The sequence below is a fragment of the Streptomyces sp. NPDC030798 genome (assembly GCF_055572275.1).
In genome coordinates this window covers 1-55,763 of record NZ_JBVIDR010000023.1, presented here as the reverse complement: position 1 = coordinate 55,763, position 55,763 = coordinate 1, and the positions used below count along the sequence as shown (strand labels likewise).

The window sequence follows — 55,763 nt, the reverse complement described above, 5'->3', positions numbered from 1 at the left end:
GGCGACCGCGTGGTGTTCTGGCTCCCGTCGGCCAACCGCGACGAGACGGTGTTCGACGATCCGGACCGCTTCGATGTGCTGCGCAAGCCGAACCGGCATCTGGCACTGGGCTTCGGCGAGCACTTCTGCCTCGGCAGCGTGCTGGCCAGGTCGGAACTCCGCCTTGTTTTCGACGAGTTGCTCAACAGCAGGGTCGACATCGAGCTGGCCGGAGAGCCGAAACTGCTGGAATCGATCGTCGTCAACGGCCCCGAGTCCCTGCCGGTCCGACTGACACCGCGGGGCGCGTGACCCGATGTCCACGACAGAGTCCACCTCATCGTCCGGGGGCCGCCGCGACCGGCCGACCCCGGTCCTGGCCGGCCTCGGCACCTGCCTGCCCAGCGCCGAGATCGACAACGCCGCGCTGGTGGCCCAGCTGGACTCCACCGACGAGTGGATCCGCAGTCGTACCGCCATCGCCGCACGGCGCCGGGCGGCCCCGGGGTGTCAATGCGCGACCCGGCCTGCGAAGCCGTCGCCAACGCGCTGAGCTCGGCGGGCCTGCGAACGGTCGGCGGCGTGGTGCCGGCCACCACGAGGGCCTGGGCCAGGTCCCGGCGTTCGGCATCTCCGCCGTGCGCAGCGGGTTCGTCTACGCCACCGCGGTGGCCGACGGCCTGATCACCAGCGGCGTCGTCGACAGCGTCCTGATCGTGGCGTCCGAAATCTACTCCCGGATCGTCGACCCGACGGACCGCGCCACGGCCGTGATCTCCGGCGAAGGCGCGGGCGCGGTGGTGCTGCGCCCCGGCACCACCACGGACCAGGGCGCGCTGCCGGCGTTCAACCTCGGCGGCGCCGTTTCGGGCCACCACCTCATCAAGGTGCCCGGCCAGCTCGAACAGCCGGACAGCCCGCGCTGGTTCGGCATGGCCGGCCGCAAGGTCCACCTGCGGGCGGTCGAGCAGATGGCGCTGTCGGCCTCGCGGGTGCCGAAGGGCTGCGGATGGAGTCCCGGGATGGTCGACACCCTGGTCCCGCACCAGGCGAAGGGCCGCATCATCCAGGCGGTGACCGAGCGACTCGGCGTGCCGTCGCGGAGCGCGGTCTGCGCGATCGCCCGCACCGGCGCTGACCGCCGCGCTGGCCACCGGCCAGCCGGCGCCAGGCGCCCGCACCGTTCTCACCGCCTTCGGTGGCGGCTTGAGTTGGCTCCCCCAACCCCGACGCCGCCGACATCGACATCGTCCACGGTGCGGCCCGGCAGGTTTCGTAAGCCCGGCGGCGGTGGGATCCAGCCCACCGCCGCCTCCCTCTCAGGAATCTGGAGGCATGGATGTCCGTCGCTCCCGAGGAGTTCACCCGGACCATGGCGCGGGTGCCGGGCCCGGTCGTGGTGGTCACCACAGTCGATCGCACGGGACGTCGCTGGGGGTTCACCGCCAGCTCGTTCAGCTCCCTGTCGATGGCTCCGCCGCTCGTACTGGTCTGCCTGGGCAAGTACGCGAGCACCCATGCGGCCTTCGCAAGCGCAGACTCCTTCATGATCAACGTACTCGCGGCGGGGCAGGCCGACATCGCCCGGCGCTTCGCCTGTTCCGGAGCGGACCGTTTCGCGGCCGGGGACACGCTGCCGATGGAGTTTGGGCTCCCGGGTGTTCCGGACGCGGCGGCCCGAGTGGCCTGCTCCATGGACCGCGTCGTCGACGGTGGGGACCACTCCGTCCTGATCGGCCGGGTCGAGGCGGCCTTCGCAGGAGAGGACGCCCCGCTCGTCTACTGCGACCGCTCCTTCCAACGACCGGAGGCCTTGGAGGTGGCCAGGTAAGTCTGAGGGGGTGTTTGGGCATGGCTGAAACATGCTCGTTCATTTTCGGAGATGACCTTATTCGGGCGACAGGCACGAGCGCGGAATTGTCCGTCGCACACAAATACTCAGGGCGCGGGAATCCACTCGCGCCAGGAGCATCGAGGTCGCTTTCAAAAGCTGACGAGACCGGCACACTCCGCCGCGGCCACCTTGGCACCATGCGCGACGTGGATCAAGACCGACCGCAGATGGTGCGAAGTGCCCTGTTCAACCGGCGCCGGGCCGCAGTTGGACGGGTAATCGGGGCCACGATCTGCTCGGGCAGTTGTTTGACTCCGACTCGGCACCCTGGGCCATATTGGGTCGCGGTGTGACCGGACGGTCCACATCATGCCCGCAGGAAGGACGACGTGATGACGAACCCGTTCGAGGACCCTGACGCGAACTACCTGGTCCTGGTAAACGACGAGGGCCAGCATTCGCTGTGGCCGGTCTTCATCGAGGTGCCGGCCGGCTGGACCTCGGTGTTCGGCGAGGCTGCGCGGCAGGAGTGCCTTGACTACATCGAGGCGAACTGGACCGACATGCGCCCCAAGAGCCTGATCGCTGCGATGGCCCAGAGCTGATCGGCCTGCACCCTCGCCGGCACTCCCGAAGGCCGCTCTCCTCGTGGAAGCGGCCTTCGGGGATGTCGCGACCCGGCGCCGCCTCCTCCACCCACCTGCACACCACGCGCACACGATCCGGAGACGCGGATGGACTTCAGCCTCTTCTACTTCGCCAACAACGACACCGAGCAGCAGGACTGCTACCGGCTGCTGCTGGAGGGCGCGCGCTTCGCCGACGACCACGGCTTCACCGCGGTGTGGACCCCGGAGCGCCACTTCCACGCCTTCGGCGGGCTCTACCCCAATCCCGCGGTCACGGGCGCCGCGGTCGCCGCGGTGACCAAGCGGGTGGCCGTGCGGGCCGGCAGCGTGGTGGCACCGCTGCACCACCCGATGCGGATCGCCGAGGAGTGGTCGGTCGTCGACAACATCTCCAACGGGCGGGCGGGGGTGGCGATCGCCTCGGGGTGGCACGCCGCCGACTTCGCGCTGCGCCCGGAGAACTACGAGACCCGCAAGAGCGCGCTGATGGACACGATCGACACGATTCGCCGGCTGTGGCGGCGTGAGTCGGTCGAACTCGTCGATGGCGCGGGCGAGTCGGTGTCGCTGACGGTGTTCCCGCCGCCGGTTCAGCCCGAGCTGCCGATGTGGCTGACCACCGGCGGCTCCCCGGCGACCTTCGAACTGGCCGGACGGCACGGCCTGGGCGTCCTCACCCACCTGCTGGGCCAGGAGGTCGGGACGCTGGCACAGCGGATCGCCAAGTACCGGGCGGCATACCAGGAGCACCATGGCGACGGGGGGCGCGCCCACGTGGCGCTGATGTTGCACACCTTCGTAGGCACTGACCGCGAGGCCGTACGGGAGACCGTGCGCGAGCCGTTCTCCCGCTACCTCGCCAGTTCCTTCGACCTGATAGTCAAGGCTGCCGAGGCCGCGGGAGCCGACGGCGCCGCGATGACGCGGGAGCTGAAGAACGTGAGCGAGGAGGACCGCCGTTTCCTGGTGGGCCAGGCCTTCGACCGGTACTTCGAGACCAGCGGCATGTTCGGCACCGTCGAGGAGTGCATGGCCATGCTCAAGCAGCTGGCCGACGCCGGCGTGGACGAGGTCGCGTGCCTGGTGGACTTCGGCGTGGCGACCGACCAGGTCGTGGACGGCTTCCAGCACCTCGCCCGGCTGCACGACACCTGGCGTGCGCACACCGGGCGCTGAGGGCGCCCGTGGGCGGACACTGTGCTGGAGACCGCCCGCCGTTGCGGATGAGGGCACGCTGACCAGCAGGACAAGAGCATGAGCACCGACGACAGGGCGGGTGCCGCAGCCGGAGCGCCGGATCCACGAGGTTGCCGGTCGGGGTCCCCCACAGCTCCCGAAGAGCGGTGACCAGGACGGTCAGCTCCGCTGCCGGCTTCCGGGTCGACTTCGTCGTCCACATCAGCGGCGACATCGGATCGCCCCTCGCCCCAACGGTGCCTGGCCAGAGTCCACTCCAGCCGCTCCGCGCGAGACCGTGCCCTCCCGAGCCCCGGCCGCGGCAACGAGCCTGATCCCACCGCGCCCCAGCGACAGCGCTCCCGCCTGGCGCTCGTCCAGATGCGGCAACACCATCTGGAACTTCGCAGCCAGGACCGCCTCGATCCCACGGCTTGTTTCCCTGCAAGCCCTTAGGACTCTTAACAGGACCACCGCCCCTGGGAGTTGGGGCATCGCCAGCAGACGACCGCGCAGGCTGATCGTGGCGTCCCGCCGACCGCACCGGAAGGACGCGGCGCGCAGCTACGACGCCCTGGTGGCCGCGGACCGCGAGGCCTTCGCCGAGCACGGCGCCGATGCGCCGCTGGAGGACATCGCCCGCCGCGCAGGCGTGGGCACTGGCACGCTCTGCCAGAACTTCCGTCCCGGCGCGAGCTGTTCGCGAGCATGTACATAGAGGGTGTCAACGGGCTGGGCGGGTCGCCGAGGAGGGCGCCGAGCTGGAGCCGTGGGAGGCGCTGACCTGACCGGGCGCCGCGGCGGCCGTCAGCGCCGCAAGCCGTCCGCCGCGCGGGTGCGCGGCGCGGTGCCCGCTCCCCCGGGGTGTCCGTGCTCGCGCAGCGGCCCGACCGACAGGCCGCGCTCCTCGCAGATGTCGAGGATCCGTGGCAGGGCGCCGAGGGCCGAGTGCCAGGCGCCCGGGGCGGAGGTGCAGTCGGAGTCGTGCAGCAGGATGGTGCCGCCGCCGTCCAGGTCGCGGGTGACCGTGCGGTGGACGGATTCCGGGGTGGCCCGGGCCCTCCAGTCCTCGCCCCAGGCGGTCCACAGCACCGGGGTGAGGCCGAGACGGCGGGCCGCGAGGTGGGCGGCGGTGGACATCACGCCGTAGGGCGGCCGAAACAGGCGCGGGGTGCGGCCGGTGACGGCGCCGACCGTGTCCCGGGCGCGCGCGAAGTCGTCGTACGTGGCGCGCGGGCCGCGGAGCAACAGGGGGCGGTGGAGCCAGCCGTGGATGCCGATCTCGTGACCGGCGGCGGCGATCTCGCGGACCAGGCCGGGTGAACGGCGCGCCTGGCAGCCGAGGAGGAAGAAGGTGGCGGTGACCTTCCGGGCCTCCAGGGCACGCAGGAAGAACGGGGTGGACAGCGGGTCGGGCCCGTCGTCGAAGGTCAGCGCGACGTGGTCGGCGCGGCCCCGGCCGGCGAGGCGGGGCATGGCACGGTTGCGCAGCGGGCCGAAGGTGGACAGCACCGGGGCCGCGTGAGCGGCGGCGAGGACCGGGAGGGCGACCCGGGCGGTCGTGCGGAGCAGTTGTGCGGCACTCACGAGCGGTGGCCCTCCGGGTGATGGGCGTGCGGCGGGCCGTCGAGGTCGAGGGTGCGGCCGATGGCGTGCATCACGCCAGTGCTGGTATCGGTGATGGCGACCGTGGTGCCGACCGCGCATGCCCAGACGGTGCAGGCGGCGGCCGCGGTGGCGGCGAGCCGCCGTAGGACCGGACGGGATCGGATCCTGTCTGCGGCGGAAGGTGCAACGGCCGGACGGGCTCCGGTCCCACCTGCGGCGCAAGTCGCGACAGCCGAACCGGCTCCCGCCCCGCAATCGGCGCAAGGAGCCACACCCGCACCGGCTCCCGCCCCGCACACGGCGCAAGGAGCCACACCCGTACTGACTCTGCCCCCACGCACGCCGGAAGCCGCCACGGCGAGCGGGACGGGGCGTGGTGTTCGGGCACCGCAGGCGCGGGCTATCGCGTCCGCGGGTCCCCGGCCGGCGGCGGTGAACAGGGCGAGTCCCGCCTCGCGTTGCAGCAGTCCGCGCGGGCCGGCCATCAAGTCGCGGAGGATGTCCTTGAGTTCGGTCGCGTCCTGGATCCAGGCCGCGAGGCCCGCCTCGTCGAGCGCGGCCGCGTTGGCCGGTCCGTGGCCCGGTATGCAGCGGTAGCTGGCGACGGGCAGGCCGGCGGCGAAGGCCTCGAGCGAGGTCAGTCCGCCGGCGTTCTGGACGAGCACGTCGGCGGCGTGCATCAGACCGGGCATGTCGTCGACCCAGCCGTAGGCGTGCTCGATGCCGTCCTCGCGCAGCTGCCGGGCCAGCACCTCGTTGCGGCCGCAGACCACGACCGGCAGGGCCGCGCCGCAGCCCTGCAGCTCCAGGGCCACCTGCCGGACCGGGCCGACCCCCCAGGAACCGGCGACCAGCAGGGCCAGCGGGGCGGTGGCGGGCAGCCCGAATCGCGCCCGGGCGGCGCTGCGTTCGCCCGCCTGCGCGGGCCTGAAGCGCGGGTCCACGACCGGCCCGCCCACCCGTACGTCGCCCGCGCCGAGGGCCCGGGCCTGCGCGGCGGGCACGGCGTGCGCGGCGAGGTGGACGTCCACGCCGTCGGCCACCCACAGCGGATGCACCGAAAAGTCGGTGAGGTAGGTGAACACCGGCACGTCGAGGCGGCCGGCGAGCCGCAGCCTGCCCAACACCCGGCTGGCCCCGGGATAGGTGGAGACCACGGCGCCGGTGTCCGGGGGCAGGGCGCGCAGCATGCGGTCCTCGGCGGTGCGCAGCAGGGCGCGGGCCAGCGGGCCGCCACCTCCGGCGCGCGCGGTGCTGCTGTAGATGCGCTGATAGACCCAGGGCGCCCGGACGAGCATCCGGTGATAGCCGTCGCACACGACGCGGCCCATCCGGGCCGGCAGCAGGTCGAGCAGGTCGTAGCGGTCGACGGTGACGCCCTCCGCCCGGAGCCGGCGGTGCAGCTCGTGCGCGGCGCCGTCGTGGCCGGCTCCGATGCTGGCGGAGACGATCACCACGCGTTCGGCCGGCGCAGTACGACGGGGTGCCGCCGCGCGCCGCGGGCTCAGCGCGGCAGCGGCAAGGGCACGCAGATACGCCGTACTTCCGAGGTGGGGCATGGGCTTGTTCCTCCGCAGATGGAGTGAGGCGGCGAAAGGGTGGGCGGCATCTGGCGGGCCCCGACCTCCTCGACGGTCGGCTCCCAGGAGCCGGTCTCGGCCTTGCCCTCGCTCCGGTCGATCACCGTGAAGCCCAGGACCGCGCACCAGAAGGCCGCGAGCCGCTCCGGATCGTGGCAGTCGACGACCAACGCGGTGACCGGCCGGGAGCTGGCCAGGCACCTGATCGCCACCGAGCTGTCCGGCTGGTGAGCGGCAGCGGGCCGTCGAGGAGGCCGTGGGCCGGGAGCGGGTGGGACCGCGTAGCCGCCTCCGGTGCCGTCCGTCCGGGGCGGTCGTGAACGAGCACTCGGTCGCGGGGGGGGGGGGGGAGGGGGGGGGGGGGGGGGGGGGTGGAGGGCCTGGGTTGTGGGGGGGGGGTGGGGAAAGGGGGGCGGGGGGGGGGTCGGGGGGGAGGGGGGGGGGGGGCATCTTCCTCCCTTTGTGGTTCTTTTTGTTGGGGGTGTGGGCACACCCCCCCTTTTCCCCCCCCCCCCCGCCGCGCGTCGGGGGTACGCACGGAGGGGCGGCCGCAGCCCGGACGCCCGCGGCCCGTTACGAGCGGTGCGGGATCCGGGCGGTCCGTGACAGCGACACACAGATGATGGAGGTGGCGGCCCACACCAGGGGGACTGTCCACGGGCTCCACCACATGAGCGCCAGCGAGACGGCCGCGGCCGCCACCAGCGCGACGGTGACCGGCAGCACAACGTCGCGCCGGTACCGCCCGAGCTGCTCGCCGAGGATCTCTTCGACGACCTCGGCGACGCGGTCGTCGATGGTGTCCCCGTAGTGCACGAGGAACTGCTCAATGTCGTCGGTCCTGCCGGCCGGGCAGGGGTGGCCGGCGGCGCTCGAGTGTCGATCGGTCATGTCCCCACGATGTCGCACCCGGCGGCGCCGGGTCGACAGCGTGAACCCACCGGCCCGACGGGGGGTAAACCCTACCCCCGCTGTTGGGCTTTCCTCGCTGCCGACGGGTGGTCGGGTTGGGTACCGTCCCCTTGTCGAATCGAGGCGCGGACGGTGACCTGGTCGCCGCCCGCACTGCCCACGAGAGCGGGTTCGAAGCAGTTGACCGAGATCATCGCCGGCCGTGCCACCGGCAAAGCCCGGACGGACACCCGGCCACCCCGCGAGGTGGTACCGGGCAATCCGCTGCGCGCGCTGGCCTCCCCCGTGCTGTTGCGGGCGTCGATCCACCTGGCACTTGACGGTCTGGTGGCGCTGGCGGGACTGGTCGTGCTGGTCGTGCTGGTCGTTGCCGTCTGCCTGGCGCCGGCCGGCCTGGTGGGCATTCCGCTCACGGTCGCGGCGGGGTGGGCGCTGTTCCGGCTGGCCGCCGTCGAGCGCGCCCGGTTCGCCGTGACCTGCGGGCTGGAGCTCGACGAGCTGCCGACGCCGGTCTGTTCGTGGCGGTTGGCCAAGTCGCTGCAGTCGCTCGTCCACAACCTCTGCACCTGGCGGCTGATCGGCTACTTCGTACTGCTGATGCCGGTGGCGGTGGTGACCGTGGTCGGGGTGGCGCTGATCTGGGCCGTGCCGCTGACCCTGGTGCTGCTTCCGGCCTACTACCGGCAACTGCCCGGCGGACAGGCCCAGCTCGGGCCGCTCGTGGTGGACTCCCTGCCCCGGGCGCTGCTGGTGGCGGCGATGGCGCTGCTGGTCGGCGCGGTCTTCTCGCCACTGATCATCAAACTTCTGCTGGCGCTGGACACCGCGCTGGCCGTCGCGCTGCTCTCCCAGCCCCGCGGCATGGAACTGGAGCAGCGTGTCATCGATCTGACAGAAAGTCGTGCCCGGGTGTTGGAGGCCGCCGAGGCGGAGCGCAAACGGATCGAGCGGGACCTGCACGACGGTGCCCAGCAACGGCTGGTAGCGATGTCGATCACCCTGGGCCGGGCCAGCTCGCGGTTGAAGAAGTCCGGTGACCACGAGACCAACAAACTGGTCGAGGAGGTCCGGCGGGAATCCCTCAGCACCATCGCCGAGTTGCGCAACCTGGCCCGTGGCCTGCACCCGCCGGTGCTGACCGACCGCGGCCTGGAGGCGTCGCTCTCCGCCGTCGCCGCGCTGGCTCCGGTGCCGGTGCGCCTTGACGTCCTGGTGGAGCCGCGCCCCTCCTCCACCATCGAGGCGGTCGCCTACTTCACGGTGACCGAGGCGCTCACCAATGTGGCCAAACATGCTCATGCGACCCGCGCTTGGGTGGAGATCCGGCGGGAGGGCGACCGATTGGACGTTAAGGTTGGCGATGACGGGCGTGGCGGAGCCGACCTCGCGGGCGGCACGGGTCTGACTGGTCTGGCGGACCGGGTGTCCGGGGTGGACGGGCGGTTCCGGCTCAGCAGTCCGGTGGGTGGACCGACCGTGATCGAGGTGCAATTGCCATGCGGGTAGTGCTGGCCGAGGACTCCGCGCTGCTGCGCCAGGGCATCGAACTGCTGCTCAGCGAACAGGGCATCGAGGTGGTCGCCGCGGTCGGCGACGGGGAGCAACTCCTGCGCGCGGTGGCCGAACACCGGCCGGACGCCTGTGTGACGGACGTCCGAATGCCACCCACCTTCCTGGACGAGGGCCTGCGCGCCGCACTGGCGGTGCGCGCCCGCTGGCCGGAGACCGGCGTTCTGGTGCTCTCCCACTACGTCGAGGAGCGCTACGCCATAGACCTGGTCAACACCAATGACAACGGGGTCGGCTACCTGCTCAAGGACCGGGTGTCGGACGCCGAGGAGTTCGTGGACGCGCTGCGCCGCGTCGCCGCGGGCGAGACGGTCCTCGACCCGGAGGTGGTCAAGCAGTTGCTGGCCGGCAGCCGGCAGCGGGATCCGCTGTCCACCCTGACGCCGCGCGAACGGGAGGTCCTCACGGCCATGGCGGAGGGCCGTTCCAACGCCGGGATCGCAGCCGATCTGGTGATAGGCACGGCGGCGGTGGAGAAGTACATCCGCAGCATCTTCGTGAAGTTCGATCTGCAGCAGGAGGCAGGAGACCACCGCCGCGTGCTCGCCGTTTTACGCTATCTGGGAGCTTGAGATCAGTACCACACCGTGGAAGCGCCGCGGGTGCCTCCTCATAGGGCTGGCCGTCCTCATCGTGGTCGTCGCCGTGGCCAGTTGGGGCGTGGTCGCCCTGCTTCCGGCGCACCACCCGTACAGCGGCAACTGGCAGCAGGACGCGGCCGGCGCCGGTGAGGTGACGGTCCGGGCCGACGGACTGGGCGTGACACTGCGTCAGGATGATTCCTCGCGAGTGACGGTGGCCATGAGCGGCAGCTACACGGGCCATGTCCCGCAGGTCTCCGTCACCCGGTCCGGGTCGGACGTCACGGTCACCGCCGGCTGCTCCGACGACTGCTCGGAGCACCTGCAGATCACGGTGCCGGCCGGCCTGGCCGCGCAGGTGAGCACCGGGGACGCCGGGATCCGGGCGAAGGGCCTGACCGGCCGCCTGGATCTGACCACTAGGCAGGGCGGGGTCGATGTGGACCAGTCGTCCGGCCCGCTGACCGTGCGGAGCACGCACGGCGCGGTGACCCTCGCCGACAGCAGCGCCCCGAACGCCGAGGTGATCACCACCGACGGCGCGGTCAGCGCTTCCTTCACGGCGGCACCCACCTCCGTGAAGGTCACCACGGACTACGGCGGGGTCGACCTCAAGGTGCCTCACGACGCCACCTACCACGTCGATGCGCAGAGCTCCCACTGGTCGCCGAGCGTCTCGCTGCCGAACACCGCTACGGACGCGCCGCACAGCGTGGTGGTGAAGACCACGGGCGGCGGCATCACGGTCCACTGAGCACGCCCGCGCCACCGTCGTCCGGTCGATCCGGCCCTCGGCGATGTCCCGCAGAGTCTGGCGATACTCACCCTGGCTGCCGCCGAACGACCCGCGGATGCCGGCTCCCTGCCGGCTACCACCCCGGGGTTGACCATGTCGGGCCGCAGGCAGACGCAGACCAGCACGGTCTTCGCGCCACAGCGGGGCACCCCGGCCCAAGACCAGCAGCTGGAAGAACGCCTCGCCGCCTGACAGGCTGAGCTGGGAGATCGCCGAGTCGTGGTCGGCCGGCGCGCGTCGACGGCGCGGCGCGGGTGAAGTGGCCGGCGAACCGCTCGTTGGCTCTCGGGGTGAACAGGTCCAGGTCGTAGCGGAAGCCGACGGCCAGAGTCTCGGTGCTCCGCCGGACGTTTGGTCCGAGGTCCACCTGCCCCTGACACCACCGGCATCACCACCGCGCCCGACAACAACGGCCGGGACTGACAGGTGGGTTATCCCTACCCCGGTTCGGTGGGCTGGCCACGTGTCCGGGCCGGCCGAACTGCGGTTGGCTGGAGGGCAGACAGTCGGTGCGGGGCGGCGCAGGTGCCCCGCCCCGCAGCACCACCGCGCACCACCGGTGAAGGTCACCGGCCTTCCCGAGAACGAGGAGTGGAACGATCAATACCTCGAGCCGCACCGCCCGACGGTGCACCATGCCCCCCGGTGACGGCGCGGTCGGCCTCGCGGTGTCCTCGAACACCGGCTACCCGATCAACGCGCACAGCAGCAGCTCCGCGCCGCAGATCGACCTGCCGGACTCCGACGGCGCGTCGGCCTCCCTCACCGTGGCCGCCTCCGACGGCGGCATGCACATCCACTGAGCGGGCACCACCGTCCCACCCCGACGACCAACGTTGGAGACGAACCATGCGCCACCCCTCCGCACCCCTGCGCGCCCCGTACGGCAAGGCCGGCATCTGGACCCTTGCGGGCACCTCCGGTTCGGGCTCCGGTGTCCCCCGGATCATTCCGAAGGCCGCGGCCGCTCCGACGTTACCCCTGCTGCTTCGCCGGGCGGCCACGGTCCTCACCGTGCTCGGGCTGGCGATGATTCCCTGGCTGGTCTTCCTGAACACCGGACTGCCGGCCACCGCCCAGGCCTCGCACTGGGCCTGGACGTGGACGGGTCTGGACAGCTTTGAGGCGCTCGGTCTGCTCTCCACCGGGCTGCTCCTCAGGCGCGGCGACTGCCGGGCCTGCCTGACCTCCGCCGCGACCTCGGCCCTGCTGCTGGTCGACGCCTGGTTCGACACCATGACGGCTGCCCCGGGTTCGGACTTCGAGCTGGCGGTGCTGATGGCGGTCTTCGTCGAGTTGCCGGTGGCGGTGGCCTGCGCGGTTCTCGCGACCCGGACCTTCCCTCGGCCGGGCCGCTGAGCGGAAGAACTCGTGACGTGATCGGCGCTTGCGGTCCGGTCCGTTTCGGGAAGTCCCCGGCCTGCCGCAACGGCGGTCCACGGGCCATTCGTTCGGCCTGCTCGGGTCGACTGCCGGCAAAGTCGGCGCCGGCGCGAGCAGATGGCACACAGACACAACTGATCGACCATCAGAGATGCCTCGATGGCCCGACCAGACATCCGAGGAGGAATTATGAGGCATTCGCGGGCATTGATCGGCGCGGGCGCTGCCGCCGCCGTCGCCACCTGGTGGTTCACCGACTCCGCGCCGTACCCGTACTCTCAGCGCTGGCTGCTCGACCTGCCGCTGCCATTCCTGACTCTGAAGCGTCTGGACCACGTGTTGCAGGCCCGGGAGGGCGAGAGGATCCTGGAGATAGGCCCCGGAACCGGCCTGCAGTCGCTGCACGTCGCACCGCAGCTGGGCCCGAACGGCCAGCTGGACATCCTGGACATCCAGCAGGAGATGCTCGACCACGTGAGCCGCCGGGCCAAGGAGCAGAGCGTCGACAACATCGTGCCCAACTGCGCCGACGCACATGAACTTCCGTTTGTGGACGGCTCGTTCGATGCGGCTTACCTGGTGACGGCGCTGGGCGAGATCCCGGATCCGGCGCGTACCCTGGCCGAGCTGCGCCGGGTGCTGAAGCCGTTCGGGCGGCTGGTGGTCGGCGAGTTCTTCGACCGGCATCAGATCCGGCCGTCCTCGCTCATCAGCCTGGCGGAGGGAGCCGGGCTGCGGGTCGCCCGGCTGTACGGTCCGCCGTTCGCGTACTACGCGGTGCTGCGTCCGATCGACGCCTGACGCCGCTCGGGCGGTTCCCGCCCGGCCGAACCGTAGACCGGACGGCCGTAGCCATAGGCGATGAGGTCGACGGTGTTGGGCACGTGCGTGGCGATGAACCCGTCGTCGTCACCGTGAGACCGGGCACGTAACTGGACCCACGGTGACCGCCGCACCGCTCGTCAGGGCCGGCAGGACGGCCGGACGCTGAGCAGCTCGGTCCGCAGCACGGGCGTGCCGTCGACGGGCGCCGGGTCCTGGGGAGTTGGCTCGATTCCGCCGGCAGCGATCTTGTCGAGCGTCTTGAGGCCGGCGGCACCGACCGTGCCGAACACCGTGTAGTTCGGGCGCAGCGCGGAGTCGCCGTAGACGACGAAGAACTGCGAACCGTTCGTGTTCGGTCCGGCGTTGGCCATCGCCAGCAAACCGCGCCCGTAAAGGCGACGGGCTCCGGTCGGATCGCTCGGTGCCGGCGGCAGGTCCACCGGCAGCTCGTCCTTGTACTCGTACCCCGGCCCGCCCTCGCCAGTTCCGGTCGGGTCGCCACACTGCAGGACCTTCAGCGTCGGATACGCCGTCAGTCGATGGCACACCGTACGGTCGTAGAACCCGTGCCGCGCCAGGTGCACGAAGCTCTGGACCGTGCACGGCGCCTTCGCTCGGTCCAGACGCAGCGGGAGCGGGCCCTGGCTGGTCGGGACAGCCATGTCGACCGTGCCGTGACTGGGGGTGTGCCGCGGGTCGGGCGGCAGGGGAACCGGTCGCGCCGCGGGCTCGTTCGGTGTCTGGGTGTACTGGCAGGGACCGTGCGTGGTGCGCGGCGGGGCATCGGAAGCGGAGGCGGTGGTGCTGCCCCCGGACACGACCAGCGCCGCTGCCGCCCATGCGGTCATGAGAGCTCGGTTCATCCTGCACACCCTCCAAAAGATCGTCAGATTTCGGAGCGGTCGCAGTCTAAAGCGCGTCCCGGTGGGCGAGTACCCGTCCGCAAGCCACATCCGCTCCGTGCCGTACCGCTGCCGTCGGCTCGGGTCACTCGGGGGAAGGCGTCCCCGGTCGGCCAGCGTTCCGGCGGACCGAGACGGTGCGCGGTCCCCCCTGTCGCTGGGGCTCGCAGGAAGGCGGACGGCATCATGCCAGGAGAGCGGGAGGGCGGACTGCGGCCCCGAGGTGTCGTAGCCTCGGGAGTCCTTGCCGACGAGCGGGACGCGGATCTGCCCGGCGACTCCGGCGGCGGCCATCGGGCCATCACACAGGCAATGGATCACCCTGGCCGGCTCTCCGGGTACCGTCAGGGTATGAGTCATCCACACCCGGAACTGAAAGCCGCACCACCCCTTCCCGAAGGAGGGCTGCGGGTCATCGCCCTGGGCGGCCTGGGTGAGATCGGCCGCAACATGACCGTCTTCGAGCACGCGGGCAAGCTGCTCATCGTCGACTGCGGGGTGCTGTTCCCCGAGGAGACCCAGCCCGGCGTGGACGTGATCCTGCCGGACTTCACCTCGATCCGGGACCGGCTCGACGACATCGTGGCGGTGGTCCTCACCCACGGGCACGAGGACCACATCGGTGGCGTGCCGTACCTGCTGCGCGAGCGGTCCGACATTCCCGTCGTCGGTTCCAAGCTGACGCTGGCATTCCTGGAGGCCAAGCTCAAGGAACACGGCATCCGGCCGCGTACGGTACGGGTGCGGGAGGGCGACCGGCGCGGCTTCGGGCCCTTCGACTGCGAGTTCGTGGCGGTCAACCACTCCATCCCCGACAGCCTCGCGGTCGCGATCCGCACCCGGGCCGGGATGGTGCTGCACACCGGCGACTTCAAGATGGACCAGTTCCCTCTCGACGACCGCATCACCGATCTGCGCGCTTTCGCCCGCCTCGGCGAGGAGGGCGTGGACCTGTTCCTCACCGACTCCACCAACGCCGAAGTCCCCGGCTTCACCACCTCCGAGCGTGAGCTGAACCCGGCGATCGAGCAGGTGATGCGCACCGCGCCGCGCCGGGTCATCGTCTCCAGCTTCGCCAGCCACGTGCACCGCATCCAGCAGGTCCTGGACGCCGCCCACCAGCACGGCCGCAAGGTCGCCTTCGTCGGCCGGTCGATGGTCCGCAACATGGGCATCGCCCGTGACCTGGGCTATCTGAAGGTCCCCTCCGGTCTGGTCGTGAGCACCAAGGAGCTGGAGAAGCTCCCCGACCACAAGATCACGCTGGTGTGCACCGGCTCCCAGGGCGAACCGATGGCTGCGCTGTCACGGATGGCCAACCGCGACCACGTGATCCGTATCGGCAAGGGCGACACCGTCCTGCTCGCCAGTTCCCTCATCCCCGGCAACGAGAACGCCATCTACCGGGTGATCAACGGACTCACCCGGTGGGGCGCCCACGTGGTCCACAAGGGCAACGCCAAGGTGCACGTCTCCGGGCACGCCAGCGCCGGCGAACTCGTCTACTGCTACAACATCGTCAAACCCCGCAACGTCATGCCCGTGCACGGCGAATGGCGCCATCTGCGGGCCAACGCCGACCTCGCCATCCGTACCGGTGTCGACCCCGACCGGGTCGTCATCGCCGAGGACGGCGTCGTCGTCGACCTGGTCGACGGGCGCGCGTCCATCACCGGCAAGGTCCCCGCCGGCAACGTCTACGTGGACGGCATGGAAGTCGGCGGCGCCACCGAAGCGTCCCTCAAGGACCGCCTCACCCTCGCCGCCGAAGGCGTGGTCACGGTGGTGGCGATCGTCGACGCGGACACCGGCGCCCTCGCCGAGGCTCCCGACTTCCTGGCGCGGGGCTTCGTCCACGACGACACCACGTTCGAGCCGGTCGTTCCCGTCATCGAGAAGACCCTGGCCACCGCGGCCGAGGAAGGCGTCGGCGACGCACGCCAACTCGAGCAACTGATCGCCCGCGCCGTGGCGAACTGGGCGTTCCGCACCCACCGCCGCAAGCCCCTCATCATCCCCGTCATCATCGACGCCTGAGCCACAGCCCGTCGGTACGGCCCCGGCCCCGGTCGGGGCCGTACCGGCGTCCAGGTCGGAACGGGAGTCGACACCGCCGCCCGCTTCCTGCATGGCGGCCACCCTGCGGATGCGGGCGAAGCCGGTGCCCCGCCGACCGGCAGGCGGTGTCATTCCGAAGGAATGCGAAACTCGAGTTCGGGGCGGTCCCACGGTACGGCGGGCGGGTTCGCGAACGCGGTCCCGATCCGCACGGCACCGGCGCGGCGGTAGAAGTCCTCGGCGGGAAGATGCGACACGACCTTGACACGGTCGAGCCCGGCGGCACGGGCCTCGGACTGCATGTGCGCGACGAGCAGGAGTCCGATACCCCGTCCTTGCGCTTCGTCGGCGACGAACAACAGGTCGAGCTCCGGCGGAGCGAGGACGAGCGAGTAGAACCCGAGGACCCGGCCTCCCTGCTCGTCGTCGCCGACGGCCACAAAGGCGCGGTGGGCCTCGATGTAATCCGGACCGACTCGGTAGCCCGCGACTGCGGATGCGTACTTGCCCTGATAGGCGCCTGAGCCACGCACGAGACGCGTGAGCCGTTTGGCGTCCCGGGCGACGGCCCTCCGGATCGTGATCGGCCGGCTGATCGGCGAAGTGCGTGAACCCATCAGGAGAGAGTATTCCGCACCGGAAAGTACCTTCGTGCGGCGGGTCGGCTCCGCCGGGCAGAACGCCGACGGTCGCGCTCCACGGCGTCCTGCATGATGAGCGGGCGGGAGCCGCCGTGCCGGCAGGCCGTGCCTCCACGCACGGTGGGCCGCCGATCTCGCTCAGCACGTGCATCACCGCGGTGGGGACCCACGCCCCCGCGCCCCCGACACCAGGAGCAGCCACGTGACCAGCCGCGTCACCTTCGTCTCGCCCGCCATGTGCCCATCACTGCGCCAGGCCCGCTTCTACGACGGCGACTCGATCGACGACATCGGTGCGGCCCGCGCCCGTGGGGCCGCCGGGTCGCTGCCCGCACCCGCGCGTGTGCTCGTCTCCCCCAGTGCGCGCTGCCGGGAGACGGCGGCCGCCCTCGGTCTCGAGGGCGTGGAGTCGCCGGAGCTGGGCGGGCTGGATGTGGGCCGCTGGAGAGGCCGCACACTGGACGCGGTGGGGGCTGCCGAGCCGGAAGCCGTGACCCGCTGGCTCACCGACCCGGGCAACGCACCCCACGGGGGTGAGTCGGTACAGGCGCTGTGCGAGAGGGTCGAGCAGTGGCTGGAGGAGGCCCGAGCTGTCGAGGGTCGTACGCTCGCGGTCGTCGAGCCGGAGGTGGTGCGTGCGGCGGTCGCAGCAGCGCTGGGGATGCCCGCCGGTGCCTTCTGGCGCCTCGATGTTCCGCCGCTGACGGTGACCGAACTGAGTGGACGGGCCGGGCGCTGGAATCTGCGGCTGGGACGCCCCTTGGCGGTGCCTGACGTCGACTAGGACCCTGTCCGCTCCTCGGCTCGGTGCCCAGGGAACGCCAGAGGGCCCCCGGACGGTTCCGAAGGGCCCTCTGGCATCCGGAAAGGAATCAGTGCGCGGCCGGAACCGCGCGGCTGCTCGCGGCTGTCGCCGGCTTGGGGTTCAGCAGGCGTTCCGCCAGTTCACCGAAGAGCAGGCCGAAACCTGTCCACAGACTCAGCTGGATCGCCAGGGCCGAGAGCCGGAACCGCCACAGCAAGGTGGCCGGGAAGTCCTTCGGCACCTCGTTGACGACGGGCAGGAACTCGTAGGCCAGGCCGATGACTACGGCGAAGGCCGCCACCGCGATTACCGTCGCCCACCATGTGCCCAGGCCGGGTGCCAGGCGCTTGCCCAGGATGGTGGCGCCGACCGCGAGGAGGACGCTGAGGAGCATCATCAGGAAGTAGAGCGTCGTCCGCTTGCTGATGGTGTCGGGATCGCCGACGGACGGCGGGTTGGCCGGGTACTTCAGGAACGGCACGACGTACACGGCGACGAGCGCGCAACCGGACAGCAGCAGCGCGGTCGCCCGCGGGCCGAAGCGGCCGACGCGGCCGAGCGCGAAGGAGTACGCGAGCGCGGCGATGCCCCCGAAGGCGACCCCGTAGACGAGAACGCCGGTGGCGAGGCCGGCGGTGGACTGCAGGGAGCGGGAGACCACTTCCATCTCGTGCTCGTGGGAGTGCGCGTCCTCGAAGGCGATCGCCTTGCCGACGCTCGGCTCACCGAGGAGGTAGGCGACGACGAGCGCCAGCACGCCGGCGGCGAGGCCGGCGAGCATGCCCCGCACGAGGAGGTTTCTTACCGTTGCGGAATTCATGAGGGTGCGCTGTCCCCTCGCGTCAGTGGCAGGGGAAGCCGAGCAGGTGGCGGGCGTCGTGCACCCACTCGTGGACGCCCGTGCCGTTGAACACGGAGGTGGCGCCCTGCTCTGCGCCGACGAAGTACAGCAGGACCAGCATCAGGATGCCGAAGAAGACCGCCCAGGGAGCTATCGCCTTCAGCGGCAGCTTGGCGGGGATGGCGGGAGTGGTGGCTGTCGGCTGGGCGACGGTCTGCGCCATGGCAGAACCTCCTCCGGGAGTTCGCGTCCCATTTCGGTGGTGCACAGGACGACGGCCACGGGTCTGACTCACCGGACACCCTGCGGTGTCAGGCATACAGTGGCGCGACCGTGCCGGATTTCCACCGGCTTCCGTCTCGCCGTCGTCAATATCGGACAGACCGTACCGCGTGAGACGAGCACGGCCAAGACCGCCTCAGCCCGGCGTGATCTTCCTCTCGCACCGGGCGTGGCGGAACGGGCCTCATGAGCCCCTCGATGCGGAGCCGGCGGCTCTTTACGGCGCGCAAGCCTCAGGAATCCGTTGTGCGCCGCGGTGGATCGAAGACGTACAGGTCGAGGATGTCGGGCAGCGGAGCAGCTCCCGGGCCACCGGCCCGGACCCAGGCGACGATGTCCTCGGTCGCGTCCGGGTCGTTGACGAGTCCGAGCCACACCGGCCGTGCACCGGCGGCCCGGCCTGCGGCAGAAGGCTGTACGACGATGACGTTGGCCTGGTCGCACACGTCGAGGCATGCGGAAATGCGCACCGGTACCTCCGCCCGCAGTCGAGCGGTCTGTGCGGCGTGATCCACTCCGGTCACCTTGGGACTCCCGCAGCAGCAGTCCCGGCATACGACGACCCGGCACGGCGCCGGTCCGGCCACCTCCGCGGCCTGGCCTGAAGTCTCTTCCGACGGTGTCCCGGCCACCGCGCCACTCCCCTCCCGGGGAGATCCGCCCCGGTATGCGTCGAGGAGGCGACCGCGTGAGTCTCCTGGCTCCCGGGTCGCCGCTCGCCCCGCCTTCCCACCCGGTCGGGGCGGTGGCCTGCCGGAACTCGCTCACCGGTCACAGTGGCGGGACCGCGCCGGAATCACACCGGCTTCCTCGGACCGCCGTCGCCTGTTGTCACGGGTCATCATCTCATCGACCGGGGCCGCCTCTTCCTCCGGCTGGACGCCTCGTGGGGCGAGCGCGGCCGGTCACCCCAGGTAGGCGGGGGCGAGGGCCGATGTCATCAGCCGGCGGGCCCTGCCCGTGCCGTCGGCGGGGGCGGTCCACAGGTCCTGGCCGTAGTCACCGGGGAGTGCGTAGAGTCGAGGAGACCGAAACCGAGGGCGACAGACCGAGGCCCGCGCCGATGTAGAGGGGCAGCACGGCCCTGGTCTCTCCGGCGGCCTGAGCGGCGTAGCCGGTCGCGGCCCACACGGCGATCGATGTGACGGGCGTACCTGGGGAGCGGCGCAGCAACCCTAGGAGCCCCGGACCGGCACCAAGTGAAGGCCGGACGAACGGCAGGCTCTGCGGGGGCAAAAATCGCCCCCTGTTCCCTGCCGGACAGCGCTCACCGCGTCGCCCCCGCGACTCTCCCTGCTCCTGGCCGATGAGTTTTTGGGAGTCGTGCGGTCTACCCGTCGACGAAGGGAGCGCACCATGCGCAAGATCATCGTTTGCACGTTCCTGACGCTGGACGGCGTCATGCAGGCGCCGGGCGGGCCGGACGAGGATGCCGAGAGCGGCTTCGAGTACGGCGGCTGGCAGAAGCCGGTGGCCGACGACGAGGTCGGCGCGGCCATCGCCGGTTGGTACGAGCACTCCGACGCGATGCTGCTGGGCCGCAAGACGTACGAGATCTTCGCGTCGTACTGGCCGACCGCCGATCCCGAGAACCCGTTCACCGATCGGATGAACAGCATGCACAAGTACGTGGCGTCCCGGACCCTCACATCCGTGGAGTGGCAGAACTCCACGCTGTTGGAGGGCGACGTCGTCGATGCCGTACGCGAGCTGAAGGCGTCGGACGGCGGCGACATCAACGTCGTCGGCAGCGGCGACCTCGCCCAGACGCTCATGCGGCACGGACTCGTCGACGAGTACCGGCTGACCATCCACCCGGTGATCATCGGTACCGGCAAGCGGCTGTTCGCCGACGGAGCGATCCCCACGGCGCTGGAGCCGGTCGGCGTCGCGACGACGAAGGGCGGCACCGTCGTCGGCGTCTACCGCCCGAACGGCGAGCCCAGCTTCGACAGCTACTAGTACACCAGCAGCGCCTCCGTGTCCGGCCTGGCCCGAGGCGTCGTCGGGAGTGCAGCGGTCGATGACCCATCAGGGTCGGTCCTGCCGGCCGCCCCTCCTCCCGGACGCCGCCTTGCGGCCGCTCACCACCCAGGCCCGGGCCGTGAGCGGGATGGAACCGTCCGGTTTCCTGGGGACGGCCTCGCTGAGCGCCTCACGCACTCGCGCCCGGTCGGCCGGCGTGAGGGCGGCTACGTAGCCCGGTGCGGGGCCCTGCCCCGCGAGGAAGGGGTCCCACAGGTCGGCGAAGTCGGCGAAGACGGTGGCCACCTCGATCGAAGCGGTGGACACACCGGCCAGCCCCGCGTCCCTCCACACCGCGCGCAACCGCTCCGGGCGGCATACGGGGAACCGGCGGCCCTCGTCCAGTGCGGCCGCGGACGGATCCACCTCGATGGCGGCGTCCCAGAAGCTCCGAAGGAACCCCATGCCGTCGGCGTAGTCCCACACATAGGCCGCAACCAGGCCGCCGGGCCGGACCACCCGCGCCATGTCCGCCACCGCCGTGGTGGGTGCGGGAAGAAAGTTCAGGGCAAGGCCACTGACCGCCGCGTCACACGCGTCGTCGCGCAGGGGAAGCGACAGCGCGTCCGCCACGACGAAGTACGCGGAGGCCGGAGCCGTGGTTCGGGCCGAGGCCACGAACCCCTCGGACCGGTCGATCCCCACCACCGATCGAGGCCGGCACCCGGCCGTCACCGCGGCCGACAGCACACCCGTACCGCATCCCACGTCCACCCACCGCAGCGTGTCCTCGCAGTGGAGCCAGGCCGTGAACTCCTCCGCGACGAGCCGGCTCCACCGACCCATGTAGCGCTCGTACGCCGGCCCCACCGCCCACACGTCACACCGCTGTTCCTTCATGGCACCACGATCCCCGCCCGATGCCTCGCACGCCGCGGCGACGCGCACCCGCCGGCCGGCCGGGGCGGGCGCCCTGGCCGGGATCAGGCGGGAGGAGTCGCCAGGTGCTGGTCCGTCACTCCGCCGGGGCAGGCCAGCCTGGCCACGTCCCAGTCGGCACGCCTGGCTCCGGCCCGGTAGGCACTGTCGTAGAAGGACAGCACGGTGGCGCGCGGGTCTGCCGCCGCGCGGGCGTCGTCGTAGCGGAGCACGGCCAGATGACTGCCGTTGCGCGCCACCCACCGGGCCGTTCCCGGTGCGAGCGGCTCGTCCGTCAGCCCGGGGGGTTCCGGGGCGGTGTAGGAGTAGAACGCGGGCTCGGGAAACGTGTCGTCCCCGAACCAGAAGCCGAAGCTGATCACCTCACGGGAGTACGCCTCGCGGGTGACCGAGTCGGCCTCCGCCGGCTGCTCGGCATGCCGTCCGGAGAACCTGGTGTAGGCAAGGTCGAAGGTGTGCCAGAAGTGGTGCACGGGGCTGGCCTTCCCGGAGAATTCAGCCGAGAACTCCTCGAGCACGAGCGCCACTTGGCTGAGGACTCGCCAGTAGCGGTTGACGTGTTCGGGATCGTAGGCCGCGTGTTCGGTGTCCTCGGCGAAGGGCCGGGACGCGTCCGGCAGGTCGAAGGGGTGGGGGACGGGGATGTCCACCCGGACACCCAGCAGGGCCAGAGCGTCCAGGGTCGCACGGTGGAAGGACGCCACGGACCGGCCGTGGAGCGGAAAGGACACCTCGGTGCCGTCCAGCGAAGCGGCCACCAGCCGGTGGCGGACGAAGTCCAGGTCGATGGTGAACGCATCACCGTCGGCCCACCGCATCGGCCGCGTGGTGATGCCGCACGCGGTGAGGTGGAAGGGCACATTCCACCAATGGTTGCGCCGTACGCTGGCGGCGAGCCGAATCTTGCCGACGACCTGCGCAAACCGATGCAGTGTCTCCTTGCAGTCCCGCCATTCAGCGAGCGGAATCGGCGGGAAGAGCTCCATGAGCCTTCCTCCCTGCTCGGAGTACCGGCTGAGCACCGATACCGGCGGCCCCCACCCCTCCATGATGGTGGCCGTCGCCGCCCACGGCACGTCGGCGGTACGCCACCGCGAGGGTGGCGGGCGAGGAACGGGGGCCGAGCGCTGTGCCGGGGGCCGAGGATGTGCTGGGACCGACTCGATCACATGGACCCGATGCTCGTACGGGCGTCCGACTCGGTGCTCTCGCCGAGGAAGCCGCCGGACTGGTGCTGCCACAGCCTGGCGTAGGCACCGTCCGCCGCGAGCAGCTCCTCATGGGTGCCCTGCTCGACGACGCTTCCGCGGTCCAGGACGACGAGCCGGTCCATGCCGGCGACGGTGCTGAGCCGGTGGGCGACCACGAGGGCCGTACGTCCGTCCATCAGCCGCCACAGGGCGTCCTGGACGAGGATTTCACTCTCCGAGTCCAGGGCGCTGGTCGCCTCGTCGAGCAGCAGGACCGGGGCGTCGCGCAGGATCGCCCTGGCCAGGGCGACACGCTGACGCTGACCGCCCGAGAGTTTCACTCCCCGCTCCCCCACCAGGGTGGCGAAGCCGTCGGGGAGCTGGTCGGCGAACTCCGTGACGTGCGCGGCCGCGGCCGCGGCGCGGATCTCCTCGTCGGTGGCGCCGGGCCGGGCGAAGGCGATGTTGTCCCGCAGGCTGCGGTGGAACATGGCGGGTTCCTGCGGGACGTAGGCGATCAGTGAGCGCAGGTCGGTCTGGCGCAGCCGGCTGATGTCCTGACCACCGATCAGGATGCGCCCGTCGCGAATGTCCGACATCCGCAGCAGGAGCCGGGTGAGCGTGGTCTTGCCGCCGCCGGACCTGCCGACCAGACCGATCCGTGCGCCTGCGGGCACGTCCAGGTCGAGTCCGTGGAAGATCGGCTTCGCACCCGTGTGGGCGAAGGTCACCGCCTCGAACCGGATGCCCGTGTCCTGCGGTGCGAGCGGTTCGGGATGCGCCGGGTCGAGCACGGTGGGCGGATCCAGCAGCAGCTCCGTGAACTGCGCGGCCTCGGTCATCGAGCTTTCCAGACGCCGGTAGATCTGGTTGAACTCGAACATGATCTGTGTGGCGTTGGAGTAGTAGGTGAAACTGACGACGATCTCCTCGACTCCCTGGCCCGAGCCACCGAAGGCGATGGCGACGAACAGACCCAGCACGTTGGTGAGCACGGACATGGGAGCGACCAGGGTGTCGACGCGCAGATTGCCGTAGTCCCACGACCTCAGCGTCAGGCGCCGGGAGTCGGCGACACGGCTGCGGTGTTCGTCGGCCTCCCGCCGTTCCGCCGCGAACGCCCGGATGGTCTCCATGTTCATGAGACTGTCGGCGACGTGGCCGGAGACCCGGGCGAGCGCCGCCTCACGGTCGTTGACGAGCCTCTGCCGACGACGGATCAGAGGCGTCGCGGCCACCACGGTCAGCGCGATCATCGCCAAGAGGCCGGCAACGAGCATCGGTTCGTAGCTCCACAGCACCACGGCTCCGAACACCAGGGGGACGAGACTGCCCACGATCCGGTACGTCACCGTGTCGACGAAGTCCTCGAAGCGCTTACCGAAGCTCAGCACCCGTTTGGTCAGGGAGCCGGCGAAGTTGTCGTGGAAGAACGCCGCGTCCTTGGCCAGGAGTTCGTCCATGCCGCTCACGTAGAGGTGTTCCATGCCGAGGGCGTCGACGCGGTTCAGGCAGTGCTGCCCGACCCGCCACACGGCCTCCGCGAGCAGCAGCGTCACGCCGAAGCCCAGCACGTACGGCAGCGCCGAGGCGAGGGTGAGGCCGCCCCGGTCGGCAGCCTGTCCAGCCAGTTTGGCGATCACCAGAGGGGCGACGTAGCGGGTACCGATGTTGCCCACGGCCGGCAGCAGCAGCGCGGGCAGGGCCAGCCGTCGTAGTCGCAGCAGTTCCCGGCCGTAGCGACGCAGTGCCAGAACCACCGCGCTCCTGCCTGGCGTCGGTCCTCGTGTATCTGTGGTCCCCATCACACTCCCGGAGGTTCGGAAGTCGGAAGTTTCCCGCCAGGAGACGTTCTCAGTCCAGGCATTTACCGCGGACTGGCGATAACCGGACACCGCGGCGTTCAGGACCGGGCATCCCCTGGGGCGCCGGGCAGGCCGCGGCGCCGGTCGGCTGTCGTCGACGACGGTGGCGACTCACTGGTCCGGAAAGCGGCGATGGCCGTGTCGCCGGGGCGTCGGTCCCCGCGGGACGCTCACGGGTCCCTGACCGAAAGCCGTCGGCGCCCGCAGCGGGTGCCTCTACTGTCGGGCCTGCCAGATGATCTCGGTGAAGGGACCTGAACTGCTGTGGGCGACAAGCGGGTTGTCATCGTGACCGGAGGCGGCACGGGAATCGGGGAGGCGACGGCCCGGCTGCTGCGCGAGGAAGGCCACCAGGTGGTCGCCTCCGGCCGGCGGGCCGAGCCGCTGCGGCGCCTCGAGCGGGAGACCGGGGCACTGGCGTTCCCGTCCGACGTGGGCGACCCCGATGCGGCCGAGGGGCTGGTCCGCGCCGCTCTGGCCGCGCACGGGCGGCTCGACGGGCTGGTGCTGAACGCGGGCATCGGGCGCGGCGGAGCGGTCGGCGACATGTCGTTGCGGGACTGGGACGAGGTGATGCGCACCAACGTCACCGGACCGCTGCTCCTGCTGCGCGCGGCGATCCCGCATCTGCTGGAGTCCAGGGGTGCGGTGGTCGCCGTGGCCTCGGTGTCCGCCCTGCGCAACGGCACGAGCAACGCGCCGTACGCCACCTCCAAGGCGGCCCTCCTCCAGTTGTGCCGCTCCGTCGCCGTCGACTACGGGCGTCGGGGGGTGCGGGCCAACATCGTGTGCCCCGGTTGGGTCCGGACCGAGATGGCCGACCGGCGCATGGCACGGTTCGCCGAGGAGACGGGCCTGCGCGACGGCGCGCCGGCCGGCTACGAGGAGGCGACCCGGGTACTGCCCGTCGGCCGCCCGGGTGAGCCGCGGGAAGTCGCGGAGGCGATCGCCTGGCTGCTGTCCCCCGCGGCGTCCTACGTCAATGGAGCCGCCCTCACCGTCGACGGCGGCGCGACGGCCCTCGACCCCGGCACCCTCGCCTTCGACTTCCACATCACCCCTCGCACCGCCGAGAACCCCACCGCCTCGCAGTGAGCCCCGACCGCGCCCGCGCCGTGCCCGTGCTCAGGGCTGCGCACCGAGGAACCGGGCGGCGAGCCGGGGCTGTCGTGCCGCGGGAAACCGGGCCGTGCTCCGCCGCCCTCATGTCCGTGGGGCGGGAGGGCCGGCCACGCCGACACATGCCTCGTTGCCCTCGGGGTCGGCCAGCACCCAGTTCGACGGCGCATCGGCGTCGTTCACCAGCCGGCCACCGGCGGCGAGCGCCGCGGCTATGCGCGCCTCCGCCTGGTCGTACGGCACCCAGACGTCGACGTGCACCCGGTTGCGCCGGGGGCGTGGCGCGTCCATCTGCTGGAAGTAGAACGGTGCTCCACGGCGGCGCGGGTCGATCAGGTCCTCGGGGCTGTTGGCCCGGTACTCGTAGCCGAGCAGGGCGCGCCAGAAGGGCACCACGTCCGGGCCGACGAGGGCGTCGATGGTGACCTGGACCGTCTGCACGGCGGCCGCCTCGGCCGGGATGTCCAGCGAGCGCGCCACGGCCGAGATCTGCCGGGCCAGCTCGACGTGCCGCTCGGTCAGGCCGTAGTAGTCGTCCGCGACCGTGATCAGCCGTACGATCACGCCCTCCTGCCGCAGGTCGGCGTCCGGCTGGTCGTCCCCGAGACCCGGCAGCTCGCCGATCGCCTGCACGAGCCGGGCGCCGGCGGCGAAGGACCCCGTGCGGAAGTACGCGCAGGCCCCCTCGCCCACCACTCGCCAGTCCTCCAGGCCTGCGGCCTCGTGGAACTGCTGGGGCCTGATGCGCTCGGTCTTCCCTTCGGCATGCGTCATGCGCCCAACCTAACGGGGAGGTCCGACAATCTCCTTCACGTATGCGGTACTCGGGTTTTCCGGCGACCGCCGTCGCTCAGAGGTCGCCCGGGGGTCCGATGCCGGTCAAGGCGCCCACCGGGTCGAGGTCCGGGGTGCCTCGGGGCCACCAGTCGTCACGGCCCGGTTCGGACTCGTAGGCGTACCACAGGCCGTCGCGGCCGAAGCGCAGCTGGACGTGACCGCGCGGGTGGGTGAGGTGGTTGCGCCAGGGGCGGAACGCCGGCAGGTCGGCGGCGAGCAGGAGCGGGCGGGCGCGGTCGAAGCGGCCCGCCGGCGGGTCCCAGGGCTCTTCGAGCACGGCCAGCCCTTCGAGGCCGCCCTGCCGCCAGGCGGCGACCGCGCGGGCCAGGTCGGACGGGGTACGGCCGACGGCCGCGGCGAGCGTGGCGTACAGCGCGCGCGTGGTGGCGGTCAGACCGGAGCCGGGGCGGGCCGCCGCGAGGCGTACCGCGTCCTGCCACAGGGTCAGCTCACCGACCGGATCACGGCCCGTGGTGAGCAGCGCGTGGGCGCGGGCGGCGGCGTCGGTCGCGAGCTGGTCCAGCGCGAAGGGGTCCGGGCCGCCGGGCGCCGCCGGGTAGACCGGAGGCTGCTCGGGGTGCGGCGGCGCGGGCAACGGCGCCGGGAGGGGCGGGAGTCGGCGCGGGGCGAGGGCGTCGATGGCGCGGACGCCGGGCAGGGAGCGGGGTGCCCCCTCCTGGGCGGCGCGGGCCGCGCGGGCGGCGCTGCGGCGGGACAGGGCGTCGAGCAGCTCCTTCTCGCCCCGGCCGCGCAGCAGGAGCAGCACGAAGGGGTCGGCGTCGAGCAGGCGTGCCGTCTGGTAGCAGAGGGCGGCCGCGTGTTTGCAGGGGTGGCCGGAGTCGGGGCAGCTGCAGCGCGGGGTGAGATCCCACGGCCCGGGCAGCAGGGGCACACCGCAGTCGGCCAGGGACTGGGGCAACTCCTTGTCGAGCAGCGCGGCGATGTGCCCCGGCCGGTCGGCTGCCGCGTCCAGGAACCGCTCCCAGTCCTCGTCCTCCAGCGTGCGCAGCCGTACCTGCACCCGGTACGGCCGCGGGCGGCTCCCCCGCACGTACGCCAGCAGCAGCCCGGGCGTCGCGGTGATCGTGTCCACGTGTCCCTGGTCCGCGTAACCCCTGCCCCGGGCCAGCCGCTTGGCGTCCAGCGCGCCCTGCTCCAGCGCGTCGACCCAGGCGTTGCCCCACCAGGTCTGCGCGAACTCCGCCTCCTCGGCCGAGGCGGCACGGGGCGGGAACGCCGGGAAGGTGCGGCGCAGGTCGGTGTCGCGGTGGGGGGTGGCCATGGTGGCGGGCAGGTGCGGGAGCGCTTCGTGCGGGGGCGGTTCGTGCGCGGGGGTGCTGGGGGCGGTGGGATCGGCGGGGTCGGGGGATGCCGTGCCGGTCGTGCCGGCCTCCTGCTCCTCCTCGGGCGTGTCCGTCCAGGAAGGCATGCGGAACGCGTTCGACAGGAACGTCCGCATCTCCCTCGCTGCCTGGACACGGGCCGCCTGGGCGGCCTCGTCAGGGCGGGCGGGGCCGCCGGGTGCGGGGCGCGGTGCGGAGGCGCGCCGTGCGACGAGGCCGCCTTTCGGCGCGGTGGTACCGGAGCGGCGACGGCCGGGCTCCTCGGTCTCCGCCCGCCGCGCTTCACGCCGGGCCGCCCGCAGCGCCTCCCGGGCGACATCGCCGGGGCGTCCCTCGGGGGTGGGAGTGCCAGGACCGGGGGTGTCCGGGGTGCGGGTGTCAGGGGCGGGGGCGTCCTGGGTGGGCGGGGCGGCCGGGGCCTGGTCCTGGCCGTGGCGTCCACCGGGTGTGGCCGGGGCCGGGGCCGGGTCCTCGGGGTCCGTGTCGTCGGTCGTCGCGCGGGGCGCCTCGTCGCGGCCGCCCGCGGTAGCTAGAGCCCTGGAGTCCTGCCGCTCGCCGTTGAGCTGTGCCGCGGGGGCGTCCTCGCCCCGTCGTGCTTGAGCAGGGGCGCCCTCGGCCCGCGCCCCGCTCACCGTGCCGTCCCCCGTACCGCCCGCCTCCGGCCCACCGCCGCCCGGCGCCCCCGCCGAGCGTCCGGCGACAGCCGCCCGCAGCGCGGCCCTCGCCACGTCACCGGGCCGGGTCGGGGCACCGGCGTCGGCACTCGCACCCGCACCCGCACCAGAGCCGGCACCCGCACGCGCACCAGAGCCGGCGCCCTCGGACGCGGGCTCCTCGTCCCTCCCCGGTGCCTCTGCTCCGCTCTGCGGCATCTCGGCGGCGGGCGGCCCGGGTTCGCCGGGAGTCTGCTGCCCGGCACCGTGCCGTGCCTCCTCGGCCCGTTCCCGGGCCGCCCGCAGGGCGCGGCGGGCGGCGTCGCCGGGGCGGGGTCCGGTGCCCGTCATGACGGCCTCCGCAGCGAGACCAGGTCGGACAGTTCACGGTCGGTCAGTTCGGTGAGAGCCGACTCGCCGGAGCCGAGGATGGCGTCGGCCAGGGCGCGCTTGGCGGCGAGCATCTCGGCGATGCGGTCCTCGACCGTGCCCTCGGTGACCAGGCGGTGGACCTGCACGGGCTGGGTCTGGCCGATGCGGTAGGCACGGTCGGTTGCCTGTTCCTCGACGGCCGGGTTCCACCAGCGGTCGAAGTGGACGACGTGGCCCGCGCGGGTGAGGTTGAGGCCGGTGCCCGCGGCCTTCAGGGACAGGACGAGGACCGGGGTCTCGCCGCTCTGGAAGCGGTCGACCATGCGCTCGCGCTCCGGCACCGGGGTGCCGCCGTGCAGGAGGTCCACGGGGACCGCGCGGGCGGACAGGTGGGCGGTGATGAGGCGGGCCATGCCGACGTACTGCGTGAAGACGAGTACGGAGCCGTCCTCGGCGAGCACGGTGTCCAGCAGCTCGTCCAGCAGGGCGAGCTTGCCGGAGCGGGCGGGCAGGCGATCGGCGGGGGCGTCCTCCTTCAGGTACAGCGCCGGGTGGTCGCAGATCTGCTTCAGGGCGCCCAGCAGCTTCAGCACCAGGCCTCGGCGGGCGATGCCCTCGGCGGTCTCGATGGCGAGCATCGACTCGCGCACCACCGCCTCGTACAGCGCGGCCTGTTCCCGGGTGAGGGGCACCGGGTGGTCCGTCTCGGTCTTGGGCGGCAGTTCGGGGACGATGCCCGGGTCGGACTTCTTGCGGCGCAGCAGGAAGGGGCGGACCAGCCGGGCCAGGCGTTCCACCGCCTGTTCGTCCTCGCCGTTCTCCACCGCGCGCGCGTGCCGGGCGCGGAAGGACTTCAGGGGGCCGAGGAGTCCGGGGGTCGTCCAGTCGAGCAGGGCCCACAGCTCGGAGAGGTTGTTCTCCACCGGGGTGCCGGTGAGGGCCACGCGCGCGGGGGCGGGGATGGTGCGCAGCGCCTTGGCGGTGGCGGAGTAGGGGTTCTTCACGTGCTGTGCCTCGTCGGCGACGACCATGCCCCAGGCCTGCTCGGCGAGTTGGGGGGCCGTCGAGCGCATCGTCCCGTACGTGGTGAGGACGAAGCCGCCGTCGAGGCCGTCCAGGGTGCGGCCCTGGCCGTGGAAGCGGCGGACGGGGACGCCGGGTGCGAACCGGGTGATCTCCCGCTGCCAGTTGCCCAGCAGGGAGGCGGGGCAGACCACGAGGGTCGGTTCGGTGCGGGCCCGCTTCAGGTGCAGGGCGATGAGGGTGATCGTCTTGCCCAGGCCCATGTCGTCGGCGAGGCAGCCGCCGAGGCCGAGGGAGGTCATGAGGTCGAGCCAGGCCAGGCCCCGCAGCTGGTAGTCGCGGAGCGTGGCGTCGAGGCCGGCGGGCGGGTCGGCGGGGCGCAGGCCGGCCGTGAGGCGGTCGCGGAGGGCGGCCAGGGCGCCGACGGGCACGGCCTCGACGGTCTCGCCGTCGACCTCCGCGGTGCCGCTGAGCGCGGCGGACAGCGCGTCGACCGGGTCGAGCAGGCCGAGTTCGCGCCGACGTGCCTTGCGGACCAGCGCGGGGTCGACCAGCACCCAGCGGTCCCGGAGCCGTACGACCGGGCGGTGGGCCTCGGCGAGCTCGTCCATCTCGGCCTCGCTGAGCGGTTCCCCGCCGAGCGCGAGCTGCCAGCGGAACTGGAGCAGGTCCTCGCTCTCGAAGAACCCGGTGCCGTCGGTCGCCGAGCCGGGAGCGGGCCGTACGACCGCGGCGGCGGTGAGGTCGCGGGCGAGGTCCCGGGGCCAGTGCACCGCGACCCCGGCGGCGGCGAGCCGCGAGGCCGCCACTCCGAGCAGCTCGCCCACCTCGTCCTCGGAGAGGGCGAGGACGTCGGGGGTCTCCTGCTCGGTGAGCCGGTCCAGCGGCGGCCAGACCCGGGCCGCGCGCCGCACGGCGAGGGCGGCGTCCACACGCGCGCGGGGCCCGAAGGCCGCGCCGGCGTCACCCGCCCACAGCGATGCCGCGTCGGCCACCAGGGTGGGGTCGGCGAGGCTGTGCACCTGCACGATCGCCGCTCCGGCGGCACGGGCGCCGTCGGTGGCAGCGTCGAACACCTCGTACGCCGACAGGTCCAGGCGCAGTGAGATGCGTACGCCCGCGTCCATGCCGGCGGCGACCTCGGCCGCCCACTCGTGGGCGTCGGGCAGTGTCTGGGGCTCGCGGGCGGCGAAGGGGCGGCCGGAGGTGTGCGGGGCGGCGGGGGTGCGGGGCAGGGTGTCGGCGACGGCGTCGACGAAGGAGCGGACCAGTGCCTCAGGCTCCGGCAGCCGCAGCGGGCCGGGGTCCGCGAGCGGCACCGCGTGGCCCTCCGGGGGGAGGGCGGCGGCGACCGCGCGCAGGTGGGCGATGTCGTCGGGTTCCAGCGGGCCGGCGCGCCAGGCGTCGTGGCCGCTCGGGGTCAGGCCGGGCAGCAGACGGCCGCGCGCGACCAGGCGCAGCGCGTGCAGGGCGGCGGCGCCCCAGCAGGCCGTGGCCGGGTGGGCGGCCGGGTCGCGGCGGGCCCGGACCAGCAGCGGCAGGGCCTCGGCGAGCGGCAGGCTCAGGGCGGGCACCTGGCGGCGGCGCACGCTCGTGCCGTGGCGTCGTACGACCGTCAGCTCGTCGGTGCCGCCGTCGGCGGGCAGCGGGCCGCCCTCGGGGTCCCAGAAGGCGATGCGGCCCTCGCGCGGGAGGGCCGCGGGCAGGTAGACGGACGCGAGGCGCACCGGGACCGGGTCCCCGGTCGCCGCGGCCCCTCCCCCGCGCTCGGCCACCACGGCCGTGCCACCGCTCATACGTTCTGCCACCTCCCGTCCCGGTGCCGGATCAGCCGTCTCCGACTCTACGGGCGGGGTCTGACAATCGGCTCCGGCGACGGCCCGGGCCCGGCCGGCGGGCGCCGGCTCGCATCTCGGGCCGGCGCCGGTTCACGGGGCCGTGCGGGCGCCGGTTACGGGACCGTGCGCGAGACGACGTACACCATCGGGAAGTTCGGGTCGGACATGTTGACGACCACGTCCTGGGTGGGCGCCGGGTTCTTCTGGTGGTGGGTGAGGCCGGACCAGGCGCCGGGGCCGGTGAAGCGCCAGCCGGAGACCTTCTGGTCGCGGGCGCTGATCGTGATGTCGCCCTTCTTCAGCGACTCCCGGCGCACGCCCATGGAGCCCAGGAAGCTGTCCAGGCCGGCGCTGTTGGTGCGGAACTCCACGTACAGGCGGCTGGTCTTCCAGTTGTTGGTCTCGTAGTAGGCGATGGGGTCGGCGGGGTGCGGGACCGGCACCTGGTAGAGGCGGCGCTGCACCTTGGACGGGAACCCCGGGCTGAGGCCGGTCGCCGAGTACTTGGCCTCCTTGTCCTTGCCGCTGTCGCGGCTCTGGTTGGCGGAGATCACCAGGTAGCCGGCGGGCACGCCGATGAGCAGCCCGATGATCAGCAGGGTGATCGCCCGGCGCTTGATGCGGTGCCGCGGGTCCTCGGCCGGCGTGCGCGGCTCGTCCGGGGGCGCGGCCTGGTGGGGCAGGGACGCGGTCATGCGGTGTCCCGGTCGCGGCGGGCCTGGGTGTAGCGCTCGTACCGCTCGTAGCGCTCCACCCGGCGCCGCTTGGCCCGCCGGAACCGCCGGGCGACCAGCCGGGCCAGGTCGGCGGCGCCCACCATGCCGGCCTCGGGGCCGAGCTGGGCTCGGGTGATGCGGGCCTCGGGGCGGTAGCCGCGGCCGGTGAGGTGGCGCTTGAAGGCGTCCCGGGCGGGGCCGATGAGCAGGTCGTCGGCGGCGCTGACGCCACCGCCGATCACGAAGCAGGACGGGTCGAGGGCGGCAGCGAGGTTGGCGATGCCGACGCCGAGCCACTGGCCGATGTCCTGGAGCAGCTCGACGCACATCGCGTCGCCCTCGCGGGCCAGCTCGGTGATCATCGGGCCGGTGATGTCGCCGATGTTGCCCTTGACGTGCTCGATGATCCCGTACGCCACGGGTGAGTCGGCCGCGGCCAGCTCGCGCGCCTCGCGGACGAGGGCGTTGCCGGAGCTGTACTGCTCCCAGCAGCCGCGGTTGCCGCACGGGCAGCGGTGGCCGCCGGGGACGACCTGCATGTGGCCGAACTCACCCGCGACGCCGTACTTGCCGCGCTTGACCTGGCCGTCCTCCAGGATGGCGCCGCCGATGCCGGTGCCGAGGGTGATCATGACCAGGTGGTCCTCGCCGCGTCCCGCGCCGAAGCGCCACTCCGCCCAGGCGGCGGTGTTGGCGTCGTTGTCCACCAGGACGGGGACCGCGAGGCGGGCGGCGATGCGGTCGCGGAGCGGCTCGTTGCGCCAGGACAGGTGGGGGGCGAACAGGACGCGGTTGCGGTCGGCGTCGACCCAGCCGGCGGCGCCGATGCCGACCGCGTGCACGTCGTGCCGGTCGGACAGGTCCAGGACCAGTTCGACGATGGTGTCCTCGACGACCTTGGGGCTCTTGGACTTGTCCGGCGTCTCCGTGCGGAGCTTCTCCAGGATGTTGCCGTCCGCGTCCACCACGCCGGCCATGACCTTGGTGCCGCCGATGTCGATGCCCACCGTGGGCACCCGGGGCGCCGTCAGGTGCGAGCGGCGTTCCCTGGTCCCGACCGTGCGGAGCACGGGGGCCCGGCGGGAGCCGATGGGGGCGGTGAGGTCGCGGTAGGTGCTCATCGTTGGTCGATTCTGCCTCACCGCGGGGGCTGGTGCGGTGCGGGGCAGGGGGTGGGGCGCGGAGCCACCGCGCGGAGCGGGGGGCGGTACGCGATCGTCGCCGGGTGCGGCGTGCGACGTCCCACAGCTCCCCGCGCCGCCGGGGGTTCCCGTGGGTGCCACCCGGGGCTCATATTGTCCGGACATTACGACGAGAAGCGAGTGCCGCTCGGGTGACGCGCCGCCTCAGGGGCGCACGAGGAGCTGGAACTCGAAGGAGTAGCGCGCCGGGCGGTAGGTGTGGTCGCCGAACTCGACCGCGCGCCCCGTGTCGTCGAAGGTGGTGCGCTGCATGGTGAGCAGCGGGGCACCCTCGGCCTCGGCGAGCCGCTCGGCCTCGGCGGGGGTCGCGGCCCGGGCGCCGATGGACTGGCGGGCGCTGTGCAGGGTGATCCCGGCGGAGCGCATCATCCGGTACAGGCCGGTGGCCTCCAGCTGCCCGGTGTCGAGGTCGAGCAGGCCGAGCGGCAGGTGGTTGGTCAGGTACGCCATCGGCTCGCCGTGCGCGAGGCGCAGCCGCTCGATGCGGTGGACGTCTCCGCCCTCGGCGACCCCGAGCGCGGCGGCGACCTCGGTGGAGGCGGGGACGACGGTGTTGACCAGCACCTTGGTCGCGGGGCGCTGCCCGGCCGCCTCAAGATCGTCGTAGAGGCTGCTCAGCTCCAGTGGACGCTTGACCTGACTGTGCACGACCTGCGTGCCCACGCCCCGGCGGCGGACCAGCAGCCCCTTGTCGACGAGGGACTGGATGGCCTGGCGGACGGTGGGCCGGGACAGGCCGAGCCGTGCGGCCAGCTCGATCTCGTTGCCCAGCAGGCTGCCGGGCGTGAGGGTGCCATGCTCGATGGCGGCCTCCAGCTGCTGGGAGAGCTGGAAGTACAAGGGCACCGGGGAACTGCGGTCCACACGGAGGTCGAGTGACACGGTCGGGTCCACATCTGGTTTCGGCACGGGCCCGAGCGTAGCCCCGCGCAAGGTTGACGGGAAGTTGTGTAGTCCGGTTGTCCGGACATTTGCATTGACAGCGTACGGGGTCCGCCCTCACTTTGTTTTCATGCGCATCGGGGTCATCGGTACGGGCCGCATCGGCACCATTCATGCGAGGACGCTCAGCCGCCACCGCGATGTCGGGTCACTGATCCTGACGGACGCGGACCCGGCGCGGGCCCAGGAGCTGGCGCACCGGCTGGGCGAGACGGCGGCGCCCGGCGTGGACGAGATCTTCCGCTGGGGCGTGGACGCCGTCGTGATCACCACGGCCACGGCCGCCCACGCCGAACTGATCGGTCGGGCAGCCCGCTCCGGTCTGCCGGTCTTCTGCGAGAAGCCGATCGCGCTGGATCTGCCGGGCACCCTGCTGGCCCTCGCGGAGGTGGCAGCGGCCGGAACGATCCTGCAGATGGGTTTCCAGCGGCGCTTCGACGCCGGCTACGCGGGCGCCCGGGAGGCCGTGCGCTCCGGACGGCTCGGGCGGCTGCACACCGTGCGGGCGACCACCTGCGACCAGTCCCCTCCCCCGCCGGAGTGGCTGCCGGTGTCGGGCGGGCTGTTCCGGGACACGCTGATCCACGACTTCGACGTGCTGCGCTGGGTGACGGGACGGGAGGTGGCGGACGTCTACGCGACCGGGTCGGACGCCGGGCCCGCCATGTTCCGCGAGGCCGGGGACGTCGGCACCGGGGCGGCCCTGCTCACCCTGGACGACGGCACCCTGGCGACGGCGACGGCGGCCCGGCTGAACGGCGCCGGGTACGACGTCCGCATGGAGCTGGCCGGGGAGCGGGACACCGTCGTGGTCGGCCTGGACGACCGTACGCCCGTCGCCTCCACCGAGCCGACCGGGCCGCCGGCCGCGGACAAGCCGTGGACCGGCTTCCTGGAGCGGTTCGGGCCCGCCTACGAGGCCGAGCTCATCGCCTTCGTCCAGGTGGTGCGCGGTGAGCGGGCCAACCCCTGCGACGGCCGCGAGGCCCTCCAGGCGCTGCGGATCGCCGAGGCCTGCGAGGTCTCCCGCCGGGAGCGCCGCCCGGTCACGCTGGCGGAGATCCCGGACGGGGAACAACCGGCGTCCGGCTGAGCGGAGGGGCGCACGGCAGCGGGAACCGCCGTACGACGCCGGGAGCCGCCGCACGCACCCGCGCCCTCTCACCACCGCACCGGCAGGCTCCGCACGCCCCGCATCAGCAGGCCGGGCAGCCACTCGCCCGGGTCGCCGTCGAGGGCGAGGGCGGGGGCGCGGTCCAGGAGGCTGCCTATCGCGATGCGGCCCTCCAGGCGGGCCAGGGGTGCGCCCAGGCAGTAGTGGATGCCGTGGCCGAAGGCGAGGTGGCCGCGGGCGTCGCGGCGGATGTCGAAGCGGTGCGGGTCGGGGAAGCGGGAGTCGTCGCGCTGGGCGGCGGTGAGACCGATGAGCACGGACTCGCCCCGCGCGATGGCCGTACCGGCGATCTCCATGGGCTCGGCGGCGAAGCGGAAGGTCGCGGTCTCCACCGGGCCCTCGTAGCGCAGCATCTCCTCGACGGCGCCCTCCAGCAGTCCCATGTCGGCGCGCAGCAGCGCGAGCTGGCCCGGGTGGGTGAGCAGGGCGAGGACGCCGTTGCCGATCAGGTTGACCGTCGTCTCGTGCCCGGCGATGAGCAGCAGGTAGGCCAGGCCGCGCAGTTCCTCGGGCGAGAGCCGGTCGCCGTCCTCGGCGGTGGTGCGGATCAGGTCGCTGAGCAGGTCGTCGGTGGGCCCGGCGCACCGCTTGTCCTCGATCAGCTCCGTGAGGTAGTCGGCGAGGCGGACGACCGCGTCGTACTCCGTCTGCGAACTGGTCGGTGCCACGACCTCGGTGGAGATCTTCCGGAACTCCGCGCGGTCCATGTCGGGGACGCCGAGGAGTTCGCAGATCACGGTGATGGGCAGCGGGTAGGCGAGGGCGTCGATGAGGTCGGCGCGGCCACGCGGCAGCATCTCGTCCAGCAGGTCGTCGGTGATGCGCTGGATCCGCGGGCGCAGTCGCTCCACCCGGCGCATGGTGAAGGCGCGGGTGACCAGGGCGCGCAGGCGGGTGTGCTGGGGCGGGTCCGCGGTCAGCAGGTACTTGCCGATCAGCTCCTCGTCCAGGAACGTCGTGCCGATCTTGGTGCTGTCCTTGGCCAGCCGGGGGTCGGCGAGGGCGGCGCGCGCCTCCTCGTACCCCACGACGAGCCAGGTCGTCTGGTCCGCGTCCGCTCCCGGCGCTCTGACCCGGTGCACCGGGCCCCGTTCACGCAGCCGCGCGTACACCGGATGGGGGTCGCGGCGGAACGCGTCCCCGAACTCCCCCAGATCGACCACCCGTTGCCCGTCCATCGCTCCCCTTCCGGACTCCCCCGAGGCGCACCGGGTCCTCCCCGGTTGCCAGGACAACGCGTACCGCGCCCGGTTAGTGCCCGTCCTCCAGAAGTCCCGCGTCGTAGGCGAGCAGGGCTATCTGGACCCGGTTGTTGAGGCCGAGCTTGGCGAGGACGCGGGAGACATGGGTCTTGACGGTGGCCACGCTCATGAAGAGCTCCGCGGCGATCTGGGCGTTGGCGAGGCCCCGGCCGACGGCGACGGCGACCTCCCGCTCCCGGTCGTTGAGCGCGGCGAGCCGCTCACGCGCGCGTGCCTGCCGGGAGTCGGCGGCGGTGCCGGCCGCGTGCCGCATCAGCTGGCGGGTGACGGCGGGCGACAGGACCGGTTCCCCGTCGGCGACCCGGCGTACCGCCTCGATGATCTCGGCGGGCGGGGTGTCCTTGAGGACGAATCCCGCGGCGCCCGCGCGCAGGGCGTGCAGCACCTGCTCGTCGGCGTGGAAGGTGGTGAGCACCACGACCTGCGGGGCGCCGGGGCGGGCCCGCAGCCGCCGGGTGGCGGTGAGCCCGTCCACCGTCGGCATGCGGATGTCCATGAGCACGACGTCCGGCCGGGTCCGTTCGGCCGCCTTCTCGGCCTCGTCGCCGTCGCCGGCCTCCCCGACGATCTCGATGTCCCCGGCCCCGCCGATCATCAGCGCCAGTCCGGCGCGCACCAGGGGGTCGTCGTCGACGAGGAGCACTCTGATCGGAGTCGCAGTCATGGCGTTACGTAATCACGCGCCGGCGGCGCGGTGGGCTGCCGCCGCGGAAACGTCCGGCGTCGCGGGCCCGGCGGGGCTCAGCCCCACGGCAGCCAGGCCCGCACCTGGAACCCGCCGCCCGCCGCCGGCCCGTGGCGCAGCCGGCCGCCCGCCAGCGAGGCGCGTTCGGTCAGGCCGATCAGGCCCTGGCCCGAACCGGGGACGGGCGGTATGTCGCCGGCGGGAGCGGCGTTGCGGACCGCGAGGGTCAGGCCGGTGCCGGGGGTGCCGGTGACCTCGACGGTGACCTCGGTGCCGGGGGCGTGCTTGCGGGCGTTGGTCAGGGCCTCCTGGGCGATGCGGTAGGCGGTGCGGCCGACCGAGGCGGGGACGGCGGCCGGGTCGGTGACGCGGTGGTCGAGGGTGACCTTCATGCCCGCCTGGCGGCACTCGGCGACCAGGGCGTCCAGCGCGGCCAGCGTCGGCTGAGGGCGGCCGCCGGCCGCGTCGTTGTCGGGTTCTCCCGCCCGCAGGACGCCGATGATCTCCCGCAGGTCCTGCAGCGCCTCGTGGGCGCTCTCCCGGATGACCCCGGCCGCCCGCGCGACCTCCTCCCCGGGGGCGTCCGGCCGGAACTCCAGGGCGCCGGCGTGCACGCTGAGCAGGGTGAGCCGGTGGGCCAGCACGTCGTGCATCTCGCGGGCGATGGCCTCGCGGGCCAGTCGCTGCGCCTGTTCGGCCCGCAGGTGTGCCTCGGTCTCGGCCCGCCGGGCGCGGTCGCGCAGGCTCAGCAGGAGCTGCCGCTTGGAGCGGACGAACATGCCCCAGCCGACCACGGAGACGGTGAGCAGGACGGAGAAGGCGACGACTCCGGGGAAGTCCAGATCGGGGTCGGGCCGCAGCCAGTAGAAGAACGGGAGCAGCGCGATCTGGACGCCGCCGATCCAGGCCACGTACCGGAAGGGCCGGTGCACGGCGAGCGTGAACAGGGTGAGCAACGCCGTGCCGCCCGCCGTGTTCGACAGGAATCCGACCGGGACCATGGCCACGGCGAGCCCGACCGGCCACCGGCGGCGCAGCCAGACCGCCGCGCAGGCGAGGGCGCCCAGGGTCACGTCGAGGACGGCGAAGGGGTGCGGCAGGCCGGCTTCCTCGCGTACGGACTGCCCGGCCGCCAGGGCGGCGACGACGACGAGCAGGAATCCGGAGAGGTCGACGACCCAGTCGCGCGCGGTACGGCGCGGGCGGCGGCCGGTGGCCCCGGCGTCCGGGGCCAGCTCGTGGACCAGGGCGGACGGGAACAGCCAACGGCGGCCCGCGAACTCCTGGGGCACGCGCACCGTTTCGACATCGCTCACGGTCGGCCAATGTACGCAGCATCCGCCTCCGCGACCGCCCCGCGTACGCGATCGCCGACCAAAGTCGCACCGCCGTGGACTTTCGGTGGTCCCGGCCGGCGGGAGCTCAGCCTTGTGGCCGAACGGGACGCGCCCTGCGGCCGATGCGCGGTGAGCGGTCGCGGGGCGAGAGTCGTGCCGTGAAGCAGCTACTGGAACTTCTGGGTTTTCTCGCCCTGGTGCAAGGTGCGCTGGGTCTGGTGCACGAGTTCACGCACTGGCGGGTGGGGCTCGTGCAGCGGATCGGTTTTCTCGACGGCTACGAGATCTCAGCGAGCGTCACGCTCTTGGTGCTCGCACTCGCCCTGTTCGTCACCGCGGACCGGCTGAAGTCCGATTGACGTCCCGGTGGAACAATACGCGCGTCGGACGAGGCGATTGGACGGCTCCCATCAGACGGAGTGATACGTCCCGTCGTGGTAGAGCAGCGGGCGGTGGCCCTCGTCGAGCCGGGCCTCTTCGACCCGGCCGATGACGATGCGGTGGTCCCCGGCCGGTACGCGTTCGACGATCCGCAGCCGCAGCCAGCCGGCCGCCTCCCGCAGGACCGGCTCGCCGCCCGGCAGCCTCGTCCAGCGGGTGGGCGCGGCGAAGCGGTCGATGCCGCTGGTGGCGAAGCGCCTGGCCACGTGCTCGTGGTCGGCCCCCAGGAAGTGCACGACGGCACTGTCGGCCTCTTGCACGTGCGGCCACGCCGAGGCGGTGGTGCCGATCGCGAAGGAGACGAGCGGCGGGTCGAGGGAGAGCGAGGTGAGCGAGGTGGCCGTGAACCCGGCCGGGCCGCCCCCGGCGTCCACCGTGATCACCACGACGCCCGCGGGGTGACCGCGGAACGCCTTTCTGAATTGACCGGGGGTGAATTCCCCAGCAGATTCCGGAACATGGACCGGCGCGGAATGCGGCGTCAGTATGGACACCTTTGGTTTCTCCCCACAGGTGACGGAAGAGGAAATCAGGAATCCATCGTCCGGGAACGGCCCGGCACCGGTCAACAATGCAACTTTCTGAATTAAATCGGCGCAGGTGCAGGCATATGCGTGGCCCCGCGACTCGTCGGTCAGCCGGTGTGCGTCGAGAACAGTCCGCCCGTCGGGCCCTGTTTGTCGCCGCCCTGGGCCTTCTTCAGGGCGTTGGCGAGGCTCTCGATGGTGAGGGACTGCAGGATCACCCGGCCGTTGCCCTCCAGGGTGGCCAGGGACAGGCCCTCGCCGCCGAAGACGGCGTTCATGATCCCCTGGCGGTTGAGGCCGCCGACGCGCTGGACGCCGTACTGGATGCCCTCCTCGAAGGCGACGACACAGCCGGTGTCGACCTCGATGCGGCCGCCGAAGTCGGCGGGGTTGAGGTCGATGAAGTTGCCCGCGCCCGCGATGATCACCGTGCCGTGGCCGGTGAACTTCTCCAGGATGAAGCCCTCGCCGCCGCTCATCCCGGTGCGCCCGCCCTGGAAGGCGATGCCGAACTCGACGGTGGACTCGGCGGCCACGAAGGCGTCCTTCTCGGCGAACCACGCGCGCCTGCCGTCGAGCTCCAGGGCCCGCATCTCACCGGGCAGCACGCCCGCGAAGCCGACCGTGCCCTCGCCGCCCTGGGAGGTGAAGTACTGGAACGCCAGGGACTCGCCGGCCAGCATGCGCTGGCCGACCTGCATGGCCGTCCCCATGGCCTGGCGCAGCATGCCGCCCATGCCGCCGCCCGAGCCGCCGCTCTGCTGCCGGTCGCCGTTGCCGGACGGGCCGGACAGGCGCGTCTCCATGGTCACGTTCGTCGTCTTGAACAGGAACTTCCCCGCTTCGCAGTACACGGTCTGGCCGGGGTTCAGGTTGACGACCGCCATCTGCATGGCGTTGCCGACGATCTCTTGCTGAAGGGTCACGAGGGGTGAACGCGGGAGCGGAGGCCGAGGTTCCCACCGGGGCCACGGGCTTCCCCCGGTGGGACGCACGCCGGGATCAGCCGCCCAGCTCCTGGTGGCGGGACGCGAGGCGGGCGGCCCCCTCGTCCGTCAGGGTGCCGAAGAGCCGGAGGCGGGAGATGCCGCCGTCGGGGAAGATGTCCACGCGCGCGTGGGTGCCGACGGCCGGCCGCGGCAGGACGAAGCGGTGGTTGGTGTCGGGCTGGAGGCGGGTGCGGGGCAGGATCTCCGCCCAGTCGCCGTCGTCGCCGTCGCGCACGGAGACCGAGGCCCAGCCCGCGCTGTTGCCCTTGAGGTAGGCGGTGTCGATCTCGATCGCGCGGATCTGCGCCTGGGCCGCCAGCCGGTAGCGGATCCAGTCGTTGCCCCGGTCGCGGCGGCGCCGGGTCTCCCAGCCGTCGTCCATCTTGCGGGAGCGGCCCGGCTGGATGGTGTTGGTGGCCGGGGAGTAGAAGAGGTCGGAGGCGTCCTCCACCTGGCCGCCGTTCTCGAGGGCGACCACGTCGAAGGTGCCGAGGACCGCCAGCCACTCCGGGTCGGGCACGACCTCGCCGTACACGCGCAGGCGGGCGATGCCCCCGTCGGGGTGCTGGTTGAGGCGCAGGTGGGTGAAGCGCTGCTCGGCCTGGACGGCGAAGCCGTTGGCGGCGTGGCCGCCGACCGCGGTGCGCGGGACGAGTGTCGTCCACTTGACGTCGTCGCCCAGCAGCTCCTGCGGCGACGGCGAGCCGGGGACGGACGCCCCCTCGACCGAGACCGCCTGCGGGTAGTTGCCGCGGAAGTGGGCCGTGTCGACCACGATCCCGCGGATCACCCCGGGCGCGCCGAGGCGGATCAGCGCCCAGTCGTGGTCCTCGGCCGTGGGCCAGGGCTGCTCGGCGGAGGCGCCGCGCCGGCGGCGGGTCTCCCAGCCGTCCATGATCTTGCCCTTGTGCCCGAAGTGCTCGGGATCGAACTCGGCCGGCTCGGGCACCAGCAGGTTCTCCCGCTGGGCGAAGAACTCGTCGTTGGCGGCGATGACGGCGGCGCCGAGCTGCCGGTCGGCGAGGTTGGCGTACTGGGTGAACGGGAAGTCGGCGGTGCGGTAGTCCGCGTACGGGTCGCCGCCTCCGTAGGGGTTCGCGTCGCCGGTGAAGCCAGGTATCGCCGTCACGGTGATCAGAGGTTCCTTTCGGGATCGGGTTCGGCCGGCTGGTGGGGTCGCTCGAGCAGCGTGCCCTTCGGCTCCGTGAAGGTGCCGTCGGCGACGATGCGTTCGCCCCGCAGCCAGGTGGACTTGACGACGCCGTACAGGGTTTTGCCGGCGTACGCGGTGACCCGGTTGCGGTGCTGGAGGCCGGCCGGGTCGACGGTGAAGGTCTCGTCGGGAGCGAGGACGGCGAAGTCGGCGTCGCGGCCGGCCTCGATGGCCCCCTTCTGGGACAGGCCCGCCAGGGCGGCCGTGCGCGTGGACATCCAGCGCACGACGTCCTCCAGGCCGTGGCCGCGCCTGCGGGCCTCGGTCCACACGGCCGGCAGGCTGAGCTGGAGGCCGGAGATGCCGCCCCAGGCGGTGGCGAAGTCGTCGGTCTTGAGGTCGGCCGTGGACGGCGAGTGGTCGGTGACGACGCAGTCGATGGTGCCGTCGGCGAGGGCCTGCCACAGCAGGTCCTGGTTGGCGGCCTCGCGGATGGGCGGGCAGCACTTGAACTCGCTGGCGCCGTCCGGCACTTCCTCGGCGGTCAGGGTGAGGTAGTGCGGGCAGGTCTCCACGGTGATGCGGACGCCCTCCGCGCGCGCGGCGGCGATCAGCGGCAGCGCGTCACTGGAGGACAGGTGCAGGACGTGCACGCGCGCGTGGAGGCGCCGGGCCTCCGTCACGAGGTGGGCGATGGCCGTGTCCTCGGCGTCGCGCGGCCGGGAGGCGAGGAAGTCGGCGTACCTGCGGCCGCCCCGCTGCGGGGCGGCGGCGAGCCGGTGCGGGTCCTCGGCGTGCACGATCAGCAGTCCGTCGAACCCGGCGATCTCGGCCAGGGAGCGGGCTAGCCGGTCCCGGTCGAGGTGCGGGAACTCGTCGACGCCGGACGGGGACAAAAAGGCCTTGAAGCCGAAGACCCCGGCGTCGTGCAGCGGGCGCAGGTCCTTGACGTTGTCGGGCAGGGCGCCGCCCCAGAAGCCGACGTCGACGTGCGCCTTGTCGGCGGCGACCTGCCGCTTCACCTCGAGGTTCGCCACGGTGGTGGTCGGCGGGAGGGAGTTGAGCGGCATGTCGACGAGGGTGGTGATGCCGCCGGCCGCCGCCGCGCGCGTGGCGGTCCAGAAGCCCTCCCACTCGGTGCGGCCGGGGTCGTTGACGTGCACGTGGGTGTCGACGAGGCCGGGCAGCAGGACGTGGTCGCCGACGTCCTCCAGCCGGGCCGTGGCCGGGACCTCGGCGTCGTACGGCAGTACGGCCGTGATCTTTCCGGCGGACACGGCGACCGTGGCGGCCCGCGTCCCCTCCGGGGTGATGACGCGCGTCGAGCGCAGCACCAGTTCAGCCTCGGACACCCGGACCCCTCTCTCTGCCCCGGACTCTTCCAGGAAACGGGATGTATGCCCACACAACGGATTCAACGTTCTGTTGAAGGAGTCTTCACTCCCGGCCCCTCGCCGTCAAGAGGCACACTTCCGGGGAGCGCCGCACGCGCCGACACTCTGGACGTTTCCACAAAGCGGAATTAGAATTCCAGCAAGTAGAACGTATCTACGTACGATCAGGGGGTCGACAGACTGCCGGGTAGGCTTCTGCCCTCCCCGCCAGCCCCGAAAGGAACGTGCCGTGCCGACGTCCAGCGCCAGCACCACCGACTCCGCGAAGAACTCCGCCGGCGGCGGGGTCCAGTCCCTGGAGCGCGCCTTCGATCTGCTCGAGCGGATGGCGGACGCGGGCGGGGAGGTCGGCCTGAGCGAGCTGTCCGCGACCAGCGGGCTGCCGTTGCCCACCATCCACCGGCTGATGCGCACGCTGGTCGCCTGCGGATACGTCCGCCAGCAGCCGAACCGGCGGTACGCGCTCGGGCCGCGCCTGATCCGGCTCGGCGAGTCGGCGTCCCGGCTGCTCGGCACCTGGGCCCGGCCCTACCTCGCGCGACTGGTCGAGGAGACCGGCGAGACGGCGAACATGGCTCTGCTCGACGGCGACGAGATCGTGTACGTGGCGCAGGTGCCGTCGAAGCACTCGATGCGGATGTTCACGGAGGTGGGCCGGCGGGTGCTGCCGCACTCCACCGGGGTCGGCAAGGCGCTGCTCGCGAGCGTGCCCGACGAGGAGGTGCGTGCGCTGCTGGGTCGTACGGGCATGCCGGCCGCGACCGAGAAGACCATCACCACGCCGGAGGGGTTCCTGGACGCGCTGGCGGAGGTGCGCCGGATCGGATACGCCCTCGACGACAACGAGCAGGAGATCGGGGTGCGCTGCCTGGCGGTGTCCGTGCCGGACTCACCCACGGCGGCGGCCATCTCCATCTCCGGGCCGGCCGGGCGGGTCACGGAGGCGGCGACGGAGAGGATCGTGCCGGTGCTGCAGGAGGTCGCCCTCGAACTGTCCCAGGCGCTGGCGAGTTCCGGCGCCTGAGGAGGTTCGGCCGCGGCACCCCGGCGGGTGCGCGGTCCTGTCGGGCCCGCACGGCGCCGGCTGCGCATCGAGCCCGGCGGCGCGGCCCGTGACGTCAGATCCTCGGTGGTTCGCCGAAGAGGTCCACCGCCTGCCTGACGTCCGACAGGGCGCGGGCCAGCGCGCTCACCGAGCCGATGGCGCCCGCTATCAGGAGCAGGGAGCCGCGCAGCCGGGGGATCTCGGGGCGGCCGCCGGAGGCCATCGCGGCGAGGGCGGCCAGTTCGTCCTCGGCTATGCCCCGGTCGGGGAACTCGGCGGGTAAGGCGGCCAGTTCGCGGCGCAGGCGGGACACGGCGGTCCGCAGTTCCGCCACTCTCGGGTCCTCGTCGCTGGCGGTCACCGGCCTCTGCCCCAAGCTCCGCAACACAGCCCTCCCCCTCACACGCGGTCGTGCGCGGGTCAGTAAACGCCACGCCGTCCCCGAGCGCTACCGCGCGGACCGAAATTCAGCCCAAGGGAGCCGCCCCGCCGTGGCCCGGGTCAGGTATGCAGGACGCATGACGGACAACCGGGAGCGGTACGAGGAGGTGGCCGGGCTGCTGCTCGCCGCCGGCGGCGGCAGAAGGCTCGGTGGACGGCCCAAGGCGCTTCTGGAGCACCGGGGGCGGCCGTTGGTGGAGTACGCGGCCGGGGTGCTGCGGGCGGCCGGATGCGGCCGGATCCATGTGGTGCTGGGTGCCGGGGCGGACGACGTCCGCGAGCGCGCCGCGCTGGGCGGCTGCGTCCTGGTCGACAACCCCGAGTGGGCCGCGGGCATGGGCTCCTCCCTGCGCGCGGGGCTCGGTTCGCTCGCCGGTACGGGTATGCGCGCGGCCCTCGTGAGCCTGGTCGACCAGCCGGGCATCGGCCCCGAGGCGGTGACCCGGGTCCTGGGGGCGTACGAGGACGAGACCTCGCTGGCGGCGGCCGCCTACGACGGCGTACGGGGGCATCCGGTGCTGTTCGGCGCCGCCCACTGGGCCGGCATCGCGGCGACCGCCACGGGCGACCGCGGGGCACGCGGCTATCTGAGCGCCCACGCGGCGGCGATCCGGCTGATCGAGTGCGCGGACGTCGCCGAGCCGTACGACATCGACACCGAGGCCGATCTGGGCCACCTTGAGTGAACGGCGTGGCACCCTGCGCCACCTTTCCTCGACCCAGAGAATCTCGACATCAACAAACCATTGAAGTTCCACGATGAGGAAACTACTATCCACTGATCAGAAGCGCCTGCCCGCACAGCCGGCGCTGATTGCCCCTGTTCGTGCCACTTGGCACCCGGTGCCACCGCTGAAGGAAGTGACAGCTCATGTCCGCACCAGCGCCGTCCCCGCTGGCCATCGTCGACGCCGAGCCCCTGCCCCGGCAGGAGGAGGTCCTCACCGACGCGGCGCTCGCCTTCGTGGCGGAGCTGCACCGGCGGTTCACCCCGCGCCGTGACGAACTCCTCGCCCGCCGGGCCGCTCGCCGCGCCGAGATCGCCCGCACCTCCACGCTCGACTTCCTGCCGGAGACGGCCGCCGTCCGCGCGGACGACTCCTGGCGGGTCGCCCCGGCCCCGGCCGCGCTGAACGACCGGCGCGTCGAGATCACCGGCCCCACCGATCGCAAGATGACCATCAACGCCCTCAACTCGGGCGCCCGGGTCTGGCTCGCCGACTTCGAGGACGCCTCCGCGCCCACCTGGGAGAACGTGGTCCTGGGCCAGGTCAACCTGATCGACGCCTACACCCGGAACATCGACTTCACCGACGAGCGCACGGGCAAGTCGTACGCCCTGCGCCCGAACGAGGAGCTGGCGACGGTCGTCATGCGCCCGCGCGGCTGGCACCTGAACGAGCGCCACCTCGTCGACGGCGACGGCACCCCGGTGCCCGGTGCCCTCGTGGACTTCGGCCTGTACTTCTTCCACAACGCCCAGCGGCTGCTGGACCTCGGCAAGGGCCCGTACTTCTACCTGCCGAAGACCGAGTCGCACCTCGAGGCGCGCCTGTGGAACGACGTGTTCGTCTTCGCGCAGGACTACGTCGGCATCCCGCAGGGCACCGTCCGCGCCACGGTCCTGATCGAGACGATCACGGCGGCGTACGAGATGGAGGAGATCCTCTACGAGCTGCGCGACCACGCCTCCGGGCTGAACGCCGGCCGCTGGGACTACCTGTTCTCCATCGTGAAGAACTTCCGTGACGGCGGGCCCAGGTTCGTCCTGCCGGACCGCAACGCCGTGACGATGACGGCCCCGTTCATGCGGGCGTACACCGAACTCCTGGTGCGCACCTGCCACAAGCGCGGCGCGCACGCGATCGGCGGCATGGCGGCGTTCATCCCCTCCCGCCGGGACGCGGAGGTCAACCGGGTCGCCTTCGAGAAGGTCCGCGCCGACAAGGACCGCGAGGCGAACGACGGTTTCGACGGCTCCTGGGTCGCGCATCCCGACCTGGTGCCGATCGCCATGGAGTCCTTCGACAAGGTGCTCGGCGACAAGCCGAACCAGAAGGACCGGCTGCGCGAGGACGTGCACGTCGAGGCGCCCGACCTGATCGCGATCGACTCCCTGGACGCGAAGCCGACGTACGGCGGGCTCGTCAACGCCGTGCAGGTCGGCATCCGTTACATCGAGGCCTGGCTGCGCGGGCTGGGCGCGGTCGCCATCTTCAACCTGATGGAGGACGCGGCCACCGCGGAGATCTCCCGGTCCCAGATCTGGCAGTGGATCAACGCAGGCGTGGAGTTCGAGAACGGCGAGAAGGCAACGCCGGAGCTGGCCCGCAAGGTCGCCGCCGAGGAACTGGCCGCCCTGCGCGAGGAGCTCGGCGAGGAGGCCTTCGCCGCCGGGCACTGGCAGGAGGCGCACGACCTGCTGCTGACGGTGTCCCTGGACGAGGACTACGCCGACTTCCTAACCCTGCCGGCGTACGAGCAGCTCAGGGGCTGAGCGCCGGCGGACGGCCGACGGGTGCCTCAGCCCAGGTGCACGGACCAGTCCTGTTCCGCCGCCGGCTTGCCGTGCAGGTCGGGGACGCGCTTGAGCCAGTCGGGGCGTCCCTGCCTGCTCTTCGCCGCGCGGGCGGCCTCCTCGGCGGCCAGTTCCTCGCGGCTCGGGAAGTCGGTGGGCAGCCACTCGGCGGAGAGCCGGACCCGGGCGAGGAGGTAGTCGACGTAGGCGGCGCGCACGTCGTCCGGGGTGGCGAATCCCGCGTCCTCGGCGAGCCAGGCGTCCGGCACCTGGCCGACGACCGTCCGCAGCAGCTCCTCGGTCACCCGGGGAGCCAGCTCGGCGTCGGCGGCCCGGACGTCGGGCGCGCAGTGGCCGAGGGCGTGGTGCCGGAAGTCGTACTTCTTGCCCGGGGTCGTGGTGTCCCAGCGGTGGTGGAAGACGAGGGCGGCGCCGTGGTCGATGAGCCACAGGCGCGGGAGCGCGGTGCCCGACGTCGGCCAGACCATGAGGTTGGAGCTGTGGACCGTACGGTCGACGTTGGCGGTCAGCGCGTCGAGCCAGACGATCCGGCCGGCCTCCAGGGGATCCACCGGGAAGGCCTGCGCGAGCCGCGGGGTGAAGTCGGCGGCGCCCGGCAGATAGTCCATGCCGAGGTTCACGCCCGCGCTCGCGCCGTGCAGCTCCCGGACCTCCTGGTGCGGCTCGTCGTCGGCGATGACCGGGTCGAAGTGCACGAGGACCAGCTCGGGGAAGCGCAGCCCGAGCGCCCGGGCCAGCTCCCCCACGATCACCTCGGCGACCAGTGCCTTGTGCCCCTGGGCCGAGCCGGTGAACTTGACGACGTACATGCCGAGATCGTCGGCCTCGACGATCCCGGGCACGGAGCCACCGGATCGCAGGGGTTCGACATAGCGGGTCGCTGTGACCTCTCTCAGCATCTTCCCAGGCCCCACGGCTCGCCCGCCTCACGTTCCATGGTCAACCCCCATCGGGCGCCACTCTGCCTCCGGCAGAGAAGCATAGGGGCTTCAGGGGCCGTAGGCCTGTTCGCTCTCGCGGTAGCGCTCCGTCAGGAGCGGGTCCATCACCGTGGAGTCCGGGCCGAAGAACTTGCCGAACTTCTCCTGGTACTTGCGGAACCAGTGCGGCCGGTCGGACAGGAAGAAGATGTCGTGCAGGGCGATGGCCCGGATCGCGAGGACGGGCACCGGTGCCCGGCTCACCGCGAAGCGGGGGTTGCGTGCCGCGGTCACCTCGCAGTTCTCGTGGAACTGGCCGATCATCAGTCCCCGCGCCACGAAGTCGTCCTTCACCCGTGCCTGGGCCTGGTCGAGCAGTCCCGTGTCCTCGCCGCGCAGGTCCGGCAGGACGACCACCATGGCCTGCAGCATGGGGTTCCTGCCCTGCCAGGTCGTCCTCTCGTACTCGCGCAGACTGCTGCGGGCGATCTCCTCGACCAGGTCGAGGGTCGGCGCGTGACCGACCAGCCGCAGGCGGACCTCCAGCGTCCGGTTCTTCCGGGAGGGCGCCACGAAGGGGCAGATGGGCCCGGTGCGGCCGATCTCCGGGTGGCTCGCGGATATGTACTCGGTCAGCCAGGAGTCGACCGACTCCAGCGCGGCCGCGTAGTCGACGAGGGATGCCGTGGACGTCATGACGTGCCGCTGAGTTCGGCGACACGGGCGACGGCGACGCGGGCGAGCCGGAGGATCTCCGACTCGTCGGGGATGCGGGTGTTGACGAAGACGAGGACGTCGTCCTTCCTGACGATCACCCACGAGGTCTCGATGCGGAAGTGGTCGACGGTGGACGACCAGCGCGCCAGGAAACCCCCGTCTCCCAGCTCGACCGGCTCCAGGCCCACCCGGGTGATGTCGAGCTGCACGCCGTCGTTCAGCTCCATCCGGTACCGCGCGCAGTCGCGCACCGCGTCGGAGAACTCCTGGTACACCTGCCGGCAGGCGTCGTTGCCGAACTGCGCGACGTGGTGGAAGACCACGGACCCCACGATGTTGGTGAACAGGGCGGAGGCGTGGTGCGTCGTCTCGGGGTGGGTGCCGTGGGTGAGCATGTTCGTCAGGTCGACGATGATCCGCCCCGACTCGTCGCCGGAGACGAAGACCGGGTCGTAGGCGGCGCTCGGCTCCTCGCCGAAGAACGACTCCTCGAGATCCTCCTCCCGCAGCAGCAGCTGACCGAAAGCGGCGTCGTCCATCGCGTTCTCCTATCGGCGTACGAGGCTCAGCGGGCGCATGTCGGTCCAGTGCTCCTCGACGTAGGCGAGGCACGTCCGGCGGTCGGTCTCGGCCAGCGCGACCGTCCAGCCGGCCGGCACTTCGGCGAACGCGGGCCACAGCGAGTGCTGGCCCTCGTCGTTGACGAGCACGAGGAAGGTGCCGTCGGGGTTCTCGAAGGGGTTGGTCATGCCTGCTCCCTGGTCAGAAGGGTCGAACCGATGGGACGGGTCCTGCTGGTCAGTGCTCTTCGAGCACCCGCGTGACATAGGTGTGGATGCCGGCGACGGAGGTGAACAGCGCCATGTCCGCGAACTGCGGGTCGATCACCACGCCGTGCCGCTCCTCCAGCCCGTGCTGGAGGACGACCAGCGTGAGCGAGTCGATCACCAGTTCGGCGTCGTCCGGCAGCTCCTCGGGCGGTCCGAATCCCGCGCTCTCGCTCAGGATCGCCCTGATGTCGTCCTTCGTGATCAACGTTCCCCCTGTGCCTGCGACGACGATTCCGGCGTGCCGCCCCCGCGCAGGAGCGCGCGGTCGCGGACCAGCTTTCCCATGGAGTTCCGCGGCAGTTGCCGCAGCACGGAGAACCGCTTGGGGATCTTGACCGGACTCAGCCGCTCCCGGCACCAGGCGGTGAGTTCGCCCGCGGTGAGCGCCTGGTCGGCGCCCACGTACGCCTCGATGACCTGCCCGTGGGTCACCACGGCCTCGTGCACCCGGGGATGGCCGAGCAGGACGGTCTCGACCTCGGTGAGGTCGACCTTGAGTCCGCCGACGACGACCAGCGAGTCCGCCCGGCCGAGCAGGCTCAGGACTCCGGTCGCCGGGTCCTGGTGGACCCGGTCGTAGGTGCGCAGCCAGCCGTCCGTGAAGCGGTCTGCGTGCGCGCCGTACAGATAGGGCGAACGGTCCATCCGGACGTACAGCTCGTCATCGACGACCTTCACCTCGGCGCCCGGCACCGGCGGTCCGAGCCGCGGGGGCGCGCAGGTCCCGGTCAGGTCGCCCGCGAGCAGCCCGATCTCCGTCAGGCCGTAGACCGGGCTGACCGGCACGCCGAACTGCGCCCGGAACGCGTCGTACGTCTCCTGCGGCAGCCGTTCGCCGCCGGACACCGCGAGTCGCAGCGCGGGCAGTTCGGGCCGGCCGGCGAGCCGGGTGAGCAGGTCGTAGTGGACGGGCGTGCCGTACACGGCGGTCGCCTCCGTGCGGGCCATGAGCCGCACCAGCTCGGCGGGGCGCAGCGTCGGCGGGACGATCAGGGTCGCCGCGGCCGCGAGGGCGTGCAGCACACCGCTGACCAGACCCATGTTGTGCATGACCGAGTTCAGCAACAGCACGCGGTCGCCGGGGCCGGGGATGCCGGGGAGTGCGGCGTGCCGGTCGAGTTCGGCCAGTACGGAGCCGGCGGGCCGGCCGATCACCTTGGGCAGGCCCGTCGAGCCCGAGCTGAACTGCACCAGGCGGACACCGTCGACGGCCGCCCGGCCCCGCGGCAGCCGCTGGACGGTGAACGCGGACTCCTGCCGGAATCCGGCCACCGGCCCGTCGGCACCGGCCGCGGCGACGACGTACTGCGGGCGCACCAGGTCCACCAGCGGCTCGTACTCGGCCGGTCTCAGCCGGAAGTCGACCAGGACGACCTGCGCGCCACGGCTCCACAGCGCGAGCAGCACATAAAGATAGGTGAAACTCGGCTTCATGCGCAGTAGAACCGAGCTGCCCTCCGTAATCCCCTGTTCCCGAAAACGCCGCCCCAGATCGGCGACCGCCGTACGTAACTGCCCCCGGGTGACCGGCGCGCTGGAAATCGCCCACAGGTCGTCATCCGCGCCCCGGCTCAGCAGATGGCTTCCCCACCACGCATTCGCCATACACGCTTCCTTTTGCAAAACAGGTCCGCGAAATGTTCATGCGGCATTCGGTGAGGGCGAAACTAACACTGCCGTGAAACGTCGGGCAAGCGCCCCGGCGATCAATACGGCCCGCCCCGGGTAAGCGCGGCACCGAGGCCGGCCCGCCCCGCGCGCGGGGTGATCGCTCCCGGGCGACGAGCTGCCCACGCCGCGCCCGCGCGGGAGCCGGCCGGGTCTCGCACCGGGCGTGGACGAGGCCGCTGCCTGCATCGTTCGCCGCAGTGGCGTGCCGTGGGCGGCCGCGCCAGTCGACCTTCGGGCCGTGTTCGGCGGGCGCGTTGTCCCGCCGGCGGGACACGGGCGGGGTGTGGACAGGACACGGACGAACGCGATCGGGACATGCGTGTGGCATAGCCCATTGATCTCCTTGACCCCCCACAGCTCCCGGGTTAGGTTGACCTCGGTTGCGCTTCCGGGCAGTTATGCCCGATTCCGAGACGTACGGTGGCACGCGTCACTCCGACCATTCGACGGCCACCGTTCCTTTGCCACCCGGTCGCATTCCCGACACCTTTCTCCGGGTCATTACAAGCTTTTCATTCCTGTCTTCTGTCTCTCCGGCCATCCGCGCGGGGGAAATTTCGGAGGTGGAGACTTGTCCGTCAGCGCCGGCACCACGCTGCCCCTCACGGCCGCCCAACGGGAAATCTGGATCGCCGAGCAGCGACTGGAGGAGGCGAACCGGGTTTTCCGGGTGGGTGAATACCTGGAGATCCACGGACGGGTGGACCCGGTGCTGTTCGAGCAGGCCCTGCTGCGGGTCGTCGCGGAGGCCGAGGCCCTGCACGTCCGCTTCACCGAGGAACGCGGCGAGGTCCGGCAGGTCGTCCACGAACTCGGCGACTGGTCACCCGCGCTGGTCGATCTCAGTGGGGAGCTGGACCCCGAACAGGCCGCCCGCGACTGGCTGGAGGCCGCGGTCGCCAGGCCGATGGACCTCGCCGAGGACCGGCTGTTCGAGTACGCGCTCCTACGGCTGAGCCCCGATCGCTTCTACTGGTACCAGGGCTATCACCACGCCGTGATGGACGCCTTCGGCTCGCTGCTGATCACACGCCGGGTCGCCGACGTCTACACCGCGCTCGCGCAGGACCGTCCGGTGGGACCCAGTCCGTTCGGCTCGCTGTCCGACCTGGTGGCCACCGACCAGCGGTACCGCGAGTCGGAACAATTCACCCGGGACCGGGCTTACTGGACCGAGCGTTTCGCCGACCGCCCCGCGCCGACGGGGCTGGTCGGCCGCCCGTCCACGACGCCGGAGCGCTACCTCCGGCACACCGCCGGCCTGTCCCCCGCCGAGCGGGACGCCCTGCGCGCGGCGGCCCGCCGGGCACGGGTGCCGTGGTCACACCTGGTCATCGCCGCCACGGCCGTCCACCTGCACCGGATGACCGGCGCCGAGACCGTGGTGCTCGGTCTGCCGGTGACGGCCCGCCTGGAGCAGGTCCAGCGCCGGACGCCCGGCACGGCCGCCAACGTCCTTCCGCTCAGGCTCTCGCTCCGACCCGACATGACGCTCCGCGAGCTCTTGGACGGCATCGGGGAGCGGGTGCTCGAACTGGGCGGCCACCAGCGCTACCGGGCCGAGGACCTCCAGCGCGACCTCGATCTGCCGGGCAGCGTGGGAACTTGGTACGCCCCCGTCGTCAACGTCATGTCCTTCGACTACGCGGTGACCTTCGACGGCCTGCCGACCACCGCGCACAACCTCTCCTCCGGCCTGGTCGGTGACCTCACACTCGCCGTGTGGGACCGCCGGAACGGCAGCTGCCCGACGATCGACCTCAACGCCCACCCCGAGCTCTGCGGCGACGACGAACTGGCCGCTCACCATCGGCGTCTGCTCACGGTGCTGCGCGCCCTCACGACGGCGGAGATCTCCCTGCCGATCGGCCGGATCGATCTGCTCACCGACGAGGAACGGGCCGCCCTGCTCGCCCTGCCCGACGACACCCTCCGAACGACCCAGGCCACCCTGCCCGGCCTGTTCGAAGCACAGGCCGCCGCCCACCCCGACACCATCGCCGTCACCTGCGGCCCGACCTCGACCACCTACCGGGAACTCAACGAGCGCGCCAACCGACTCGCCCACCACCTCACCACCCACGGCATCGGCCCCGAACACATCGTCGCCCTCGCCCTGCCCCGCTCCACCGACCTCGTCGTCGCCATCCTCGCCACCCTCAAAACAGGCGCCGCCTACCTCCCCCTCGACCCCCACTACCCACCCACCCGCCTCACCCACATGGTCACCGACGCCCAACCCACCCTCCTCCTCACCACCACCCACCTCGCCACCCCCCACCCCACAACCACCCTCCTCCTCGACACCCTCGACCTCAGCAACCAACCCACCCACAACCCCACCCCCCACCTCAACCCCCACCACCCCGCCTACGTCATCTACACCTCCGGCTCCACCGGACAACCCAAAGGCGTCGTCAACACGCACCGGAACGTGGTGCGGCTGTTCGACGCCACCCGGAAGTGGTTCGGCTTCGGCCCGGACGACGTGTGGACGCTGTTCCACTCGTACGCCTTCGACTTCTCCGTGTGGGAGCTGTGGGGAGCGCTGCTGCACGGCGGCCGGCTGGTTGTGGTGTCCTATGAGGTCAGCCGGACGCCCGGCGCGTTCCTGGAGTTGCTGGAAGAGGAAGGCGTCACCGTTCTCAACCAGACGCCGTCGGCCTTTCACCAGTTGGCCCAGGCCGATGCGGACGCCTGCGGGCAGCGCCGGCTTGCCTTGCGCACCGTGGTGTTCGGCGGTGAGGCGCTGCAGCCGTCCCGGCTCGCCGACTGGTACCGGCGTCACGCCGACGACGCACCCGTGCTGGTCAACATGTACGGCATCACCGAGACCACGGTGCATGTGACGTACCAGCCGCTGACCTGCGAGCGGGCCACCGAGTCGGCGGCCAGTGCGATCGGCGTCGGCATCCCCGACCTGCGCACCTACGTACTGGACGGCGGGCTGCAACTGGTGGCGCCGGGGGTGGTGGGCGAGCTGTACGTGGCCGGGGCGGGCGTGGCCCGCGGATATCTGGGCCGGCCGGGACTGACCGCCGAGCGGTTCGTCGCCGACCCCTACGCCCCCGAACCCGGCGGACGCATGTACCGCACCGGCGACCTGGTGCGCCGGAACACCGACGGCGAACTGGAGTTCATCGGTCGCGCCGACCACCAGGTCAAGATCCGCGGCTTCCGCATCGAACCCGGCGAGATCGAGGCGGTGTTGACCGGTCATCCGGGTGTGGCCGAGGCGACGGTGGTGGTCCGCCACGGGCAGTCCGATGACGCCCGTCTGGTGGCCTATGCGGTGGCGCGGGGGACGCTCCGGGCCGAGGAACTCAGGGCGTTCGCGCGGGACCGGCTGCCCGACTACATGGTGCCGGCCGCCGTCGTACTGCTCGACCGCATGCCGCTCACCGCCAACGGCAAGCTGGACACGGCGGCGCTGCCGGAGCCGGACTTGGCGGTGCCGGTGTCGGGGCGGGAGGCGCGGACCCCACAGGAGCAGATCGTGTGCGACCTGTTCGCCGAGGTCCTCGGGCTGCCCCGGGTCGGTGTCGACGACGACTTCTTCGACCTTGGCGGCCATTCCCTGCTGGCCACCCGGCTGATCGCCCAGGTCAGGGCCGCGTTCGGGGTCGAGCTGGAGCTGCGCGCGCTGTTCGAGGGCCCCACTCCGGCCGCGGTCGCGGCCCTTCTGGACACCGCCGCGCCCGCTCGGCCGGCGGTCACGGTACGGGAGCGTCCAGCGGTCCTTCCGCTCTCCTCGGCCCAGCGGCGGCTCTGGTTCCTCCATCGGATGGAGGGGTCGAGCGCGACGTACAACATCCCGCTCGTCGTCCGGCTGTCCGGCCGGCTGGACCATGATGCGCTCCGGGCGGCCCTCGCGGACGTGGTGGCCCGGCACGAGAGTCTGCGCACGGTGTTCCCGGAGGCCGAGGGCGTGCCCTGTCAGCAGGTGCTGGCCCCGGAGGCCGCCGTACCGCGCCTCACCGTCACCCCGACGACCGAGGCCGACCTGCAGGACGCCCTGACGGCTGCGGCGCGGTACCCGTTCGACCTGGCGAGCGAACCCCCGCTGCGCGCCGACCTGTTCGAGCTGTCGGCGCAGGAGTACGTGCTGCTGCTGGTCGTGCATCACATCGCGGGTGATGGCTGGTCGCTGGGCCCGCTGGCCGCCGACCTCACCCGCGCCTACACCGCCCGCACCCAGGACCAGACCCCCGACTGGCCGCCCCTGCCGGTCCA

Annotated in this window: 51 protein-coding genes, 4 pseudogenes and 2 riboswitches (1 of these 57 running past the window's edge); of the genes and pseudogenes, 22 read left to right on the top strand and 33 right to left on the bottom strand. The window is 72.1% G+C overall.

The window, feature by feature from the left end; translation table 11 throughout:
• The 5 genes and pseudogenes from ACZ404_RS35485 to ACZ404_RS35465 form a co-directional block, all read left to right on the top strand.
• A protein-coding gene (locus tag ACZ404_RS35485; RefSeq protein WP_468447265.1) for a cytochrome P450 crosses the window boundary here: on the top strand, positions 1-291 show its 3' portion. 918 nt of this gene lie to the left of the window's left edge; the window shows 291 of its 1,209 coding nt (coding positions 919-1,209); its start codon lies off the left edge, out of view; it ends in the stop codon at positions 289-291.
• Positions 288-1,100: pseudogene (locus ACZ404_RS35480) on the top strand (ketoacyl-ACP synthase III); the annotation flags it as partial. The gene ACZ404_RS35485 and the pseudogene ACZ404_RS35480, both read left to right, overlap by 4 nt.
• 218 nt (positions 1,101-1,318) lie before the next feature.
• A complete protein-coding gene (locus ACZ404_RS35475) occupies positions 1,319-1,810 on the top strand; it encodes a flavin reductase family protein (RefSeq protein WP_468447263.1) in 492 nt (163 codons plus the stop codon).
• A 395-nt stretch (positions 1,811-2,205) separates the two neighbouring features.
• A complete protein-coding gene (locus tag ACZ404_RS35470; protein ID WP_041132243.1) occupies positions 2,206-2,418 on the top strand; it encodes an MbtH family protein in 213 nt (70 codons plus the stop codon).
• 129 nt (positions 2,419-2,547) lie between these two features.
• Positions 2,548-3,618, top strand: coding sequence for a MupA/Atu3671 family FMN-dependent luciferase-like monooxygenase (locus ACZ404_RS35465; protein WP_468447261.1), 1,071 nt, complete (start codon positions 2,548-2,550; stop codon positions 3,616-3,618).
• Between the two features lie 178 nt (positions 3,619-3,796).
• On the opposite strand, the pseudogene ACZ404_RS35460 reads toward ACZ404_RS35465, so the two are convergent.
• Positions 3,797-4,014: pseudogene (locus tag ACZ404_RS35460) on the bottom strand (ISAzo13 family transposase); the annotation flags it as partial.
• Positions 4,015-4,111: 97 nt separating this feature from the next.
• On the opposite strand from ACZ404_RS35460, the pseudogene ACZ404_RS35455 reads away from it, so the two are divergent.
• Positions 4,112-4,403 (top strand): annotated as a pseudogene (locus ACZ404_RS35455) (TetR family transcriptional regulator); the annotation flags it as partial.
• A 22-nt stretch (positions 4,404-4,425) separates the two neighbouring features.
• Here ACZ404_RS35455 and ACZ404_RS35450 read toward each other — a convergent pair.
• From ACZ404_RS35450 to ACZ404_RS35435, 4 genes and pseudogenes are all read right to left on the bottom strand, one after another.
• The gene (locus tag ACZ404_RS35450; RefSeq protein ID WP_468447259.1) at positions 4,426-5,205 is read right to left on the bottom strand and encodes a polysaccharide deacetylase family protein; all 780 of its coding nucleotides are present in this window, start codon (positions 5,203-5,205) and stop codon (positions 4,426-4,428) included.
• A complete protein-coding gene (locus ACZ404_RS35445) occupies positions 5,202-6,785 on the bottom strand; it encodes an MGDG synthase family glycosyltransferase (RefSeq protein WP_468447257.1) in 1,584 nt (527 codons plus the stop codon). The genes ACZ404_RS35450 and ACZ404_RS35445 overlap by 4 nt, the downstream gene beginning before the upstream one ends.
• A 35-nt stretch (positions 6,786-6,820) precedes the next feature.
• Positions 6,821-7,003, bottom strand: a pseudogene (locus tag ACZ404_RS35440) (VOC family protein); the annotation flags it as partial.
• A gap of 376 nt (positions 7,004-7,379) precedes the next feature.
• Positions 7,380-7,697, bottom strand: coding sequence for a hypothetical protein (locus tag ACZ404_RS35435; RefSeq protein ID WP_468447255.1), 318 nt, complete (start codon positions 7,695-7,697; stop codon positions 7,380-7,382).
• Between the two features lie 201 nt (positions 7,698-7,898).
• Between ACZ404_RS35435 and ACZ404_RS35430 the strand changes: the two genes are divergently transcribed.
• From ACZ404_RS35430 to ACZ404_RS35405, 6 genes are all read left to right on the top strand, one after another.
• A complete protein-coding gene (locus ACZ404_RS35430) occupies positions 7,899-9,224 on the top strand; it encodes a sensor histidine kinase (RefSeq protein WP_468447253.1) in 1,326 nt (441 codons plus the stop codon).
• The gene (locus ACZ404_RS35425; RefSeq protein ID WP_033826106.1) at positions 9,215-9,859 is read left to right on the top strand and encodes a response regulator transcription factor; all 645 of its coding nucleotides are present in this window, start codon (positions 9,215-9,217) and stop codon (positions 9,857-9,859) included. The genes ACZ404_RS35430 and ACZ404_RS35425 overlap by 10 nt, the downstream gene beginning before the upstream one ends.
• 61 nt (positions 9,860-9,920) lie before the next feature.
• Positions 9,921-10,622, top strand: a complete 702-nt coding sequence (locus tag ACZ404_RS35420) for a DUF4097 family beta strand repeat-containing protein (protein WP_468447251.1) — start codon at positions 9,921-9,923, stop codon at positions 10,620-10,622.
• 677 nt (positions 10,623-11,299) lie between these two features.
• Positions 11,300-11,467 (top strand): hypothetical protein, encoded by a 168-nt coding sequence (locus tag ACZ404_RS35415; RefSeq protein ID WP_468447249.1) that lies wholly within the window; start codon positions 11,300-11,302, stop codon positions 11,465-11,467.
• A gap of 46 nt (positions 11,468-11,513) precedes the next feature.
• A complete protein-coding gene (locus ACZ404_RS35410) occupies positions 11,514-12,023 on the top strand; it encodes a hypothetical protein (protein WP_468447247.1) in 510 nt (169 codons plus the stop codon).
• A 213-nt stretch (positions 12,024-12,236) separates the two neighbouring features.
• On the top strand, positions 12,237-12,848 hold the full coding sequence (locus tag ACZ404_RS35405; protein WP_468447245.1) for a class I SAM-dependent methyltransferase: 612 nt from the start codon (positions 12,237-12,239) through the stop codon (positions 12,846-12,848).
• 161 nt (positions 12,849-13,009) lie between these two features.
• On the opposite strand, the gene ACZ404_RS35400 is transcribed toward ACZ404_RS35405, so the two are convergent.
• Positions 13,010-13,735, bottom strand: a complete 726-nt coding sequence (locus ACZ404_RS35400; RefSeq protein ID WP_468447243.1) for a peptidylprolyl isomerase — start codon at positions 13,733-13,735, stop codon at positions 13,010-13,012.
• A gap of 390 nt (positions 13,736-14,125) precedes the next feature.
• Between ACZ404_RS35400 and ACZ404_RS35395 the strand changes: the two genes are divergently transcribed.
• Positions 14,126-15,811 (top strand): ribonuclease J, encoded by a 1,686-nt coding sequence (locus tag ACZ404_RS35395; protein ID WP_468447241.1) that lies wholly within the window; start codon positions 14,126-14,128, stop codon positions 15,809-15,811.
• 149 nt (positions 15,812-15,960) lie between these two features.
• Here the strand turns inward: ACZ404_RS35395 and ACZ404_RS35390 are convergent, their stop codons facing one another.
• Positions 15,961-16,449 (bottom strand): GNAT family N-acetyltransferase, encoded by a 489-nt coding sequence (locus tag ACZ404_RS35390; protein WP_468447239.1) that lies wholly within the window; start codon positions 16,447-16,449, stop codon positions 15,961-15,963.
• A 226-nt stretch (positions 16,450-16,675) separates the two neighbouring features.
• On the opposite strand from ACZ404_RS35390, the gene ACZ404_RS35385 reads away from it, so the two are divergent.
• Positions 16,676-17,257: a histidine phosphatase family protein gene (locus ACZ404_RS35385; RefSeq protein WP_468447237.1), complete on the top strand. Its 582-nt coding sequence runs from the start codon at positions 16,676-16,678 to the stop codon at positions 17,255-17,257.
• An 88-nt stretch (positions 17,258-17,345) separates the two neighbouring features.
• On the opposite strand, the gene ACZ404_RS35380 is transcribed toward ACZ404_RS35385, so the two are convergent.
• The 3 genes from ACZ404_RS35380 to ACZ404_RS35370 all read right to left on the bottom strand — a co-directional run bounded on the left by ACZ404_RS35380 (position 17,346) and on the right by ACZ404_RS35370 (position 19,033).
• Positions 17,346-18,098 carry a CbtA family protein gene (locus ACZ404_RS35380; protein WP_468447235.1) on the bottom strand — a complete coding sequence of 251 codons (753 nt, stop codon included), beginning with the start codon at positions 18,096-18,098 and terminating at the stop codon, positions 17,346-17,348.
• Positions 18,099-18,120: 22 nt separating this feature from the next.
• A complete protein-coding gene (locus ACZ404_RS35375; RefSeq protein ID WP_413951663.1) occupies positions 18,121-18,342 on the bottom strand; it encodes a CbtB domain-containing protein in 222 nt (73 codons plus the stop codon).
• A 35-nt stretch (positions 18,343-18,377) separates the two neighbouring features.
• Positions 18,378-18,522, bottom strand: a riboswitch (cobalamin riboswitch).
• A gap of 112 nt (positions 18,523-18,634) precedes the next feature.
• Positions 18,635-19,033, bottom strand: a complete 399-nt coding sequence (locus tag ACZ404_RS35370; RefSeq protein ID WP_468447233.1) for a (2Fe-2S) ferredoxin domain-containing protein — start codon at positions 19,031-19,033, stop codon at positions 18,635-18,637.
• Positions 19,034-19,092: 59 nt separating this feature from the next.
• Positions 19,093-19,212: riboswitch (cobalamin riboswitch) on the bottom strand.
• A gap of 545 nt (positions 19,213-19,757) precedes the next feature.
• Here ACZ404_RS35370 and ACZ404_RS35365 point away from each other — a divergent pair.
• Complete coding sequence (locus tag ACZ404_RS35365) at positions 19,758-20,363, top strand: dihydrofolate reductase family protein (protein ID WP_468447231.1); 606 nt, start codon at positions 19,758-19,760, stop codon at positions 20,361-20,363.
• Positions 20,364-20,432: 69 nt separating this feature from the next.
• On the opposite strand, the gene ACZ404_RS35360 is transcribed toward ACZ404_RS35365, so the two are convergent.
• The 3 genes from ACZ404_RS35360 to ACZ404_RS35350 all read right to left on the bottom strand — a co-directional run bounded on the left by ACZ404_RS35360 (position 20,433) and on the right by ACZ404_RS35350 (position 24,300).
• Positions 20,433-21,266 carry a class I SAM-dependent methyltransferase gene (locus ACZ404_RS35360; protein WP_468447229.1) on the bottom strand — a complete coding sequence of 278 codons (834 nt, stop codon included), beginning with the start codon at positions 21,264-21,266 and terminating at the stop codon, positions 20,433-20,435.
• Between the two features lie 83 nt (positions 21,267-21,349).
• A complete protein-coding gene (locus ACZ404_RS35355) occupies positions 21,350-22,291 on the bottom strand; it encodes a DUF5996 family protein (protein WP_468447227.1) in 942 nt (313 codons plus the stop codon).
• 179 nt (positions 22,292-22,470) lie between these two features.
• On the bottom strand, positions 22,471-24,300 hold the full coding sequence (locus tag ACZ404_RS35350) for an ABC transporter ATP-binding protein (RefSeq protein WP_468447225.1): 1,830 nt from the start codon (positions 24,298-24,300) through the stop codon (positions 22,471-22,473).
• A 324-nt stretch (positions 24,301-24,624) separates the two neighbouring features.
• On the opposite strand from ACZ404_RS35350, the gene ACZ404_RS35345 reads away from it, so the two are divergent.
• On the top strand, positions 24,625-25,455 hold the full coding sequence (locus tag ACZ404_RS35345) for an SDR family NAD(P)-dependent oxidoreductase (RefSeq protein ID WP_468447223.1): 831 nt from the start codon (positions 24,625-24,627) through the stop codon (positions 25,453-25,455).
• Between the two features lie 108 nt (positions 25,456-25,563).
• On the opposite strand, the gene ACZ404_RS35340 is transcribed toward ACZ404_RS35345, so the two are convergent.
• The 6 genes from ACZ404_RS35340 to ACZ404_RS35315 all read right to left on the bottom strand — a co-directional run bounded on the left by ACZ404_RS35340 (position 25,564) and on the right by ACZ404_RS35315 (position 34,345).
• Positions 25,564-26,253, bottom strand: a complete 690-nt coding sequence (locus ACZ404_RS35340) for a VOC family protein (protein WP_468447221.1) — start codon at positions 26,251-26,253, stop codon at positions 25,564-25,566.
• A gap of 76 nt (positions 26,254-26,329) precedes the next feature.
• The gene (locus tag ACZ404_RS35335; protein WP_468447220.1) at positions 26,330-28,663 is read right to left on the bottom strand and encodes an SWIM zinc finger family protein; all 2,334 of its coding nucleotides are present in this window, start codon (positions 28,661-28,663) and stop codon (positions 26,330-26,332) included.
• Positions 28,660-31,503 carry a DEAD/DEAH box helicase gene (locus tag ACZ404_RS35330; protein WP_468447218.1) on the bottom strand — a complete coding sequence of 948 codons (2,844 nt, stop codon included), beginning with the start codon at positions 31,501-31,503 and terminating at the stop codon, positions 28,660-28,662. The genes ACZ404_RS35335 and ACZ404_RS35330 overlap by 4 nt, the downstream gene beginning before the upstream one ends.
• 155 nt (positions 31,504-31,658) lie before the next feature.
• Positions 31,659-32,240, bottom strand: a complete 582-nt coding sequence (locus tag ACZ404_RS35325) for a sugar kinase (RefSeq protein WP_468447216.1) — start codon at positions 32,238-32,240, stop codon at positions 31,659-31,661.
• Complete coding sequence (locus tag ACZ404_RS35320) at positions 32,237-33,382, bottom strand: ROK family glucokinase (protein WP_468447214.1); 1,146 nt, start codon at positions 33,380-33,382, stop codon at positions 32,237-32,239. The genes ACZ404_RS35325 and ACZ404_RS35320 overlap by 4 nt, the downstream gene beginning before the upstream one ends.
• A 225-nt stretch (positions 33,383-33,607) precedes the next feature.
• On the bottom strand, positions 33,608-34,345 hold the full coding sequence (locus tag ACZ404_RS35315; protein WP_468447284.1) for a GntR family transcriptional regulator: 738 nt from the start codon (positions 34,343-34,345) through the stop codon (positions 33,608-33,610).
• 130 nt (positions 34,346-34,475) lie between these two features.
• Here ACZ404_RS35315 and ACZ404_RS35310 point away from each other — a divergent pair, with 130 nt between their 5' ends.
• Positions 34,476-35,498, top strand: a complete 1,023-nt coding sequence (locus ACZ404_RS35310) for a Gfo/Idh/MocA family protein (protein ID WP_468447212.1) — start codon at positions 34,476-34,478, stop codon at positions 35,496-35,498.
• Between the two features lie 68 nt (positions 35,499-35,566).
• On the opposite strand, the gene ACZ404_RS35305 is transcribed toward ACZ404_RS35310, so the two are convergent.
• The 3 genes from ACZ404_RS35305 to ACZ404_RS35295 form a co-directional block, all read right to left on the bottom strand.
• On the bottom strand, positions 35,567-36,757 hold the full coding sequence (locus ACZ404_RS35305; RefSeq protein ID WP_468447210.1) for a cytochrome P450 family protein: 1,191 nt from the start codon (positions 36,755-36,757) through the stop codon (positions 35,567-35,569).
• Positions 36,758-36,830: 73 nt separating this feature from the next.
• The gene (locus tag ACZ404_RS35300; RefSeq protein ID WP_468447208.1) at positions 36,831-37,505 is read right to left on the bottom strand and encodes a response regulator; all 675 of its coding nucleotides are present in this window, start codon (positions 37,503-37,505) and stop codon (positions 36,831-36,833) included.
• A 77-nt stretch (positions 37,506-37,582) separates the two neighbouring features.
• Positions 37,583-38,842 (bottom strand): sensor histidine kinase, encoded by a 1,260-nt coding sequence (locus ACZ404_RS35295; RefSeq protein WP_468447206.1) that lies wholly within the window; start codon positions 38,840-38,842, stop codon positions 37,583-37,585.
• Positions 38,843-39,021: 179 nt separating this feature from the next.
• On the opposite strand from ACZ404_RS35295, the gene ACZ404_RS35290 reads away from it, so the two are divergent.
• Positions 39,022-39,222: a hypothetical protein gene (locus tag ACZ404_RS35290; protein WP_468447205.1), complete on the top strand. Its 201-nt coding sequence runs from the start codon at positions 39,022-39,024 to the stop codon at positions 39,220-39,222.
• Between the two features lie 51 nt (positions 39,223-39,273).
• Here ACZ404_RS35290 and ACZ404_RS35285 read toward each other — a convergent pair whose 3' ends face one another.
• From ACZ404_RS35285 to allB, 4 genes are all read right to left on the bottom strand, one after another.
• The gene (locus tag ACZ404_RS35285; protein ID WP_468447203.1) at positions 39,274-39,798 is read right to left on the bottom strand and encodes a flavin reductase family protein; all 525 of its coding nucleotides are present in this window, start codon (positions 39,796-39,798) and stop codon (positions 39,274-39,276) included.
• Between the two features lie 140 nt (positions 39,799-39,938).
• On the bottom strand, positions 39,939-40,757 hold the full coding sequence (locus tag ACZ404_RS35280; RefSeq protein WP_468447201.1) for an AIM24 family protein: 819 nt from the start codon (positions 40,755-40,757) through the stop codon (positions 39,939-39,941).
• Between the two features lie 76 nt (positions 40,758-40,833).
• Complete coding sequence (gene alc / locus ACZ404_RS35275; RefSeq protein ID WP_468447199.1) at positions 40,834-41,949, bottom strand: allantoicase; 1,116 nt, start codon at positions 41,947-41,949, stop codon at positions 40,834-40,836.
• Positions 41,950-41,954: 5 nt separating this feature from the next.
• Positions 41,955-43,325, bottom strand: coding sequence for an allantoinase AllB (allB, locus tag ACZ404_RS35270; RefSeq protein ID WP_468447197.1), 1,371 nt, complete (start codon positions 43,323-43,325; stop codon positions 41,955-41,957).
• A gap of 271 nt (positions 43,326-43,596) precedes the next feature.
• On the opposite strand from allB, the gene ACZ404_RS35265 reads away from it, so the two are divergent.
• On the top strand, positions 43,597-44,391 hold the full coding sequence (locus ACZ404_RS35265) for an IclR family transcriptional regulator (protein WP_468447195.1): 795 nt from the start codon (positions 43,597-43,599) through the stop codon (positions 44,389-44,391).
• A 94-nt stretch (positions 44,392-44,485) separates the two neighbouring features.
• Here ACZ404_RS35265 and ACZ404_RS35260 read toward each other — a convergent pair whose 3' ends face one another.
• Complete coding sequence (locus ACZ404_RS35260; RefSeq protein WP_468447193.1) at positions 44,486-44,800, bottom strand: DUF5955 family protein; 315 nt, start codon at positions 44,798-44,800, stop codon at positions 44,486-44,488.
• 130 nt (positions 44,801-44,930) lie between these two features.
• On the opposite strand from ACZ404_RS35260, the gene ACZ404_RS35255 reads away from it, so the two are divergent.
• Together ACZ404_RS35255 and aceB are read left to right on the top strand one after the other, a co-directional pair.
• Entirely contained in the window at positions 44,931-45,539 is a 609-nt protein-coding gene (locus ACZ404_RS35255; RefSeq protein WP_468447191.1) for a nucleotidyltransferase family protein, read from the top strand.
• Between the two features lie 185 nt (positions 45,540-45,724).
• Positions 45,725-47,350 carry a malate synthase A gene (aceB, locus tag ACZ404_RS35250; RefSeq protein WP_468447189.1) on the top strand — a complete coding sequence of 542 codons (1,626 nt, stop codon included), beginning with the start codon at positions 45,725-45,727 and terminating at the stop codon, positions 47,348-47,350.
• A gap of 26 nt (positions 47,351-47,376) precedes the next feature.
• Here the strand turns inward: aceB and ACZ404_RS35245 are convergent, their stop codons facing one another.
• From ACZ404_RS35245 to ACZ404_RS35220, 6 genes are all read right to left on the bottom strand, one after another.
• Positions 47,377-48,291 carry a HipA family kinase gene (locus ACZ404_RS35245; protein ID WP_468447187.1) on the bottom strand — a complete coding sequence of 305 codons (915 nt, stop codon included), beginning with the start codon at positions 48,289-48,291 and terminating at the stop codon, positions 47,377-47,379.
• Between the two features lie 90 nt (positions 48,292-48,381).
• Positions 48,382-49,008 (bottom strand): DUF6875 domain-containing protein, encoded by a 627-nt coding sequence (locus tag ACZ404_RS35240; protein ID WP_468447185.1) that lies wholly within the window; start codon positions 49,006-49,008, stop codon positions 48,382-48,384.
• A complete protein-coding gene (locus ACZ404_RS35235) occupies positions 49,005-49,568 on the bottom strand; it encodes a hypothetical protein (protein WP_468447183.1) in 564 nt (187 codons plus the stop codon). Before ACZ404_RS35235 ends, ACZ404_RS35240 begins: the two co-directional genes overlap by 4 nt.
• A gap of 9 nt (positions 49,569-49,577) precedes the next feature.
• Positions 49,578-49,778 (bottom strand): MbtH family protein, encoded by a 201-nt coding sequence (locus ACZ404_RS35230; protein ID WP_468447181.1) that lies wholly within the window; start codon positions 49,776-49,778, stop codon positions 49,578-49,580.
• A gap of 49 nt (positions 49,779-49,827) precedes the next feature.
• Complete coding sequence (locus tag ACZ404_RS35225; RefSeq protein WP_468447179.1) at positions 49,828-50,064, bottom strand: acyl carrier protein; 237 nt, start codon at positions 50,062-50,064, stop codon at positions 49,828-49,830.
• The gene (locus tag ACZ404_RS35220) at positions 50,061-51,464 is read right to left on the bottom strand and encodes a class I adenylate-forming enzyme family protein (RefSeq protein ID WP_468447177.1); all 1,404 of its coding nucleotides are present in this window, start codon (positions 51,462-51,464) and stop codon (positions 50,061-50,063) included. Before ACZ404_RS35220 ends, ACZ404_RS35225 begins: the two co-directional genes overlap by 4 nt.
• Before the next feature lie 637 nt (positions 51,465-52,101).
• Between ACZ404_RS35220 and ACZ404_RS35215 the strand changes: the two genes are divergently transcribed.
• The coding region (locus tag ACZ404_RS35215) for an amino acid adenylation domain-containing protein (protein ID WP_468447175.1) at positions 52,102-55,763 on the top strand (3,662 nt) is incomplete at its 3' end.

What these genes read in the sequence shown, in the direction of transcription:
- ACZ404_RS35475 (WP_468447263.1), top strand. Translation starts at nt 1,319, where the DNA reads ATGTCCGTCGCTCCCGAGGAGTTCACCCGGACCATGGCGCGGGTGCCG.
- ACZ404_RS35470 (WP_041132243.1), top strand. Translation starts at nt 2,206, where the DNA reads ATGACGAACCCGTTCGAGGACCCTGACGCGAACTACCTGGTCCTGGTA.
- ACZ404_RS35465 (WP_468447261.1), top strand. Translation starts at nt 2,548, where the DNA reads ATGGACTTCAGCCTCTTCTACTTCGCCAACAACGACACCGAGCAGCAG.
- ACZ404_RS35445 (WP_468447257.1), bottom strand. Translation starts at nt 6,785, where the DNA reads ATGCCCCACCTCGGAAGTACGGCGTATCTGCGTGCCCTTGCCGCTGCC.
- ACZ404_RS35435 (WP_468447255.1), bottom strand. Translation starts at nt 7,697, where the DNA reads ATGACCGATCGACACTCGAGCGCCGCCGGCCACCCCTGCCCGGCCGGC.
- ACZ404_RS35425 (WP_033826106.1), top strand. Translation starts at nt 9,215, where the DNA reads ATGCGGGTAGTGCTGGCCGAGGACTCCGCGCTGCTGCGCCAGGGCATC.
- ACZ404_RS35415 (WP_468447249.1), top strand. Translation starts at nt 11,300, where the DNA reads ATGCCCCCCGGTGACGGCGCGGTCGGCCTCGCGGTGTCCTCGAACACC.
- ACZ404_RS35410 (WP_468447247.1), top strand. Translation starts at nt 11,514, where the DNA reads ATGCGCCACCCCTCCGCACCCCTGCGCGCCCCGTACGGCAAGGCCGGC.
- ACZ404_RS35405 (WP_468447245.1), top strand. Translation starts at nt 12,237, where the DNA reads ATGAGGCATTCGCGGGCATTGATCGGCGCGGGCGCTGCCGCCGCCGTC.
- ACZ404_RS35400 (WP_468447243.1), bottom strand. Translation starts at nt 13,735, where the DNA reads ATGAACCGAGCTCTCATGACCGCATGGGCGGCAGCGGCGCTGGTCGTG.
- ACZ404_RS35395 (WP_468447241.1), top strand. Translation starts at nt 14,126, where the DNA reads ATGAGTCATCCACACCCGGAACTGAAAGCCGCACCACCCCTTCCCGAA.
- ACZ404_RS35390 (WP_468447239.1), bottom strand. Translation starts at nt 16,449, where the DNA reads ATGGGTTCACGCACTTCGCCGATCAGCCGGCCGATCACGATCCGGAGG.
- ACZ404_RS35380 (WP_468447235.1), bottom strand. Translation starts at nt 18,098, where the DNA reads ATGAATTCCGCAACGGTAAGAAACCTCCTCGTGCGGGGCATGCTCGCC.
- ACZ404_RS35375 (WP_413951663.1), bottom strand. Translation starts at nt 18,342, where the DNA reads ATGGCGCAGACCGTCGCCCAGCCGACAGCCACCACTCCCGCCATCCCC.
- ACZ404_RS35365 (WP_468447231.1), top strand. Translation starts at nt 19,758, where the DNA reads ATGCGCAAGATCATCGTTTGCACGTTCCTGACGCTGGACGGCGTCATG.
- ACZ404_RS35360 (WP_468447229.1), bottom strand. Translation starts at nt 21,266, where the DNA reads ATGAAGGAACAGCGGTGTGACGTGTGGGCGGTGGGGCCGGCGTACGAG.
- ACZ404_RS35355 (WP_468447227.1), bottom strand. Translation starts at nt 22,291, where the DNA reads ATGGAGCTCTTCCCGCCGATTCCGCTCGCTGAATGGCGGGACTGCAAG.
- ACZ404_RS35350 (WP_468447225.1), bottom strand. Translation starts at nt 24,300, where the DNA reads ATGGGGACCACAGATACACGAGGACCGACGCCAGGCAGGAGCGCGGTG.
- ACZ404_RS35340 (WP_468447221.1), bottom strand. Translation starts at nt 26,253, where the DNA reads ATGACGCATGCCGAAGGGAAGACCGAGCGCATCAGGCCCCAGCAGTTC.
- ACZ404_RS35335 (WP_468447220.1), bottom strand. Translation starts at nt 28,663, where the DNA reads ATGACGGGCACCGGACCCCGCCCCGGCGACGCCGCCCGCCGCGCCCTG.
- ACZ404_RS35330 (WP_468447218.1), bottom strand. Translation starts at nt 31,503, where the DNA reads ATGAGCGGTGGCACGGCCGTGGTGGCCGAGCGCGGGGGAGGGGCCGCG.
- ACZ404_RS35325 (WP_468447216.1), bottom strand. Translation starts at nt 32,240, where the DNA reads ATGACCGCGTCCCTGCCCCACCAGGCCGCGCCCCCGGACGAGCCGCGC.
- ACZ404_RS35320 (WP_468447214.1), bottom strand. Translation starts at nt 33,382, where the DNA reads ATGAGCACCTACCGCGACCTCACCGCCCCCATCGGCTCCCGCCGGGCC.
- ACZ404_RS35310 (WP_468447212.1), top strand. Translation starts at nt 34,476, where the DNA reads ATGCGCATCGGGGTCATCGGTACGGGCCGCATCGGCACCATTCATGCG.
- ACZ404_RS35305 (WP_468447210.1), bottom strand. Translation starts at nt 36,757, where the DNA reads ATGGACGGGCAACGGGTGGTCGATCTGGGGGAGTTCGGGGACGCGTTC.
- ACZ404_RS35300 (WP_468447208.1), bottom strand. Translation starts at nt 37,505, where the DNA reads ATGACTGCGACTCCGATCAGAGTGCTCCTCGTCGACGACGACCCCCTG.
- ACZ404_RS35255 (WP_468447191.1), top strand. Translation starts at nt 44,931, where the DNA reads ATGACGGACAACCGGGAGCGGTACGAGGAGGTGGCCGGGCTGCTGCTC.
- aceB (WP_468447189.1), top strand. Translation starts at nt 45,725, where the DNA reads ATGTCCGCACCAGCGCCGTCCCCGCTGGCCATCGTCGACGCCGAGCCC.
- ACZ404_RS35245 (WP_468447187.1), bottom strand. Translation starts at nt 48,291, where the DNA reads ATGCTGAGAGAGGTCACAGCGACCCGCTATGTCGAACCCCTGCGATCC.
- ACZ404_RS35240 (WP_468447185.1), bottom strand. Translation starts at nt 49,008, where the DNA reads ATGACGTCCACGGCATCCCTCGTCGACTACGCGGCCGCGCTGGAGTCG.
- ACZ404_RS35235 (WP_468447183.1), bottom strand. Translation starts at nt 49,568, where the DNA reads ATGGACGACGCCGCTTTCGGTCAGCTGCTGCTGCGGGAGGAGGATCTC.
- ACZ404_RS35230 (WP_468447181.1), bottom strand. Translation starts at nt 49,778, where the DNA reads ATGACCAACCCCTTCGAGAACCCCGACGGCACCTTCCTCGTGCTCGTC.
- ACZ404_RS35220 (WP_468447177.1), bottom strand. Translation starts at nt 51,464, where the DNA reads ATGGCGAATGCGTGGTGGGGAAGCCATCTGCTGAGCCGGGGCGCGGAT.